We start from the raw sequence: 55766 nt of genomic DNA, 5'->3' as shown, positions 1-55766 counted from the left end.
TGTGCTTGCGCGATGAAGGGGCGAACTTCCTGCGTCACGCCCAAATATTCGACGAGACCTTCCCGCTCCCACGCGGCCACCTGCTCGCGCGAGATCGCTGTTGGATTTTCAACGTCGGCGGGGCCCAACAACTGACATCGGACGTGCGGCATCGTCACCTTCAGCGCGCGCGCGGCTTCCACGAACTCCAGCACGCCTTTGTCGCGCAATAGCCGCGCAATCAACAAAAATCGAAATGTGCCATCGTCTCCCGGCCAAGGGGCGGGGGCGAAATGATCCAGATTGATGCCTTCCCCCGGGAGAAGACGTGCTTTGCGTATATCGACGAGCCCGCCGTTGACCATGGCATCGAAGTCCGCCGTATTGAGCAACCAGTTCTCCCGCGTGTGACGGAAGGCATACCGGTACAAGAAGCGGACGACATGCGTAATGAACGATCTGTTGATGAACACGGTGCCCATACCCGTCGTGATCGATACCGACGGAATCCCAGCCCAATGCGCCGCCATGGCGCCGTAGATATTCGGCTTGATCGTGTAATGGAAGCAGACCGCAGGACGAACGCGTCGGTACAGGCGATACAGACGCATCGCGAAGCCGATGTCCTGCAGCGGATTCTGCCCTTTGGACGCCATCGGCATGAGGTGTACCGTGCACCCCATCTCGCGCAGCAAGGGCGAATAGTCGTCATCCGGGGCCACGACGTGGACGGGGTGCCCGTCGGCCAGGAGTGCCCGGATCGGGCCGCCACGGAAATTATGAATCGACCAGAAAGAGTTCGAGCAGAAAAGAACGGGTGCTTGCATGGGATTCAGTGGATTTCGGCTTGAGCCGCTGCAAGACGCGCATAGACCGCGATCCAGCGCGTCACGACTGCATCGAGAGAGTAATGGGTGATGATGCGCTCGCGATTGGCGACGCCGGTCGCGTGACGCGCGCTCGCGCCGGCGCGCAGGTGGCGAATCAGGGCGTCGCCGAGCGCCTGCGCATTGCCTACTGGCACGAGCGTGTTGCCCGAGACGGTGCCGAGGAGTTCACGCACCCCCCCGCAGTCAGTCGACACGACGGGCAAGCCGCTGGCCATCGCCTCGCCAATCACGAGCGGCAATCCTTCCCAGGCGGACGACATCGCGTAGACGTCCGCGGCACACATCCATTGCGCGATGTCGTTGCTACGCCCGAGCAGCGTAATCGCATGGGCCAGCCCGCGTGCGTCCACGAGCGCCTGCATAGCACCGCGTAGCGGCCCGTCTCCGGCGATCGCGAGGCGTGCTTCGGGCACCGCCAGGAGCACGTGCGAGAACGCGTCGATCAGCGTCGGATAGTCCTTCGCTTCCACCATCCGGCCCGCCGCGAAGACGATGAGCGTCGCCGTCGAGGGCAACGTGGGCATGGCCGCGCGCCACTGCGACCGAACCTGCTCATCGGGACGGTAGCGATCCGTGTCGATGCCATTGGGCACGCTCACGATACGTTCCGCCGGCGCGGCGCGTTGCGCAACGAAGGCGGCCACCGCGTCGTCGCTGACGTTCGTCGTCAAATCCGTCCACCGATCCGTCAGCCGATAGGCCAGCATCCGCAGACGTCCGCCTTCATTGCGGCTGTGCGCGCTCGTCACCAGCACCGGCACCGGGGCAAACCACCGAGCCACGCGAGCCAACACGTTGGCATGCACCATGTGGGCGTGCACGACGTCGGGCTGCCACGCGCGCAGGTGCGCGACGAGGCTTCGCAACGCACACGCGAGGGACCACGGCGTCTTGCCCGCCTTCAATTCAATGAGCGTGAGCCGCGGCGATTCCGGCAAGGCGATGGCACAGGTGCCCGTGAGCGAGATGAGTGCGACATCATGCCCGCGCGCGAGGAAACCCCGGGCGAGATCGGCCACCTGCGTTTCCGCTCCCCCCAATTGCAGACCGGTGACGAACAGGACAATCTTCATCGCGCGCTCCGCGGTGTCGAACCGCCCTCGGCCCATAGCGCTTCCCAATGCGCCGCAATGGCATCCGCGCCGAACTCCCGCGCGTGGGCGTAGCCCGCCAGGCCAAGTCTGCGTCGCAGGGAGGCGTCGCCGATCAGCCGTTTGAGCCCGCCAGCCAACCCCTCGATATCGCCGTCGTCAATGATCAGACTGTCGACCTCGTCATGCAACAGCGCGCGGGGCCCCGCATCGGCAGCGTAGGCCACGATGGGCACCGCATACGCCTTGGCTTCAATTAACACGAGTCCGAAACTTTCACGTCGCGACGGGAGACAGTAGATCGCCGCCCGCGCATAGTGCTGCGCGATGTCGGCCACGGCGGGCAGCACCTGCACGCTGTCGCCGACCCCGGTGTCGCGCGCTTGCGCGAGCAGCGCGTCGCGCAGCGGGCCATCGCCCACAATACGCACCTGCCAGCCCGGGGCGTCGCGGGCGATACGCGCCCAAGCGTCGATCAGGCGGTCGAAGCCCTTCTCCGGAACCAGGCGCCCGACGGCGAGAATGCCGCCCTCGCTGCTGGGCTCGGGAGGCGCGTCCGGGATCGCAAGGCCCAGCGGATTGGGAAGCGTGACGAACTGCGCCCGGGCGTGGGGATGATGCATTCGCCACGCGTCGCGGTCGGCGTCAGTGAGCACGACCACGGCGTCGTACCGACGTGCCGCCAGCGCACGCGCCCATCGGCGGGCGCGTCGGCCGAGGTCGCTGGCATAGGTGCTGTGCTCCCAGGCGATGCGTTGCAGCGGCAGTCCGATCGTGGCGGGCACGGTGTAGAGCGCGAGCATCGGGTCGACGTCGATCAGCACATCGATGGCTTGCTCGCGCACGTAGCGCCGCACCTGCCGAACGATGGACATGTAGTGATGCTTGAACGCCAAGCGCTCGGCGAACATCGCGTGGTGCGCGACACCGGGCGCCAACGGGAAGACGGGCGTATGGCCCCACAACGACAGCACGTGCACGCGATGCCCGCGCGCCGCAAGCGCGTTCGCGAGCGTGGCCGTCGCGCGTTCGGCGCCGGCGAAGGCCGCGAGCGTACCCGTGAACAGGCAGAGGGTACGGTCGACGTGGTTGTTCGGGGAATGAGACGGCGTCATCGCATCAGTCTCGCCGGAGCAACCAGACGCCGAGCACCAGCGCGGCCGCATACCCCGCGCCGTAGCCAAATGCGCCGGCGAGCGCTCCGAAATGCGGGGCCAGGCCGCGCACGACTGTAAAGGCCACCACGGCCGCACATAGCCACTTCGCGATGACCCAGCGTCCGGCGCCGCGACGAATCAGCGTGAGGTTCAGGGCGGCGTCGGCGAACACCAGAATCCCCATGAGCGCCGAGACGCGAAGAATTTGCGCCGACTCCGCGAACCCGGCGCCATAGATCAGGTGCACGATCCAGGGCGCCAGCAGCGCTATCGGCATCGCCAGGCAAGCGCCGGCGGCGACCATCAGCCACACGGCACGCACGGTATTGCGTCTCGCGGTGGCGTTGTCGAACGTCTGAAAGATCAGTTGCGGCGCGAGCGAATTCGCGATGATCGGCGCCACGAGCACGAAGTTTTCCGTGATCTGCATGGCGGCGGCATACGCGCCGAGTTCCGCGAGCGGGATGAGCGGCTTGAGCACAAGCTGGTCGATACGCTTGAAGAGGATCATGAGCATCAGGCCGCCCCAGAACGTCATGCCGCTCGAGAGCAGGTCGACCAGCAACGTGCGCCGCCAGATCACAGCCGTCTTCGGCGAATGCTTGAAGTAATACCGAACCAGCAACGCGGCGGCCACGACGGCCTCGACAGCGTAGACGACCGCGAACGCGGCAACGCCCGCGTGCGTCACGAACAGGAGCGCCACGAGGGCGAGTTTGACGCCGAGCCCGCAGAGGTTGGCCGCGACGCTCGGCCGGTTGAACGTGCGTGCCTGCAACCATGCGATGACAATGCCCGCAGGCTCGCGGAACCAGAGCGCCACGCCGAGCCAGAGGGCAATGGCGACCAGCTCGGACTCGGCAAACCCGATGACGTAGATGGCCAACGCTGCGTAGGCGACGGCCGCAGCGGCCAGGCGCAGCACGAAAGCATGGGCGATGACCGTGCGTTGCTCCGCCTCGGTCTTGCCGACCAGTCGCGGCACCACGACCTCGCTGCCGCACAACAGCGTGAGGGACGCGGCGAGGAACACGAGCGATTGCGCGTACTGAAACAGGCCGAACTGCGCGGCGCCGAGACTGCGTGCCAGTAGGCCGGAGACGGCGATGCCACCGACGATCTGCGCGCCGCGCTCGGTCAGCATCCAGAGGATGTTGCGAATGATGGTGCGATAGGGCATGTGGCGCTCGCGCGGCTCACTCGTTCTCAAGTCAAGATAAGCAAAACCGGCCTCGCAAGGCCGGTGCTGGGGGCGTCACACGCTTGTCACGATGCGCGGACACTGATTGTAGGCGATCGCTGACAAGGGTTTGGAGGGAAATGCCGCAGTGCGGCGAAGTCCCGTATAATTTTAGCGTAATGCAGCCGATCCCGGCCGGTCTTCCTGCCGGGATTTCGCGTTTGCTGCGCGCTCGGCGCTGGCTTTCCGGCCGACGCCCCTCGACATTTCCGTTACGTATGGGTTCGCCCAGGCGATACGCCCGGCCCCTCGCGTCGGATGACGACTTTTTCCCTCGCTTCCGAGAGATCCTCCCCCATGACGCAAACCACGCAAGTTTCACCTGCGATTTTCAAGGCATACGACATCCGCGGTATCGTCGGCAAGACCCTGGATGCCAACGTCGCGCACCTGATCGGACGCGCGTTCGGCACGGCGGTGCGTCGCGAAGGCGGCAACGCGGTCGTGGTCGGTCGCGACGGCCGTCTGTCCGGACCCGAACTGGTCGGCGCGCTCTCAGACGGCCTGCGCGCCGCCGGTGTCGATGTGGTCGATATCGGCGTCGTCGTTACGCCGATGGTGTATTTCGCGACGAACGTCACACTGCATGGCCGCATCGTCGACTCCGGCATCATGGTCACGGGTAGCCACAACCCGCCCGACTACAACGGTTTCAAGATGGTCTTGCGCGGTCGGGCGATCTACGGCGATGCCATTCAGGGCCTCGCCACGCTGATCGGCCAGCAGGACTTCGAGACGGGGCAGGGCACGTACACGGCCGACGAGATCGGTGAGTCGTATCGCGCGCGCATCGCGGGCGACGTGCATCTGGCGCGGCCGATGAAGATCGCCGTGGACTGCGGCAACGGTGTGGCGGGCGCGTACGCCCCGGCGCTGTTCCAGATGCTCGGCTGCGATGTCATCGAGCTGTTCTGCGAGGTCGACGGCACGTTCCCGAACCATCACCCGGATCCCGCCCATCCGGAGAACCTCCAGGATCTGATCCGCACGCTGCAGACGACCGATGCCGAGATCGGCCTCGCGTTCGACGGCGACGGCGACCGTCTCGGCGTAGTCACCAAGGACGGTCAGATCATCTATCCGGATCGCCAGTTGATGCTCTTCGCCGCCGAGGTGCTGAGCCGCCATCCGGGCGAGAAGATCATCTACGACGTGAAGTGCACCCGCAACCTCGCGGATTGGGTGCAAAAGCACGGCGGCGAGCCGCTGATGTGGAAGACAGGGCACTCACTGGTCAAGGCCAAGCTCAAGGAGACGGGCGCACCGCTCGCGGGCGAGATGAGCGGCCACGTGTTCTTCAAAGACCGCTGGTACGGTTTCGACGACGGCCTGTACACGGGCGCGCGTCTGCTTGAAATCCTGTCGAAGGCAGCCGATCCGAGCGCGGTGCTCAATGCGCTGCCCAACTCGATTTCGACGCCCGAGCTGCAGATCCCGCTGGCCGAAGGCGAGAACTTCGCGTTGATCGACAAGCTGCGCGAGACCGCCAAGTTCGACGGAGCGCGGGACATCGTCAAGATCGACGGCGTGCGTGTCGAATATGCGGATGGTTTCGGTCTGGCCCGTTCGTCGAACACCACGCCGGTCGTCGTGCTGCGCTTCGAGGCCGACAGCGATGCGGCCATCGCGCGCATTCAAGACGACTTCCGCCGCGCCATCCTGGCCGTGAAACCCGACGCCAAGCTGCCGTTCTGAGGCGAGGCCTGGGGGTCCCAGCGCCGGGCAACCGGCGCGGGACGTCTTAAGGGATACCTGATGGGCGTCGAGTGGACGCCACAAGATACGCCGTAAGGGGACCGCTGCAAGAACGGCGCAATCAACGCTGTTCGGCGGGCCGGGTCGGGGTAAAATCGCGGTTTTGCTCACGAGGCCCGGCCGAACCGCCGGGGCGTGCGGTTGCAGGTTCTGATCGTCAAAGTCTCGTCGCTCGGCGACGTCGTCCATAACATGCCCGTGGTGCAGGACATTGTGCGCCACCATCCCGACGCCCAGATCGACTGGGTGGTGGAAGAGGGCTTCGTCGACCTCGTCAAACTCGTGCGCGGGGTGCGCCGGGTCATTCCTTTCGCGTTGCGCCGCTGGCGCAAGCAGCCGCTCGCCGCACGCACGTGGCAGGAGATCGGCGCCTTTCGCCGCGCCTTGCGCGAAACCCCTTACGACTACGTGATCGACACGCAGGGTCTGATCAAGACTGGCTGGATCGCGCGCACGGCACGCGGCGCCGTGTGGGGGTTGGGCAACCGGACCGAAGGGGCCAGCTACGAGTGGCCGGTGCGTTACCTCTACCGGCATACCGTGCGCATCGAGCCGCACACGCATGTGGTTACGCGCTCGCGGCTGCTGGTGGCCGAAGCGATGGGGTTCAAGGTAACCGACGAGATCGACTTCGGCATTGCCACCGAGCGCGCCGACCACAGCCAGTGTCCGGACTATCCGTATGCGGTGTTCGTGCACGCCACGTCGCGCGACGACAAAACGTGGCCGGAAGACGACTGGATTGCGCTGGGTCGCGATCTGGCGTCGCAAGGGTTGCGGATCGTATTGCCGTGGGGCAGTGCGGCGGAGCGCGAGGTCTCGCTGCGACTGGCCACCGCGCTGGGTGACGACGCCTGGGTGCCGCCGAAGATGAATCTGTCGCAGGTCGTTGGCCTCATCGATCGCGGCGCGATCACCGTTGGCGTGGATACGGGGCTGGTGCATATTGCCGCAGCACTGAACCGTCCCACCATCGAGTTATACAATTTCAGCACCGCGTGGCGCACCGGCGGATTCTGGTCGCCGCGCATTGTCAATCTTGGCGACGCCGCGCACAAGCCAACGCTCGCGCAAGTCCGCGACGCCGTGCGCCAGCTCGCACTGTCGCTGCGGCCTGTGCCGAGCGGCGACGGCGCGCCCCGGGAGGACCGAAGCGCATGAGCCAAATGAATGAAAGCGGCCAGATCGTTACCGTGGAATCCGGCGACTGGCAGGCAGGGCAACTGTCGGTGCCGCGCGAGACGCTGGTGGCCGATGTCGAGGCCGGCAAGGTGCTGTATTTCCCGCACCTGGCCTTCGCGATCGATGCCGCGGAGCAGCGCCTGCTCGATCCGGCCATTGCCGATCCGAAGCGCAAGAACATCAGCCTCGATCCCAAGTCCGACGTGCTGGTCGGTGTGGCCGCCGACGACAGCACGCAGCGCGCCGTCCATGCGCTGGTCAAGCGTTACTACACGCAGGCGTGCAGCCTGATCGACGGTCTGTTGCCCGAGTATCGCGGCAAGTTGCGCGCGGCGCCCACGAGTCTGCGTCTGCATCGGGTTGAAACGCGCCAGACGTCGTGGCGCAAGGACGACAGCCGACTGCACGTCGACGCCTTTCCGTCGCGCCCGAACTACGGCGAGCGCATTCTGCGCGTGTTCACCAACGTCAACCCGGCAGGGCAGCCGCGCGTCTGGCGTGTGGGCGAGCCGTTCGAAACGGTGGCCAAACGCTTCCTGCCGAAAGTGCCTACCCAATGGCCGGGCTCCGCGTGGCTGCAGAACGTGGTGGGCATCACCAAGCGTGAACGCAGCGGCTACGACCACATCATGCTGCATCTGCACGACGGCATGAAAGCCGACATAGACTACCAGCGCGACGCCGAACAGCAGACCATGCCGTTCCCGCCGGGCAGTGTGTGGATCTGCTTCTCGGACCAGACGTCGCATGCGGTGATGTCGGGCCAGTTCATGATGGAGCAGACCTTCTTCCTTCCCGCCGAAGCGATGGTGCACCCCGAGTGCTCGCCGCTGGCGGTTTTGCAACGTCTCACGCATCGGGCGCTCATCTGAATGTTGCTGCGTCTCGTCTATCGCGCGCTCTGGTGGATCGTCGCGCCGCTGGCCGTGGTGCGGCTATGGTGGCGCGGCCGCTTCGAGCCCGGATACCGTCGTCACATCGGCGAACGCTTCGGGTTTTACGACGCGCCGCCCTACACCGGTCGCCCGCTGATCTGGGTGCACGCCGTCTCCGTCGGCGAGACGCGCGCCGCGCAGCCGCTCATCGATGCGCTGCTCGAGCGCTATCCGTCGCACGGCATCCTGCTCACGCATATGACGCCCACCGGACGCGCGACCGGGGAGACCCTGTTCGGCGATCGCGTGCTGCGCTGCTATCTGCCGTACGACATGGTCGGGCCGATCCAACGCTTCCTGAAGCAATGGCGGCCGAGTGTCGGCGTGGTCATGGAGACGGAAGTCTGGCCGAATCTGATCTTCACGTGCCGCGAGCGTGGCGTGCCGCTGGTGCTGACCAACGCGCGGATGTCGGCGCGCTCGTTCCGGCGTGCAGCACGCTTCGGCGATGCGGCCAAGCCTGTCTTCGGCGGATTCAGCCGCGTGTTTGCGCAGAGCGATGCCGATGCCGAACGTTTGCGCATGCTGGGCGCGAACGACGTCGACGTGATGGGCAACCTCAAGTTCGACATGACGCCACCGCCCGCGCAGCTTGCGCTGGGGGCGCGCTGGCGCGAGCGTTTCGGTGAGCGCAAGGTCTGGCTGGCCGCGAGTACGCGTGACGGCGAGGAGTCGCTGGTGCTTCAGGCGCGCGCCATGTTGGCGGCGTCCTCGGAGGTGGGGAGGCGTTCGTTGCTGGTGCTCGTGCCGCGACATCCACAGCGCTTCGACGAGGTGGCCGAGATGCTGGATCGAGTGCGAATTCACTACGTTCGTCGCAGCACATGGGCTGACGACGACACGTCGCTGCCCGCGGATGTCGATGTGGTTCTCGGCGATTCGATGGGGGAGATGGCCGCGTATTTCTCGGCGGCGGACATCGCGTTCATTGGCGGCAGCCTGCTGCCGCTGGGCGGTCAGAACCTGATCGAAGCCTGTGCGGCGGGCACGCCGGTCGTCTTCGGTCCGCACATGTTCAATTTCACGCAGGCCAGCGAGAACGCATTGACGGCGGGCGCCGCGCGACGGGTGAGCGACGCCGGTGACCTTACGACGGCACTGGCCGAGTTGCTGGTCGACGACGACCGGCGGCTCGCGATGCGCACGGCCGCCATGTTGTTCGCGAAACAGCATCAGGGCGCGACCGCGCGTACCGTCACCGCGCTGGGGCGTTGGCTCGACGCGGGCCTTGCCGTCCCGCAGGACTGACGTCGCGCAGGTTCAGTAGGTCGGCATCGACGGGTCGACCTGGCGCGCCCAGGCATCGATTCCGCCGTCCAGATTGAACAGTTGGGTAAAGCCTTGTTGTTCCAGGAACATCGCGGCGCGAGCGCTGCGCATGCCGTGATGGCAGATGCACACGATCGGCGCTTCGGCGTCGAGTTCCGTCAGACGGGCGGGCACGTCGCCAAGCGGTACGTTCCGGCTCTCGGCGATGCGGCAGGTCTGCACCTCCCAATCTTCACGCACGTCGAGCAGCGTGGGTTGGCCGCGCTCCCCGTCAGCGAGCCACTGGGCCAATTGCGCCGGTGTAATGTTTTGCATGATGGTCGTGTGTCGTTTGGGTCGCGACCCGGCTCAGAACTTGAAGCTCGACGGCTTCGTCGCGACCAGATAGGCCACTTGCGTCTCGAACAGGTTTTCGCGGCGGTATTCGGTCTCGGACACGCGCGTGATGAGCACGGCTTCCATGACCGGGCTACCCCCGATGAACGCTGCCAGACGGCCGCCCACCTTGAGTTGATCGAGGAACGCCTGCGGCAGCTCGACCAGCGCGCCCGAAATGGCGATCACGTCGTAGGGCGCGGCGGCGCTCCAGCCTTGCGCGCCGTCGGCGTTGACGACTTCCACGTTGGTCACGCCATTGGCGCGCAGCGTCTGCTGGGCCGTCTGGGCGAGATTGGCGTCGAACTCGACGCTCGTCACGTGGTGCGCATTGTAGGCCAGCAGTGCGGCCATATAGCCCGACCCCGTGCCGATTTCAAGCACGTTCTCGTGCTTCTTCGGCGCGAGCGCTTGCAGAATGCGCGCTTCCACACGCGGAAACATCATGTGCTGGCTCTTGTCGGCAATCGCTGCGCCCGGCAGCGGCAGTTCGACGTCGGTGAACGCGAGTGCGCGCTGGGCCGTCGGCACGAATTCCTCGCGCTTGACGAGCTTGAGCAGATTGAGCACTTCTTGGTCGAGCACATCCCAAGGACGGATCTGCTGCTCGATCATGTTAAAGCGGGCCTGTTCGTAATTCATTTCGATTACCGTGGGTAGTAGGCAAACACAACCCGGCATTTTACCAGTTCCGGGCGGTAGTCATGTGACTGCGTGAACTTTTGTCGCCTCGGCGTCGTCAGCCGCCCTGGCCACGCGATGCAGATAGGCGCCGCACATCGTCGCCATCTGATCGGCGATCTGGCTGGCGAGCGTCGCATAACAGGTACCTGCGGGCGCGCGATTCTCAAGAATCGCCTTGATGGGCCCGGTCATCGAGTTCAGGAACACGAACGCGACGGTCTCGGGATCGTCGAAATGCGCGTTTTGCGCTGTTTTCAGCATAGCGACGACGGCCACGTGCATGCGCGTGGACGCCCCCGCAAACACTTCCCGCCCATCGAGATCTTCCGAGAGCCGGTACAGCGCCTGGGCTTCTTCGATGTCCGTCATCTTCGCGCCGACATACGCCTTGGCGAGCGTCTGCGCCATCGTTTCCAGCGGCTGGGCGTGCGAGGCCAGACAGGTCGCCTCCACCGTCTCGACGATCCGGTCGATGTGCCGCCCGAGCACCGCATAGAGCAGTACCTGTTTGTTCTGGAAATACTGGTACAGCGTGCCCACCGACACGCCCGCCCGTTCGGCCACACGCGTCGTGGTCAATTGACGCCCGCCATCGAGCAGCAAAACCTGAAGCGCCGCTTCGAAAATGGCGTCGATGGTGACCCGCGAACGCGCCTGCTGCGGCGTCTTACGGGGCGTTGCGGGGCCTCGGCTGTCAGCTTTCATATGCGAATGGAAAAACTGAAGGATTCTTCATAAACTCAATGCTAACAAATTTGCGTGCGGCCGGGCGCAACACAACAGGTCAATCGACGGGAGCAGGGATGAAACGGGACGCCATCGAGAATACGGTGCGCGCGGATGCCGAACGCCATCTGGGACGTGTGGCGCTGGTCACGGGCGCGACCCGGGGTATTGGGCAGGAAGTCGCGCGCGGGCTGGCCGAGGTGGGCATGACGGTGCTGGTGGGCGCGCGCGAGCCCGCGAAGGGCGACGAGGTGGTCGAGCCGTTGCGCAAGGCGGGTTTTCAGGCAGAGACGCTCGTGATCGACCTGCTGCAGCCCGAGACGTTGCATGCGGCGGCCTATCGGATTGGCCGCTACTACGGTCGACTTGACCTGCTGATAAACAACGCGGCCGTGACCGATCCGCGCGACGACGCGCCTGAGAAAGCCTCCATCGAAGCCGTCGAGCGGGTGTTCGCGACCAATTTCTTCGGCACCTTGCGCGTTACGCAAGCCATGCTGCCGTGGCTCGCGCGCTCCGCGCGGGCGCATATCGTCAATGTGTCGAGCGGCCTGGGCTCGCTGGCGCACAACAACGATCCGGCGTGGGAGCATGCGGCGTTCCGGCAGATCGGGTTCAACGCATCGAAGGCGGCCTTGAACATGCTGACGGTGCAGCTCGCGCAAACCTTGCGTGAGACGTCGATTACGGTGAATTCGGTCGATCCGGGCGCGCCCGCCGATCTGACGGTCGACGCGGCCGGCAAGCGTGCGCGGCAGGGGGTGGCGCAAGGCGCGCGCAGTGTGCTGATGCTGGCGCTCGGCGAGCGCGGGCCGGTGACGGGCGGCTTCTTCGACGGCGCAGGCCGCTTGCCGTGGTGAGCGTCATGCAGTGTCGTCCTCACTGCGCGGCCTGCTGCATCGCGCCTTCCATCTCGACGCCGATTCCCGGCATGCCGAACGGCAAGCCGGCGAACACCCGTTGCGTGCAACTGGACGACGAAGACCGTTGCCGGATTTTCGGCAGCCCGCTGCGTCCGGCGGTCTGTGGATCGTTGCAGCCCTCGGCCGAGATGTGCGGGAACGATCGTGCGCAGGCCATCGCCTGGCTAACGCAGCTCGAGACGATGACCGCGCCGGCGACGCCGTAGTGGCGTGCCGTATGCGAATGCTATAGTCGCGCGTGTCGGGCGCCAGGCGCCCAGTCGCGGACTTTGTCATGCCGGGTAGTGCTCATCCAGATCAGCGAATTCGTCAGCAGTGCGACGGGCTTGCGTCGCAGGACGCCTTGCGCGTCCCGAGTCGCCTCACGCGCCGTCGTTGGCTGGCGCTGGCTGGCGCGACGGCGCTCGCCGCAGGGCTGAGCGCCTGCGCGGGGTTGCCTTTCGGCAACGACTACACCTTCTCCGAAAGCCAGTTGCAACGCGCGCTCGACCGGAAATTTCCGTTCGACCGTCGCGTGCTGGCGGTGCTCGACGTGAACCTCTCGCATCCGCGTCTGACCTTGTTGCCGGCACGCAATCGTCTGGCGGTGTCCGTCGACGCGACGGTGACGCACCCGTTCGGTGGTGCGCCGCTCACCGGCACGCTCGCCATCGAGAGTGCGCTGGCGTACGACCCGGCGACGATGTCGGTCGTGCTGCGCGATCCGGAGGTGGAGACGTTCACGGTCGACGGTCTGCCCGAGCGCTGGTCGCGTCAATTGAACGCCGCCGGGGCATTGATCGCGACGCAATGGCTGCAGGGCGCGCCGCTTTACACGTTCAAGCCCGAGCAACTGAACATCGGCGGCGTGGCGCGACAGCCGGGCGCGATCACCGTGCGCTCACATGGCGTGAACGTCAAACTCGATGCGCGTTGACGCGGTCCGTCCGACGCGGCCTGGCGCATCGCTCTCGCTTCCCGTATTCCCCTATTCGCAATTCGCACCTTCTCAGGAACTCATTGCATGGACTTGTTGCTGGCGTTCAAAGCCCTCATTCTCGGTGTCGTGGAAGGTCTGACCGAATTTTTGCCGATCTCCTCGACCGGGCACCTGATTCTGGCGGGCAGCCTGCTCGACTTCAACGACGAGAAGGGCAAGGTCTTCGAAATCGTGATTCAGTTCGGCGCCATTCTCGCGGTGTGCTGGGAGTATCGCGAGAAGATCGCACAGGTCGTGGCCGGCCTCGGCAGCGATGCCAAGGCGCGCCGCTTCGCGGTGAACGTGATCGTCGCGTGCCTGCCCGCCATCGGGCTCGGCCTGTGGCTCGGCAAGCACATCAAGGCCGCGCTGTTCAACCCCACCGTGGTCGCCACGGCGTTTATCGTCGGTGGCGTGGTCATCCTGCTGGTGGAGCGGCATAACCGTCGCAACGCCGAAGCGGGCAAGCGCCCGCGCGTGAATTCGATGGACGACCTGTCAGTCGTCGACGCCCTGAAAGTCGGCCTCGCGCAATGTCTCGCGCTCGTGCCGGGCACGTCGCGCTCAGGGGCAACGATCATCGGCGGCATGATGTTCGGGCTCGAGCGCAAGGTGGCGACCGAGTTCTCGTTCTTCCTCGCCATCCCGATCCTGTTCGGCGCGACCGTCTACGAACTCTACAAGGCGCGCGCGACGCTCTCGGTCGACGACTTCAGCCTGTTCGGCATTGGCTTCATTGCCGCCTTCATCAGCGCCTTCATTTGTGTGCGCTGGCTGCTGCGCTACATCGCGTCGCACGACTTCACGGCGTTCGCGTGGTATCGCATCGTGTTCGGTCTCGTGGTGCTGGCGACGGGCTACAGCGGTTGGGTAGTCTGGGCCGACTAAAAAAATGGGGCACCGCGTGGTGCCCCGTGTCGTCTCTGGCGACGCGTCTCAGCCGCGTTTGCGGAACACGAGATCCCACACGCCGTGACCGAGGCGCAGGCCGCGATTCTCGAACTTCGTCACTGGACGATAGTCGGGACGCGGTGCATAGTCGGCCGCCGTGTTTTCAAGCGTGGGTTCGCCGCCGAGCACTTCGAGCATCTGCTCGGCATATTCCTGCCAGTCCGTTGCGCAGTGCAGGTAGCCGCCTGGCTTCAGGCGCGACGCGAGCAGCGCCACGAACGGCGGCTGCAGCAGGCGGCGCTTGTGGTGGCGCTTCTTGTGCCACGGATCGGGGAAGAAAACGTGCACGCCGTCCAGCGAGGCTTCGGGCAGCATGTGCTGCACGACTTCCACGGCATCATGCGCAACGATGCGTACGTTCGACAAGGGCGTTTCGCCGATGCGCTTGAGCAATGCGCCCACGCCCGGCTCGTGCACCTCGACGCCAAGGAAATCGTCTTCCGGACGCAGCTTGGCAATGTACGCCGTGCCGTCTCCCATGCCGAAGCCGATCTCGAGAATGCGAGGCGCATCGGCGCGCGCGAAGGCGGCGGGCCAGTCGAGCGGCTCAGGCGCGTAGGGCAGCAGGAACTGCGGGCCGAGGACGTCGAACGCGCGCTTTTGCGCCTCGGAGCTGCGCCCTGCGCGACGCACGAAGCTGCGAATGCGGCGCGGGTGCGCCACGTCGTTCGGATCGACGTGCGTGTCGTCGTCGCCCGTGGCGTTGGATTGCGACGCGCCCAAGTCGGCGTCGTCGTCGTGGGCCGGTGGCGCGTCGTCAGCCGGCGGTTGTCCGTGGTTCGTCATGGAAACAAAAAGCCGTCTGGGCGACGGCTTGTCGAGGAATGCTGCGGCGGGCGGCACATCCGGCATTGCGGCCGGAGTCGGCACCCAACACGATGATTTTTCGAAAGTTTTTCCCGTGCCATGGCGGCGGGAACGGGCCCGATTATCTCCCGGAACGTCCTTCACTGGCAAGTTGACGTCGTGCACAAGCCAGGCGAGCGGCCCGCAATGAGCGTAGACGCATGGCACGAGGGCCCGGAATCTGTGCCTGCGACGGCAACCGACGCGGGCTATGTCCGCGCAGGCGTTAGCGCGTCTTCGTGCGCGACGGCTTGGCCGCCGCGCGAGCTGCCGGCTTGTTGCCAAGCACGCCGGTGGTCTCCATATCTTCGAGCCAGGAGAGCGCGTCGGCGTGGCGCAGGAAGTGCCGCAGATAGTCGGGCGAGATGTCGTGCATCAACGACAGTGCGCGGTGTACCAGATGGCTGGAGTTGAGCGGCCCGGCGTTCTCCGGCACCTGGGCAAGCGACTGACGCAGATTGCCGTCGGTGCTCACTTTCGACCACGTCTCGCGGAAATATTCGAGGACGTCGAGGTCGTCGAAGGCATCGTCGGTGGCGATGACCGTCGGTGTAAGCGCCACGGGGGCGGGCGGCGCGACGGGGCGTTTCGGCAGTGCCGTGCTCCCGCTGACCGGCTGAACGGTATCGGTGGTGCTGGTGCTGGAGCCATCGCGCAGCGTCCGGCCTGGCGGCGTTGCGGCTTTAACGGCGTGAGACGTCGTCGGCGGAGCGGACCGTTCACGGGTGGGGGCCACGCGTTGCGCAATGCTCGCTGTCAATTCTGCAAGCGGTGAGGCGAGACGTTGTGTCGTCGGGGCAGCATCATCGGCGGATGCGGGCGATGCGGGCGATGCGGGCGATGCGGGCGATGCGGGTGATGCGTCAGATACGGCAGATTCGGCGCCGGCCGCGCCAAGCGACTGCGCAAACGCGTCGGCGAGTGCCGCCAGACGTTCGTCGAGCACGCGCCGCACGTCGCCACGAAAGGCACGGCTGCGCAGCGCCAACGCTTCGATGCGATGAAAGCGCACCGGGTCTCGTTTGTCGGCCCCGTGCGCCCGCCATGCGGCGAGTTGCTCGGACAACGTGTCCGTTGCCTCGTACGCCTGCGCGGCGCCAACCTCGGCGGGCATCGCGTCACGCATGGGGCTTGCCCGCGTTGCTGGCGCTGCTGCGTGGCATCGGCGCGATTTCCACGCGGCGGTTCTTCGCGCGACCGGCCTCGTCGCGGTTCGACGTAACGGGCTGTTCCGAACCAAACGCCGCGGAGAAGACCGACGACGGCGGCACGCCCGCGGCGATCAATTCGCGCGTCACGGTGAGCGCACGCTGGGCCGACAACTCCCAGTTATCGGCAAATCGCCGGTTCGTTTCGCGCACCTGTTGATCGTCGGTGAAGCCGCTGACCATGAGAATCTCGTCGCTCGCCCGGAGATAGGCTGCCAGCGGGGTGGCCAGGCTACGCAGCACTTCACGCCCCTGCGGTTGCAACTGGTCCGAGTTCAGCGCGAAAAGCACATTGCCGCTGATGCCGATACGACCGTTCACCAGTGTGACGCGCCCGCCTGCGAGGGGGCCGGCCAGCGCTTTCTCGAGCGTCTCGCGGCGTTGCGTTTCGGCCCGGCGCTCCTTCACTTCACGATCGAGCTTGGCGGAGAGTTCGATCTGCACGCCGATCACACCGAGCATGATGAGCACGAACGCGCCGAGCATCACCGACATCAGGTCGCCGAAGACGGCCCATGTCGGCGCTGCCGCACCGACCTCGCCGCTGTCCCCGATGTCCGCGTCGAAATCGTCTCTCATGCTGCCGCGCTACCCGGTTGTGAGCGCGTTTGCGCCAGTTCCTGAAGGTTTTCGAGGATCTGCTTTTGCGACATCACGCTCAGCTCCACGACTTCGCGGGCCTGCGCAACGTAGTAGCCGAGTTGTTCGTCGCTGCGCGCCATCGACTTGTCGAGCGCGGCTTCGATGCGTTGCAGGTGGTCGAGCAGTTGCGCGTTCGATTCGCCGAACGATTGCACGGCGGCGCCGAAAGCGTCGCCCAGGCTCGCGATTTCCACCGCGCTGCCGGTGACCTGCGCCGACGCGGCGGTGAGCTTCTCCGTTTGCGCGGCGATGGCGTCGCCCAGATGCGTGCCGGCACGTTCGAGCAGTTGTGCGGACGTCGTCACCAGGTCGTCGACCGCGGCGCGTTGCTCGTTGCCCGCGTGCTTGACGGTGTCGAGCAGCGTGCCCAGCGTGTCGAGCAGACGCGAGCGCTCTTCGAGCATGGCATTGTCGCGCACCATGCTGTCCGAGAGTTTCTGGCGCAGCTCGCCAATGATCTCGGCGGCGGCCTTCGGCGCCTCGGACGCGGTCTGCACCAGACGCGAAATTTCGGCGAGCGTGTCGCTGGCGTGGGCGCGCGTCTGTTCGGACATCTCCAGCGCAGTGCGCGCGAGCGTGTCGCAGATGGCCTGTTGCTGGCTGGCGCTGTGCTCACCGACCTGCTGCCATTCCGAGCGCAGCGTGGCGAGCGTGCCTTCGAGCGTTTGCGTCCACGCCGACAGGCGTTGCGTTTCGCGCTCGGCCGTGGCGTCGTGATGGGCCGCGTTGGCTTCCTGAAGCGCTTGCAGCAATGACGCGCTGTGGTCCGTGAAGACGCTGGTCGTCGCGGCCACGAGTTGCTGGTTGCCGTCGGCCAGCCGTTCGCTCGTGCGCGCGTGCTCCGCGATCGCGTCGCGCCACGTTTGCGCGACGTGGGTCGACGTTGCATCCATCTGCGCCGAGACGCTTTGCAGCAATTGCGACGCGCGTGCCTCGAAGGTGTCCGCAAAGCGGGCAAGCGCGCTCGCCAGATCGCGGGCGAGTGCGTCGTTGGCGGACTGTTGCGCGGTGAGGGCTTGCTTCCACTCGCCGGACACGACGCTGGCCGTCTCCGACACGCTGTGCATCGCGCCTTCCGTGCGCAGGCTCACGCCATCGATCAGGTGCGCCGAGCGTTGCTCGAAGGTCTCGGTGAAGCGCGCGAGTGCGGCGCCGAGTTCGGTATTCAGGGCGGCGTTGGCTTGCTGTTGCAGCGCGATCGATTGATCCCACGCCTGGGCGACGCGCTCGTGCGCGCCACTGACGTTTCCGCTGGCGGCGTCGAGCTTGGCGGCCACGTCGCCGAGCAAGGCCGTGGAGCGGGCTTCGAACGTCTGGGCGAAGCTTTCCAGCGCGGTGCCGAGGTCTTGCGTCAGGGCGTTGTGCGAGCGCTGCTGCTGGGCGAGGGCTTGCTCCCATGCCTGGGCGACGGTCGTCTGCGCCGTGGCGATGCTGCCGGTCGCATTGTCGAGACGCGAGGCGACATTGGCCAGCAGGTCGGTGGAGCGGGTCTCGAAGGTCTGGGCGAATTGCGCAAGCGTGGCGCCGAGATCCTTGGCGAGCGCATCGTTGGTCTGTTGCTGTGCCGCGAGCGACGTTTCCCACGTTTGCGCAACGCCGGCGTGCGAGGCGCTCACTTGCCCGGCTGTGGTTTCGAGACGCGTGGCGACCTCGTCGACGAGTTTGGCCGAACGGGCCTCGAAGGTTTGTGCGAACTGGGCCAGTGCGCTGCCGAGTTCCTTGGCGAGGGCATCGTTGGTGCGCTGCTGCGCGGCGAGCGACGTCTCCCACGTTTGCGCAACACCCGCATGCGCGGCGCTGACGTGTCCGGTCACGGTTTCGAGCCGGGCGGCGACGTCGTCGACCAGTCGGGATGAGCGCGTCTCGAAGGTTTGCGTGAATTCGCCCAGCGCGGCGCGCAGTTCGGTGGCAAGCGATTCATTGGTGCGCAACTGAGCGTCGAGCGAATCCGTCCAGACATTTGCCACGCGGGCGGTGGTGGCCTCGAAGCGATCCGACAGACCGTCCATTCGATCCTGCATGGCGGTGGACACGGTCTGGTGCCACGAGGCCGACTCGCGCGCGAGGCTGGCCATCGTCGCCTCGACCTCGGGGCGGATGGCGGCACTGGCCGCGTTGGCCGTCGTTGCGACGCTGTCCTTCAGGTACTGCTGCATGGCGTTGGTGAGTTGCGCGTACGAGGCGTCGGTCTTGGCGTGCAGGGCGTCTTGATTCGCGACGAGCCGTTCGCCAAGCGACTGACTCTGGCGCTCCATGGCGGCCATCATGTCTTGCAGACGGTCGACGAGGGCGGGCATGACCGTCGCCTGCTGTTGAAGCAATTGCAGCGTGGTGTCGCGCTGATGCTGTCGCGAGAAGCCGCGCAGCGTCGTGACGATGCGCGCGTCGAGCGATTGCACGACCTGGGCGCGTTGCTTGCGGGCGAGCGCGGCGAGCAGGCCGAGCATCGCGGACGTGGCGACCCCGGCCACCGACGTGCCGAACGCAAAGCCGAGGCCTCGGACGGGCGATGCGAGCGAGGCGCGGATGGCTTCGAGATCAGTGGCGCCTTCGAGCGCGAGACCGGTGCCGCGCAAGGTGGCGGCCATGCCGAGGAAGGTGCCGAGCATGCCGAGCAGCACGAGCAAGCCGACCAGATAGGGCGTGAGGGCGGGGCCGGGCAGGCCGACGCGTTCCCCTTCGACGCGCAGACGCACGGCGGTGCGCAGGCCGGCCGGCAGCGTGTCGAGCCACGACGGCAGCGACGCGGGGGGGGAATTCAGGCCGGAGACGGCGTTGGCGAGAGCATCCGTCGCTTGATGGAAGCGTTTGAGTTCGAGGGCGCCGAAGAGATAGACGGCGGCGATGAGCAGGGCGACGGCCAGCGCGAGCGGGTTGGTGCCTGCATAGCCGATGGCGATCCAGCCGACGACGGCCAGGCCTGCGACAAAGGCGACGAGATCAACGAGGTAACGGGTCATGTTGTCCGGGTTCACTAACGTTTTCGCCGGGGGGCGCCGAGGCGAGGGCGGCGATCAGCCCTTCGATCGGTTCGAGGCGTATATCCAGTTCTGCGAGCAAAATGCTCTGCATGTCCCGGTGAAAGGTGTCGAGCCATGTGCCGGCGGGCGCGAGAGGCGGCGCGCCGGGCACGCGCGGGGCGGCCATGGCGGCTTGTTCCGTATCGCGCAGTCGCACGAAGTGCCCTTCGAGCAGATTCGGTACACCGGCGAGAAGTGTGCGCTCACGGGCGGCCATCACACGTTCCATGACGGCGTCGACGCTGGCGAGTCGGGCGGCGTGCGGCACGCGGCGTGCCAACTGTGCGCGCAGGCGGGTGCGCAGGGCGCTGATCGCCGTATCCATCGTCTGTTGCGAGGTCGCGTAGCGCTGACGATAGGCGGGAAATTCCGCGAAGGACGCGGCTCGTTGACGCTCGGCGGCGCTCAGGGCGCGGATCTGCCCGCCGGGCGCGGCGGCCAGGCCGCAATCGCGGGCGATGGCGGCGGCGAGGTCTGCACGCACGCGTGCCAGTTCGCTGGCCGGATCGTGCGCAGCCGCGTGCGCGCCGGGCGTTGCGGCCGGCGGGGCGGATTTGAGGGCCGACGACAGGGCGATGGCGTCGGTCCAGCCCAGCCACTGGCTCATGCGGTCCGAGAGCGACGGCGCGGCCTCAGGTGGCGCGAACGTGCTCAGACGGGCCAGCGAGCGTATGAGTGTCGGGGCGCTGATAACGGGACGCCGGGGCACTTGCACCATTTCACTGGGGGGTAGAAAACCCAGCAGTTTACACTGCGCGCGCCCTTCGCTTGCCCTTTGCCCGTCCGTTGCCTCAGAAGCCCCAGTAACACACTACGTTCTGGCCTGCGCTGGCGTCGCTCACGGACGGGCTGAAGCCATGCGCCCGGCTGCGGGCGAAGACGATTTTCGCCTGGCGCGCGTTGCCGCATCCACCGACGTAGTCGAGCGTGCCGATCCAGAGCTTGCGACCTCGCACGCCGGGGTGCTCCCGTGACCACGTCAGCAATTCGCGCTCGACGGCGGCGTCGTACGTTGGCGCGTAGACCTCCTCGTGCGCAATGCCGTCGAGCAGCGACGTGAAGGCGACGCCGCCGGTGATGCCCTGACGCGTTGCCGGGCCGGTGGCGTTCTGCATGACGAGGATCTTGTCGGGGAAGGCGTTGCGAAGTTCGCGCACCAGATCGAGCGCGCCTTGCTGGCAAGTGGCGTCGCAGGGGCCGTTTCGGGTTCGCACGCCATGCTCGATCAGTTCGAGATTGTCGAGATAGAAACCGTCGACGCCCTGCGCAATCAACCGCGGCGCGACGTACGACACGATGAGCTTGCGGTACGCCGAGTCGGACGGGTTCATCCAGGTTTCATCACGGTAGCCGTCATAGCGGCCCAGATGCGCGCGGCGGTTCCGGCCGCAGGGGAGGAAGCCGGCGGGGGCGTGCTGCCAGTACGAACGAAAGCGCTCGCAGGCGCCGAGATTGAGATAACTGATGACGCGGTTCGTGCCGTCGGCCTTGAGTGTGGCGATTTGTGCAGGCGTGACGTTGCCTTGATCAGGGTCGGCGTCGATATCGATGAGCCGGAAGGTCTTCGCCACGCGGGCGAGGTCGAGGTGGGCGACGTTGCCGTAGTAGCTGACCCATGGGGCACCGATGCCGATATCGCGACCGGTCGGTGCGGCGACGGCCGCTCGGGGTTGTGTGGGCGTTTGCGCGGACGACACCAGGGCCGTGAGCGCGAGGAGAAAGCACAGAACGCAGCGCAGCCATGACATCGGGGCTCGCGCGCGCTGTGGGAATCCGTGTAGATTGACCTGCCTGGCGTGAGTCGTCATGGATGCGATGGACGCAAAAAAGCCGTCTGCAAGACGGCTGATCGATGAGTGCTACGAATGCTGCTGAAAAATTCGTGGAGCGGGCGATGGGAATCGAACCCACGGCTCTAGCTTGGGAAGCTAGGGTATTACCATTATACGACGCCCGCGAAGTTCGCTATTTTACGCGGGGATTGGGGTTCTTGGCAATCAGCGTGTTTCGTAAGTGTGTACGATTCTGGGGTGAGAGTCTTGGGATCGATTCCCATCGCTGGCGCTTTGGACCGACCAGCCTTTCGTAGACATCTTCGAGCCATAATTTATGGCCTCCGATGAGGTCAGCATGAATGTAATGACCCAGCGAAACCTGCACAGGTTAAGCGGCTAATGCAAATGCCTCAGTCGGGGGGGGCATCCCAAGCGCCTGATGTGGGCGCCGGCGATTGGAGAAGCGTATTGACGTCCCCTCAAAAAACCGTAGCGACGAGAATTGCATTTTTCCGTCCATCGCGTCCGCCATCGGAAAGTCAACACGCGCGTCAAAGGATTCGTTCACGGTCTTGCGAGATATCCTCGGGACCGGATGGGGAATGTATCCACACGACAAGTCGCACGGATACACCGGCCCCCCAATTCCTGGCCGCCGCTGCTCTGAGATCAAACAGTGGTCCCGAACATGGCCCCCACGCCCGCTGTCACTGCCATCGCAAAGGTGCCCCAGAAAGCCACGCGCAGCGCACTTTTGAAGAGAGGAGTTCCGCCAACGGCAGCAGCGGCAGCGCCGAGCAGGGCCAGGAAGAGAATCGCCGTCGCCACGATCCAATAGAGCAGGCTCTGCTCCGGCGCCAGCAGAACCACAGCTAGCGGCATGGCCGCGCCCACGGCGAAGCTCCCAGCAGACGCCATTGCGGCTTGCAGCGGGCGCGCGCTCAACGTTTCCGAGATGCCCAGTTCATCGCGCGCATGCGCGCCCAGCGCATCGTGCGCCATCAACTGCGTGGCGACTTGATCCGCGAGCTGCTGATCCAGGCCACGCCGCACGTAGATGGCCGTCAGTTCCCGATGCTCTGCCTCCGGGCTGTGCCTCAGTTCCTCACGCTCCCGTATCAAATCCGCCGTTTCTGTGTCGGCCTGCGAATAGACCGATACGAACTCGCCGGCAGCCATGGACATGGCGCCTGCCACCAATCCCGCCACGGCCGTGGTCAGGATGCTGGAGTGGCTTGCATGGGCCGCGGCCACACCGGCGACCAGACTGGCCGTGGAAATGATGCCGTCATTGGCCCCAAGGACGGCGGCGCGCAGCCAGCCGATATGTTCAGTGCGGTGACTTTCAGGATGGGCACGATGGTGAAACTTTGTCATTGAAGATTCCGATCCATGTGAAGTAGCTTTGGGCAATCCGTTCAGCTGCGACGCCTCGGGAAGCCTGCGAACCCGTGTGCTGTCGCGCATGACGTCGTCGGCAACGCCAGCGCTCCTGCGCCCATAAATACGTGATGTCGCCGCACCAGACTTGATTCGACGCCGCCACTTCGAGCTCGCGATTCAAGACGTCCGGAATGTCGATGCGCTCCAGCGTAGCGCGCTTGTATGCGTGGTTGCCAGGTTGCTTTCATCATGGCCAGCAGATATGTACTGCGCCAACAGGCCGGATACATTGACGCAAACGATGTTTTGTCGAGACGGTAAACCAGCTACTTGCAAATCCGGGGCAGACCCTACGTTCTTTAAAATGATCTTCTCCCTCTCGATGCGTTCAACCCACGCTTCCAACTCCTGGATGCGCTGCCGCTCTGGCGTCATTGCAGGACGCCGAGGCGTGATGCCTCGCCGTTCCTGGGGCAGTTGTTGAACCCGGCGGCGCAGAACCGACTCCGCGCCGCCGACCGACCGGCTGGCATCGACGTGACTATAGCGCTGGTCGAGGACTAGAGACGCAGCACTGCGCTTGAACTCAGGGGAAAACGTACGACGTTGCTTGCTTATCAGACACCTCTCCATGGCGAGTATTCTCGCCTAAATTGGTGTCCGGGGGCGATTAGACCACTACAATCGACCACCACGACCCGCCAGCGATTTAGCGCAGTTCCGGCATTTTCAGCAGGGTGTCCTGTAGCTTGAGCATCGCGTCTGCGGCAGCTCGACGACCGGAGAGCGAAAAGTCGCTCTTGAATTCGCTGAAGTCTGCATGGCCGGTGCCGGTCACGGTCCGCGTGGCGAAAATCGTGCCATCCAGGTTGCGAATTTCGCACTTCAGATTCACCGTGAAATCCGTTGCGGGCCACGTGACCAAGCTTGCCGACGAGGAATCCGTCGTTATCGTCGGCACAATGACGTAGGCGAGCGCGCTTTCCTTCGTCGAGGCAGCGACATCGACAGACTTCAGGCGTGTCACGTTCGTGAATACGTTCGAAAGCACCTTGTAGAAGGCGGTTTCGGCATCAGCGTACGGCTTGTAGCGGACCTTGTCGCCACCACCGCCGGGGGTCGTCACGATCAGTGCACGTGACTGATCGGTGATCACGTAGCCGACGTGCTTTTCAATGCGCGTGGCGCCTTCCGGTGCATCGATCGCCGCAATGTCGGGACTCATGCTGACCTGATGAGCGCAACCCGACGCCAGTGTCACGGCAAATACGACGCCCAACCATTTGAAAAATTTCATCTTTCATCTTCCCCAGTAGCTTGGCTTGTTTATTGGAGTGCTTTCAGAAACGCATCATCATTGAGCAATGACGTGAGCAGCTTCTGCACAAGCTTGGGGTAGGCCTCGGTGGCTCGCGGAATGGCAATGGCCGCAACGAAGTTTGACGACCACTCCGTCTCCACCGACTTCACCTGGTCGTAGCGCGTTTGATCGCCATGGGTCACGACAAAGCGTGCTTGGATGGTGCCCTTGCCCGTGGCAAGGCCGGCGTCGACGTCGTTCTGCAGCAAGGTGCCGGTAATGCGAACAGGCGAATTGGGCGAGAGCTTGCCCGCCAGCGACAGCTCCTGCTTGATCGCTTCGGCGAGATACTGACTATAGGAGTCGCCATACGGCGACGACATCGTCATCGCTCTCAGTGAAATACCGGTTTCGGTCTTCAAGCCGGGCGCCGGCGTGAATTTCCCGACTGCGGCCTTGTAGTCGCCGCCGATCTTCAGCTTGTCGACGTTATCCAATGACGCGCTGTAGTTCGGTGCAGTAGTGGAACATGCGCACAACATTGCGGTGAAGATCACCGCAACGGCAACTCCGATCTTCTTGAACATGAATCTCCCCGAAATACTGACGAACGCCCGAATACCTTGATGTGGCATCGTGGCGAGTTTTTAATTTATTTGTAATGCGAACTAATAATATTGGCTTGAATAATGTGGTGTCAATGGCATTTCACATGAAAACAGATCGATATGCGAACGATGCAACAAGCGACAATATCGTGTGCTGTCAACCTGCGCCTGACGGATAGCGCCTGGGGCGATCGAGACGCTTGAGGGGGGGCTTGGCATCAGAATCGTGCAACGCCAGGCCCGCCGTAGGCGATGCCGAGCGAGTGCCCCGTTCGCGTGCGAGGTGCAAACTGTCGAACTGGCATACTTAAGCAAAGTTGAGCTACGTTCCCCATTCCCATGCTCTGGAATTCAGCCGATCCGCGCCCCGTCCTCCGATTGGGCCTGAGTCGCATCCGTCTTGAGAGAGAAAGTCATGAAAGCAGCCATTGGACAATTCGCCGTTGCCGCAGATGCGTCTATCAACGCGCAGACCTGCCTGCAATGGATGGCCAAGGCACGCGCCGCCGGTGCCGACCTGCTGGTACTCCCCGAGGGCGTGCTGGCGCGCGACATCGCCGACCCTGACCTGGTGCGCCGCGCCGCGCAGCCATTGGACGGCGAGTTCGTGACCGCCTTGCGCGAAGCAAGTCGAGGCAACCACCTCACGACGATGATGACGGTGCACGTGCCCGCGACCGCTGACGGCAAGGTGTGGAATGTCCTGATCGCACTGCGCGACGGCGAAATCATCGCCGAGTACAAGAAGATCCACCTTTACGATGCGTTTTCAGTGAAGGAGTCGACAAACGTGGTCCCCGGTAACGAGGTACCGCCGCTGGTCGACGTCTGCGGCCTCAAGGTTGGCCTGATGACGTGCTACGACGTGCGCTTCCCCGAGCTGGCGCGACGCCTCACGCTCGATGGCGCCGACGTGTTGGTGTTGCCGGCCGCGTGGGTGAGGGGGCCGCTCAAGGAGGCGCATTGGGAAACCCTGTGCACCGCGCGTGCGCTGGAGAACACGTGTTATCTGGTGGCGTCGGGGGAATGCGGGCCCCGCAATATCGGCGCAAGCATGGTCGTTGACCCGTTGGGCGTGATTGTCGCGCGCGCGGCGGAAGCGCCCGCATTCCTGCTTGTCGACCTCGATCCGGCCCGCATCGCCGAAGCGCGTCGCGTCCTGCCTTGCAACGAGAATCGTCGCTTCGCAGCGCCGCAACTTTAGGGCGTGTCGGGCCGGCTCAGCGCATGGCATGAACGGCTGACGTGCCGGGCAAGCCGAGTGACGATGTCGGCCATGTCGGACGAAGCCACCATTACATCAACCGATTGCGCGCTTCGAGCAGCAACTGCGCCGCCAACTTGCCCAGCACCGTACTTGGCGCGTGTGTATCGGGCACGCTCGGCACGCACGCCATCCATTCGGTCAACGCTTCGGCCGGCATCGGGCGCGCAATCGCATACCCTTGGGCGATATCGGCGCCGAGAATCACGACCGCCTCGAGCATGCCCTCGTCTTCGATGCCTTCCACCACGACGGCCTTGTTCAACGAGTGTCCCAACTGGATCAACTGATAGGTGAAGCGCAGGGTCTCCAGGGGATCCCGACCGACAGCGCTCACGATGTCCCGGTCGATCTTGACCAGGTCGAACGGCACTTCGCGCAGGCGCGTCAGACTGCTATAGCCCGAACCCAGATCGTCCTCTGCCAACTGGATTCCCAAGGCTTTGAACTTCGCCAGCTCCTGCGATACGTCCACGCCGAGCGGGAAGGCATCGGTTTCCAGCACTTCCAGCGTCAACTGGTTTGGCGCGGCACCGCTCTTCTTGAGCGCCCGCTCCGTGACTTTGAAATAGCGGATGTCGCCAAGTGCGCTCGATGGCAAGTTCACGGAGACGCTCAGCGGGAAACCTGCGCGCAGCCAGAGGCGGCGCTGCGACAGTGCTTGCTCGAGCCCGCGCTTGTATAGCGTGAGGAAGTCCTCGGACGACAGGGCGGGGAAGAATTCGCCAGGTGCCAGAAGGCGATCGCCATCCTGCAAGCGGGCCAATGCCTCCACCTTGGTCACTTGCCCCGTTTTGAGATCAAGCAGCGGTTGATAGTGGATCTTCAGCGCGTCAGTCCCGAGAAGCTTGGACCAACGCTGCCGAACGGTATAAGGCACGGTGCGGGTATGGCCGGCCAGGCGCTCGGTGCCGGCAATGGCGAAGCCCAGAATCGTCTGCAACAGGGAAACGAAGGCAATCTGATCGGCGCCGGTCAGTGCGCCGGGCAAGGGGCTGTACAGGTTCAGGATGGCGGCCGTGGGTTCGCCCGGCTGGTGCAGGGGAATCGCAATGCAGGAATGAAAACCGACCGGCAAGGCCGCGGCCCGCCACGGCACCATCTTCGGATCGTTCGCAATATTGAGCGAGCGCACCACATGGCCGCTGCGCCAAGCACGCCCCGTGGGCCCCTGACTGCCGGACGAATTGCCCACAGTGATGGGCGCCGTTTTTTCGATCCCGGCGAGATAGCGCTCGATGGTGCCGCCAGCCGCCAATTCGAAGCGAAACACCCCCTGACGATCCGGCCGGCCCACCGCACAGCCGGCGATCTCGTCGTGTTCACCCAGAATCTGGACCACCTGGCTAATCAGGTCGGTATAACTTTCCGTTCTCCACGCCAGCAACGTGACGCGCTGCAATACTGCATGACGGGAGATCTGCAGGCGCTGATAGGCCTCGGCCTGCCAGGCGAGATCCTGGTTCATGCGCCGGCTCAGCAGACATAGCGCCTCGCCATGCGCCGCTGTATCGATGTATTTGACGATGGCTTCGCCAAGGACCCCTCGGGCTCGAACCAGATCTTCCCAGTTGAGCCCGACAATGGCATGCGTACGCCCGGCCCTGATGGCTTGCGCACGATGATCGGCAGCCGTCAGCGAAGGCGCCGAAAGCGCGCATAGTCGCTGGGTTTGGCGCGATTTGGCGTACCGCATTTCCGCTGGCGTCAGGTGATTCAGAATACGCTGGGACGCCGGCAGGCATGCAAGTCCATCGTGGAACTGGCTGACGATCGCTGCGGCGTGGCGTTGCACCTCGGCGAAGAGCGCCGCGAGTTGTGGCGTCCCGGCCATGCCGTACATCTCTCGTCCCTCGCTCACGGACGCAGGATCCTGAAGCGGGTGCCAGAACTTTTCGACGTTCGCTGAAACACCGGGAGATTGCATCTCGTCGTCTTGCGTGACCATGAACGTCGGCGGATCTGTGGTTTGCCTTGAAGGAATTAACGACCGGCAGTTGGAAATCCGCAGGCCGCGTCCAGCGACGAGCATACTGCACGGCCGGCCGCCATGCTACCGTGGTTTCACCTGACGATCCCAGCGGGGATCGTCGACAAATAGATAGCGCACGGAGATGGATTGGCGAGAGCGCATCGGGCATGGAGCGCTGATGGCCGCGGAGAGAGGGTGCCGACAAAGGGTGCCGACAGAGCGCGCAGACACCTCGACACGCCGGCACGCTGACGTGCGGCAAGTCCTGGAGGCCGGCCGCGGCGATGAGCGGCCGCATTGTCGCGGTAAGGCGCTAACGCGTTACCGCGTTTCGATCAGCACCAGGCGGGGACGTAGGCGGACCGGCAGTACGATCTGCCATACGGCGTCAATTCGAGACGCTCGCCCACTCGGCAGACCAGTTCACGCGCCAGCAGCGCGTTAATGATGGCATCCGACGGGGGGTCGTCATTGCGAATGACGCGATAAATGGCAGCGACTATGGCCTGCTTCGACAGCGTGAGCATTCGTGCTCCTGACATGGATGAGATAACTGCGAGCCGCGTTGACCGACGCACATTTCGCGTCGGGCCTGAGATACCCGCACATGGCTCACGAACAAGATCGGTCGCGTAGCGATGGGCTATTGAGTTGGGTTGGTTTGTCGATGCCTGCAACGCTTTTGGACCGTGCACCCCATCAAACGACGTAGGTCGGTTCTCGCGAAGTGATCGAATTCGCTTCGATCGACTGATTGGATCTCGCAAGGATCGAGGAGATTGACGCGGTGTGGACTAGCGTCAGACTTGAGATTCTCTTTGTCACTTATACGCGTGTTCCGCGCATCGCGCAATGCTTTGTGCCGCCGAACGCCCGCCGACTGTGGCATCCGACGACACGCCCCCTGTCAGCCGATATGCGCGGCAAACCCCGTCTGTCCGGTGGCGACGTTGTCCTTGAGCGTGAGCGCCGGAATGTCGTATGCGCCGTGGTTCTGCTGCCGATAGGGAATCGGCGCCGTCGTGGCGAGTGTATCGAGACGCTCGCCCAGCTCGCGCTGAATCTGTGCAAAGCGCTCGGCGTCGATGCGTCCCGTACGGAAGGCGACGTAGGGCGGCAACACGTCGAACCCCGGGTAGAACAACATGCCGTGCTGAATCGGGAACAGCACATCGTCAATGGGACCGTTGATGCCGCGATCGCTGTAGTGCGAGTCCCAGCCGCCGGTCGTCACCACGAGCATTGCGCGCTTGCCCGCCATCGACCCTTCGCCGTAGCGGTCGCCCCAATGCGTATTCGAGTGCTCGCCAACGCCATACGCGAAGCCGTAGGCATACACGCGATCAAACCATCCCTTCATGATCGCGGGCATCGAGAACCACCACAGCGGGAATTGCAGGATCACCGTGTCCGCCCAGCGCAGCTTCGCCTGCTCGCGGGCGATGTCGGCGCGCTGCGTGCCGCTCGCGAACGCATGCTTCGAGTCGAGCGACGCATGGAACGGCTCGCTCGCATTGCGTTGCGGCGCGTCGTCCTCGTCGATGGTGCTCTTCCACTGCATTGCATACAGATCCGAGACTTGCACGTGGTGCCCGGCCGCTTCGAGTCGCTGCACAGCAAAGTCGCGTAATGCGCCGTTGAGCGAGCGCGGTTGCGGGTGGGCATAAACGATCAATACATTCATTTTTCAAACTCCGTTGCGATTGGGTTCATTCGACTCAGGGAACACAGGCAGGTTAGGCGCACGCAAGGTATATTGGAAATGAATTCCTGATATGCCAGGTATAACCATGAATAATTTGCGACGAATCGATTTGAATCTGCTGGTCACGCTCGATGTCCTGCTTACCGAACAAAACGTGACGCGTGCCGCCGAGCGGCTGTATATGTCTCAGCCGGCGGTCAGTGTGCATCTTGCGAAGTTGCGCGATTTGCTCGGCGATCCACTTTTGCTGCCGGGGCCGCGCGGCATGCGCCCCACCGCGCGCGCAGAGGCGCTGCGCGGGCCGTTGCGCGATGCGCTTGAATCGCTGTCACGTGCCGTCTCACCCGCTGCGGCTTTCGATCCGGCCAACGCCGACTTGACCTGGCGTATCGCCGCCACCGATTACACGGAGTCGACCCTGGTACTGCCGGTGCTTCAGCGCCTGCGAGCGGCGGCGCCACGCACGCGGCTGGCGGTGTTCGATCTGTCGCCGTCGCGCGTTGCCCGGCAGGCGGAGCAGGGTATCGTCGATATCGCGTTTCACACAACGGATGGCGCACCACAGGGCTTGCGTCGCAAGGCCCTGTTCGCGGAGCGCTATGTTCTGGTGGGACGGCGCGGGCATCCGAAGCTCAAACGACGGCCCACGCTCAAGCAGTTTTGCGAGCTGGAGCACGTCATTGTGTCGCAGGACGGAGGCGGCTTTCATGCGAGCACTGACGATGCTCTCGCGGGGCTAGGGGCATCGCGGCGCGTCGTCCTGTCCGTGCCGCATTTTCTCTTCCTGCGATCCGCGCTCGCCAGCACGGATCTGGTGGCGATGGCCCCCGAACGCCTCGTTCGCGACGATCCGGCGTTGCAGGTGACGACGCCGCCCGTCGACCTGCGGGGCTTCGAGATCTCGATGTACTGGCACGAGCGTGTGCATCGCGATCCGTCGCATCAATGGCTGCGGGAATGCATCGCTAGCGTTGTGTGACCTTCAGCTCGGGCGAACGAGCGTGCGGCGCTCGTAGTCGCGCGATCCCATCTCGGCCAGTCGGCTGATCGTGCGCGACAGATCGCGCCAGTCGCGCAGCGCATCGAGCGCGGGAATGAGCGGCATGTCGGACGCGATCAGCAACGTGCGTTGGCGGTCATAACAAATGTCGATCAGCCACAGGAATCGTTGCAGGGTGTCGGGGCGCTGGAGCCGTTCGACGTGCAGATCGCCCACGATCAAGGAGGGCCAGCGCTCGGCGAGCGCGAGGTAATCCAGATGCGAGCGATGTGCGACGCAAAGGTCGTCGAAATTGGCCCACAGCACGCGCGCGCCTGCGCTTTGTGCCGGCAGTGCACGGCCGGCGATCGTCACCGTCGACGGATTTGACGCGGGTCGCCCCTCCAATTCGGCATAACGCAGCGGCAAGAGCTCGCGGGCGTCGTCGGGGGGCGCGATCCAGCGTGGTAGCTGTGCCGCTTCGCCGCCCATGCGGTAGTCGGTGGCGCCGTCGAAATGCACGACCGCGAAGCGTTGCAGAATCACGGCGATAGTCGGTTCGAAACGCTCGTGAAACTCGGGGTCCGGCAGCAACTGCTGCGGCGCATAGTTCGACGTCAGCACCAGCCGCACACCCCGCGCCAGCGCGATGTCGAGAAATCGCCCGATCAGGAAAGCATCGGCAATGTCGTGGACGTGAAATTCGTCGAAACACAGTAACGCAACGCCGTGGAGCCAGCGATTCGCCACCGCCGCGAGTCGGTCGTCGCATGCCGGCTCGCGCACGAGTTGCCGATGGATGTCGCGCAGGAATTCGTGAAAGTGCACGCGCCGCTTCTCGCACTCGGCGACGGCGAAGGCGGCGTCCACGACGAGGCTCTTGCCGCGCCCGGGGAGTCCGTAGCAGTAAACGCCGTCGAAGGGCGGCTTGGCACGCCCCAGCAGCGCCGTGAGGGCGGCAAGGGCGTCGCGTTGACGAAGGTCGGGACGGACGTGGCGCTCAGCCAGCGCCCGCGTCACGCGCGCAATGTCGATCATGTAAAGCAGACTCCGGATAGCAGCAGCCGGCGTACCCGGCCGGCCAATGGGGGCCACTATACCGACGCTGCGCGGTTCCGGCTAATTTGGACTGCGGTGCGAAATCCGCGCATTTCGGCGTCGCCCTATCGCCCGCTCACCTCGTCGCCGCGATGGCATTGCGCAAAGACGCGGCGGATGCGCTAACGTATGGGCTCTGCGTAGGTCCGCATCCCTCAAGAGGACGTCAGGCATGTCTCACCCCTTCGATCCGGAACGCTATTTTCAGCGCATCGGTTACACCGGCCCGCGTGAAGCAACGCTCGATGTTCTGCGCGCCATCCACTCGCTCCATCCGCTGGCCATTCCGTTCGAGAATCTCGATCCGATTCGTGGCCAGCCGGTCGACGTCGAGCTGCCGTCGGTCGTTGCCAAGTTGCTCGATGGCGGACGCGGCGGCTACTGCTTCGAGCAGAACGCGCTGTTCGCCAACGCGCTGACCCATCTCGGGTTTGTCGTCACCCCGTTGATCGGACGCGTCGTGTGGGGGCGCTCGTTTGATGGGGAAGCGCCACTCACGCACATGCTGCTGCGCGTCGATCTCGACGGCGAGGCCTGGCTGGCCGATGTGGGTTTCGGCTCCGTCACGCTCACCGCGCCGCTGCGCCTGCATTCGGCGCAACCCCAGTCGACCCTGCTGGAAACGTTCCGACTGGAGACGGTTCGCACGGAGGACGGCGGGCCACCCAGCGAGTACCGCCTGAGCGTGCGCTCCGCCGACAAGTGGTTGCCTGTTTATCGCTTCGCGCCGAAACCCGCCGAGTGGATCGACTACAAGCTGGGCAATTGGTACACGTCGAGCGCGCCCGATTCCATCTTCCGAAATCAGCTCATCGTCTGCCGTGTGCTGCCGCTCGGACGCATTTCGCTACTCAACACAACGCTGACGGAGCGCTCGGCGCAAGGCGACGTCGTGGCGGAAACCGACATTGCGTCGGCGGCGCAACTCGCGCAAGTGCTGCGGGAACGCTTCGGCCTGAAGCTCGACGGCATCGACATCGATGCTTTGTACGACCAGGTGCGCGCCTGTGCCGCCAAGGCTGCTGGCTGAACGTTGTGGGCGCCATGCACTTGCCCGGCGTGTCAAACGACAAGGCCGCCTCCCGAGGGAGGCGGCCTGCGTGTCGTTGTCCTGTCGTCGTCAGCGGCAGGCTACGCGTCAGTGCGCCGACGTCGTGCCGGGCCACAGTCGCACGGCGAGCGCGGCGAGGGCCGCCAGCGTGGCGAGCGACGCGACGCCCGTCCAGCCCCAGTGCGCCAATGCCTGAGCACCGAGTGCCGCGCCGATCGACATGCCGATGAAGACGCCGACGAAAAGCACGGCATTCAGACGGCTGCGGGCGGCGGGTTCGATGCCGTACACGATGGTTTGATGCGAGACCAGCGCGACCTGCACGCCCAGGTCGAAGCCGATGGCGGCCAGACCGATCAGCCACAGTTGGGCATGGGCGCCGAGCATGGGCGCGAACAGCATCGCGGCGAATGACACGGCCACCAGGCTCGCCCCAAGACGGGTGACGATCTGCGGCCCCTTGCGATCCGCGATGCGACCGGCCAGCGGTGCGCCGAGTGCCCCGGCCGCGCCTGCCAGACCGAATGCCCCCGCCGCCGCCGCGCCCAGATGGAACGGGGCGTCGTGCAGCATGACGGCGAGCGTCGACCAGAAGGCGCTGAAGCCGACCGACAGCAGGCCCTGCGCCAATGCCGCCCGGCGCAGCGCCGGATGACGACGCCACAGGCCGACCACCGAGCCGAGCAATTGGCGATAGGTCATCTGCGTCGTCGGATGAAACGACGGCAGGCCGCGCCACGCCACCACGCCGAAACCGGCCACGCTGATAGCGGCGACGACATACATCGCTCGCCACCCGAAGTTCTGGGCCACGAAGCCGGACACGACGCGCGAGAGCAGAATGCCCAACAACAGTCCGGTCATCACGGTGCCGACGACTCGGCCCCGGATCGATTCGGGCGCGATCGCGGCCGCGGCGGGCACGATGTCCTGTGCCATCGTCGCGGTCAGCCCGATGGCCAGACTCGCGGCGAGCAGCGTGCCAATGCCCGGCGCAAAGGCGGCCAGCAGCAGCGCGAGCGTGAGAATCGCGCCCTTGACGAGCACGATACGACGCCGGTCGATAATGTCGCCGAGCGGCACCAGCAGCAGAATGCCCAGCGCGTAGCCGAGCTGGGTGAGCGTCGGCACCCAGCCTACGGTCGTGTTGGCGGCGTGGATGTCGTCGGTCATGATGCCGAGCATCGGCTGGGCGTAGTACAGCGAGGCGACCGTCAGGCCGGTGCCCGTCGCGAGCAGCAGGATCAGCCGGGCAGACAACTCGGGCTGCGGCCGTGCGGTGGCTTGACTCGCGCCGGCGGCGTTGGAAATCTGAGCAGAACTCATAAGGTGAGGCTCCAATAGCAAGGTACGGGGCGTAGTGTCGCGCTTGGTGCAGTGCGGTGGTAGGCCTATAATCCGTACAACCTTTATACGTGCTGCGTATGACAGAGCCCCCTCATCCCCCTGCCTTTGGTACCGATGCGCCCGCCGGCCGAGGCGGCGGCGCCGACCGCGTCGAGCTGATGCAGACGTTCGTGCGCATCGTTGAGGCTGGCAGTCTGTCGGCCGCCGCAGCGCTGCTCGGCACCACGCAGCCGACTGTCAGCCGGCGTTTGCAGATGCTCGAACGCTCGCTGGGACTTCGCTTGCTGCAACGCTCGACGCATCGCATGAAGCTCACCGAGGACGGTGAGCGTTGCTTCGTCCGGGCGAAGGAACTGGTGACGAGCTGGGAGGCGTTCGAAGCCGATCTGCGCGGCACCGGCGACGACCCGGAGGGCACCTTGCGCGTGCTCGTGCCCCACGCGTTCGGTCAGGAAATGATGATCGGCCCGCTCGCGGACTTTCTAGAGCGCTATGCCGGGATGAAGGTGCATTGGTTCTTGCAGGACCGCGAGCCCGATTTCATTGCGGAAGGCATCGACTGCGCGATTCACGTGGGCGAACTGCGCGACCCGTCGAATGTGGCGATTTCATTGACCGACGTGCCGCGCATCGTCGTGGCGTCGCCCGACCTGCTGCGCGGACGTGCGTTGCCTTCGCACCCCTCGGACCTGGCCTCGTTGCCGTGGCTCTCGCTCACCACGTTCTACCGCAACGACATCACGCTCACGCACGAGCAAACGCACGAGACGGCCCGCGTCACATTCGATCCGCGCATGAGCACGGACAACCTCTACGCATTGCGCAGTGCCGCATTACGCGGGTTGGGTGTGGCAGTCTGTTCGGCGTGGTTGATGGCCGAGGACGTGGCGCAGGGGCGCCTGATCCAGCTCATGCCGCCATGGCGCTCGACGGCCTTGCCGATGTACCTCCTCTACCCGTACGCAAAGTACTATCCTGCCCGGCTGCGCCGTTTCATCGAAGCGATGCGCGCGGCCATTCCCGCCGTGATCGACGCCGAGCAACGCAAGATTCGCTGATCGCGATCAGACCAGCCGCAGTTGTCCCGATTGGCCTTGCAACAGGGCGTCATTGCGCTGGGCGGCGTCGCGTAAATAATCCCACAGCACCGTAATGCGCTTGAGCGAGCGCAGTTCCTCGTGGCAATAGATCCAGAAACTGCGCGTGACGACCACGTCGTCGACGAGCAGAGGTACCAGCCGGGCGTCCTGCGCGGCCATGAAGCACGGGAGGATTGCCAGCGCCTCGCCCTGCAATGCCGCCTGATACTGGGCGATGACGCTCGTGCTGCGCAGCACGACATTGCCCCCGGGCACGATGTCCTCCAGATAACGCAACTCGTTGCTGAACGTCAGTTCGTCGACATAGCTGATGAACCGGCGTCCGGACAGATCCGCGAACGTCGCGACGTCGCCGTATTGCGCGAGATAACCGGGCGTTGCATACAACTGCAGACGGTAGTCGCACAGCTTGCTGCACACATACGGCCCGCGCTGGGGGCGTTCGATGGTGATCGCCAGATCGGCCTCGCGTTTCGACAGGCTCACGAAGCGCGGCACGGGCAGCACGTCGAAGGCGATCGCCGGGTATTCGCGCTGAAAGCGTGAGAGGACCGGCGTGACGAAGTACGTGCCGAACGCTTCCGTCGAGCCGATACGAACGTGGCCCGAGAGCGTTTGCCCGAGCCCCGCCACCTGCTCGCACGCCGATTGCAGCGTGGTCTCCATTTGCTCCGCGTAGACGAGGAGCTGCTGCCCCTCGGGCGTCAGGGCAAAGCCCGCGTTGCGCGATTTGTCGAACAACAGCGTGCCGAGCGAGTGCTCCAGCGCGCGCACCCGTCGCGAAACCGTCGTGTGATCGACCCCCAGGCGTTGCGCCGCCGCACTCACGCGCTGTGTGCGCGCGACCTCCAGGAAGTAGCGCAAGTCGTCCCAGTCGGGACGCGGCTCCGCCCCCGAAGCGCCAGCGATGCCCGACGGTCGTGCCGCGGCGGTGCGAACCATTACGCTCTCTCCTATGTGTATTTGTGCACAAAGTAGATGCATATATTCGCTATGTAAAGCAAATTCGCACAAATACAATTCATGAGCGCCGCGCATAGACGGCGACGACGAACGCATACAAGACCTGAAGGAGACAAAGCGATGAAGATCAAGCCGTGGTTGCTCGCGCTGGGATTCGGCGCGAGCTTGGGGTTGATGTCGATGGCCGGGATGGCGCAGTTGCCGGACCGCCCGGTGAAGGTGGGCGTGCTCACCGACATGTCGGGACCGTATTCGGCGATGGGCGGTGCCGGCTCGGTCGCGGCCGCGCAAATGGCGATCGACGATTGTCTGGCGGCCGAGTGCAAGGGCATGAAGATTGCGCTGGTGTCGGCCGACAACCAGAACAAGGCCGACGTCGCCGCCAACAAGGCCCGGGAATGGTTTGATCGCGACAATGTCGATGCGATTGCCGATCTCACGAACTCGGCGGCCGCCCTGGCGGTGCAGAAGATCGCCATGGACAAGCAACGCGTGACGTTGTTCTCGGGGCCGGCGACCACGCGACTGACGAACGAAGACTGTTCGCCCACGGGCTTTCACTGGATGTTCGACACCTACTCGCAGTCGGCGGCAACCGCGCGCGCCGTGGTCGGTGACGGTGGCAAATCGTGGTACTTCATCACCGTCGACTATGCCTTCGGGCACTCCCTGGAGAAAGACGCCGCCGACATCGTGAAGACACTCGGCGGCACGGTCCTGGGACGGTCGCGACATCCGCTCAATGCGTCCGACTATGCGTCGTTCCTGTTGCAGGCGCAAAGCTCGAAGGCACAGGTCGTGGCGCTCGCCAACGGCGGGCAGGACACCGTCAACGCGCTCAAGCAGGCACGCGAATTCGGCATTGTGCAACGCGGGCAGAAGTTGGCGGCGCTGCTGGTCTTCCTGTCGGATGTTCATGCGCTCGGCCTGAACACGGCGCAGGGCTTGATGTTTACCGATGGCTTTTACTGGGATCAGGACGATGCCTCGCGTGTCTGGTCGGCCCGCTTCCAGAAAAAGTACAAGGATCTGAAGCCGACGATGGTGCAGGCGGGCGTGTATTCGAGCGTGTTGCATTACCTGCGCGCGGTGGCGGCGTCTCAGAGCGTGGATGCCAAGGTGGTCGCGCAGAAGATGCGGGAAATGCCGATTCGCGATCCGATCATGCACAACGCCTCGATCCGTCCGGACGGGCGCGTGATCCACGACATGTACCTGTTCCGCGTAAAGTCGCCGGCCGAGTCGAAAGGCCCGTGGGACTACTACACCAAGGTCGCCACGGTGCCCGCGACGGAAGCCTTCCAGCCGTTGTCGAAATCGACATGCTCGCTCGTGAAGACGAGCACGGCGGCAAAGTGAGCGACGCTTGATCGTCATGGGATCGTCGCGGCGCAGGCCTCGCTGCGATTGCCTATCTTGTAATTGCCGGCGGCGCTGCGTGGTCATTCACCGTAGCCCGCCTTCCACCGAACCCTGAAGTCATTCGCAGTCTTTTCGCCCCCGAATCCTCGCATTCGTTTCCATCAGGAGAGCATGTCATGTCCCTACCCACCATTCCGCTGCTGATCGACGGCAAGCGCGTCGAGTCGAAGTCCTCGCAGTGGCGCGACGTTGTGAACCCGGCCACGCAGGAAGTCGTCGCACGCGTGCCGTTTGCCACGACGGAGGAACTCGATGCCGCTGTGGCGTCGGCCAAGGCGGCCTACAAGGGCTGGCGCAATACGTCGCAAGCCAACCGCATGCGCGTGATGTTGCGCTTCCAGCAGTTGCTGCGCGAGCACACCGGCGAACTCGCCGAATTGATCACGCGTGAGCACGGCAAGACGCTGCCCGACGCCGAAGGCGAAGTCGGGCGCGGCCTCGAAGTCGTCGAACACGCATGCTCGATTGCCTCGCTGCAGTTGGGCGAGTACGCGCAGAACGCCGCGGGCGGCGTTGACGTCTACACGCTGATCGAGCCGCTGGGGGTGTGCGCCGGGATCACCGCGTTCAACTTCCCGGTGATGCTGCCGTGCTTCATGTTCCCGCTGGCGGTGGCCACCGGCAACACGTTCGTGCTCAAGCCGTCGGAGCAGGATCCGAGCGCGTCGCTGCGCCTGGCCGAACTCGCGCTCGAAGCCGGCCTGCCGCCGGGCGTGCTCAATGTCGTGCATGGCGGGCCGGACATCGCCAACGGCATTTGCGATCACCCGGACATCAAGGCTGTGTCGTTCATCGGCTCGACGCATGTCGGCACGCATATCTATCGTCGCGCCTCGGAGGCGGGCAAGCGTTGCCAGGCGATGATGGGCGCGAAGAACCACTGCGTGATCCTGCCCGACGCGGATCGCGAGCAGGCCATCAACCACCTGCTGGGCGCGGCGTTCGGTGCGGCGGGGCAGCGTTGCATGGCCACGTCCGTGGCGGTGCTCGTGGGCGAAGCGCGCGCGTGGGTGCCTGAGCTGGTGGCGCGTGCGCGCGCACTCAAGGTGGGTCCGGGCTCGGACCGCACGGCGGATCTCGGCCCCGTGGTGTCGAAGCAGGCGCGTGCGCGCGTCGAGAAGCTCATCGGCGCCGGCGTGGAGGAGGGCGCGAAACTGCTGCTCGACGGCCGCGGCCACACCGTCAAGGAAGCGCCCGATGGCAACTTCGTCGGTCCGACGATTTTCGACGATGTCACGGCCGACATGTCGATCTACCGCGACGAGATTTTCGGACCGGTGCTGTGCATGACGGGTGTCGATACGCTCGATGAAGCGATCGCCTTCGTCAACGCCAATCCCAACGGCAACGGCGTGGCGCTGTTCACTCAGGATGGCGGAGCGGCACGCCAGTTCCAGAACGAGATCGACGTTGGGCAGGTCGGGATCAACCTGCCGATTCCGGTGCCGGTCGCCTGGTTCAGCTTCACCGGCTCGCGTGCGTCGAAGCTGGGCGATCTGGGGCCGAACGGCAAACAGGCGATTCTGTTCTGGACGCAGACCAAGACCGTGACGGCACGCTGGCAAGCGCGCGGCACTGGCCCGGCGGGCGTGAACACGACGATCACGTTGAAGTAACGCGCACGACTCTTTCGGAGATTCGGAGACAGACGATGGCTACGGAAACGCAACAAAATGCCTGGCGTGTCGCCTTCATCGGGCTCGGCAACATGGGCGGGCCGATGGCGGCGAATCTGGTGAAGGCGGGGCACGCGGTGCGCGGCTTCGACTTGTCGGACGCGGCGCTCGCGCGACTCACGGCGGCCGGTGGCACGGCGGCCACTTCGATTGCCGACGCCGTGCGCAACGCTCAGGTGGTCATCACGATGCTGCCCGCCGGCGAACATGTGCTCGCGGCGTACGATGGCCCGGACGGTGTGCTCGCGCATGCCGCGCCGGACGCCGTGCTGATCGACAGCAGCACGGTGCCACCGGAAATTCCACGCCAGTTGGCGACGCTCGCGCGTCCGGGCACACCGTTGCTCGACGCGCCGGTGTCCGGCGGCACGGCGGGCGCGGCCGCGGGCACGCTCACGTTCATGGTGGGCGGCGATGCGGCGCTCGTCGAGCGCATGCGGCCGCTGCTCGGCAACATGGGACGGGCGATTCATCACGGCGGGCCGCTGGGCGCGGGGCAGACGCTCAAGCTGTGCAACAACATGCTGCTGGGTATTCTGATGGCGGGCACGAGTGAGGCGCTGCGTCTGGGGATCGCCAACGGACTCGACCCGAAGGTGCTTTCGGCCGTCATGCAGCAAAGCTCCGGGCGCAACTGGACGTTGGAGGTCTACAACCCGTGTCCGGGTGTGATGGAGAATGCGGCGTCGTCGCGCGGTTACACCGGCGGTTTCGCCACCGATCTGATGGCGAAAGACTTGCGTCTCGCCCACGGGGCGGCGGTGGCGGGCGACGTGGCGACCCCGCTCGGCGATCTGGCGCGGCGCATCTTCGAGGTGCATCGGGCCAACGGGCACGGCGCGCTCGACTTTTCGAGCATTTTCCAGGACCCGGTCACGCTGGCGCAGGCATTGGCCGTGAAGTGACGGTTGTCCGGCAAGGCCATTGAAACGCCCGTCGGCTTAACGGCCGACGGGCGTTGTCTTTGCGGATCACGGCAGCCGTGCCGACGTCAGCCAGCGATCATGCGATGCAGCTGATCGAGTTCCTGATTGAGGGCGCGTTGCTCGTCGCCCGACAGGCCGCCGCCGTGTTGCGCGGCCATGTCGCGGGCTTCCTGCGCAATGGCGCCAAGGCGGCGGTGCAAGTCATAGCCGCGCGGCGGCGGGTAATAGCCTTGGTTGACGTGATTGTCGATGTCGCGCGATTCATTGCCGATACGGCGGTCGATCTGCTCGCGACGTTGCACGGCGACGGTATGCGGGTCCGGCGCCACGATGACGCGCGCCGCAGGCGCTTGACGCGGCGGTTCGACCACGCAGCCCGACAGACTGCCGAGCACGCCTGCGAGTCCGGTCAGCAGCGCGATGGCCGCCAGTCCGCGTAGCTTGCCGGTCCCCCCGGCGGTGTGAGGCGTGAGGTATGGGACGTTCATGATCGTTATTGAGTCCTGGTGTACGCCAAGACGGCGTAATGCGATTTTCGCCAGCGGTCCGGGCGGCGCACAGCGATGTTGCAATCGGTTGCAACCATTTCAAACCGGCCGATATGGGCGTATCATCCCGGCGCAACGGCTCCCCCCACAGCCAGTCCTTCCGCGCTTGCGAGCGCCTCCATTCCCCCATGATCGTCCGACCCAATCTGAACTGGCTGCGCATGCTCTTTGTCGTGCGCGGCTCGATCGTTCCCAAGATTGCCCCGCAGCTCATTTTCACCACCCTCATCTCGATCGCCGTCACGTTGGCCCACGGACGCGTCTTCGAATGGAAGATTCCGCTCACGTTCGTGCCGTTCTCGCTGATCGGCATCACGCTCGCGATTTTCCTCGGCTTTCGCAATACCACGAGCTACGCCCGCTACTGGGAAGCCCGGATGCTCTGGGGCAGCGTGCTCAATGAGACGCGCGCGCTGGCCCGTCAGTCGATGACGCTGGTGTCCGATACCTCGGAATCGTCGCGCTTCGTCGCCTATCTCATCGCCTTCGTACACGGCATGCGCCATCAGTTGCGCGGCACGGACCCGCAGGCCGACTTCGAACGGCTGCTCGACAAAACGGACGTAGCCTGCCTCGCCCGCAAGCAGTTCAAGCCTATCGCGATCCTGCTCATGGCGGGCGAATGGCTCCGGGAACGCCGCTCGCGCGGGCAGATCGAAGCGCCGCTCGCGCAGGTCATGGAGATGCATCTGGATCGGCTCGGCGAAGCCATCGGCGGCTGCGAGCGCATCGCCACCACGCCGATCCCGTTCACTTACGGCGTGATCCTGCACCGCGTGACCTATCTCTACAGTCTGCTGCTGCCCTTCGGTCTGGTCGATTCGATCGGCCCGATGACGCCGGTGGTCGTGGCCTTCCTCTCGTACACCTTCTTCGCGCTCGAAGCGGTCAGTGCCGAAATCGAAGAGCCGTTCGGACTGGAGCCGAACGATCTCGCGCTCAACGCCATGTCCGAGACCATCGAGCAATCGCTGCGGGAAATCCTCCATCGCCAGCACACGGCCCGCCTGCGCCCGCGCAACGAGCATCACATTATTACCTGACGATTCTGATACTAAAGTCCTTGCTTTACTTTTCTGAGCGCCTATACTCAAGTACATGCTTGACCATGACATCACCCTCGATCTGACCTTTCAGGCGCTGGCCGACGCGTCACGCCGCGCGATGCTTGCGCGGCTGGCGCAGGGGCCGGCGTCGGTGAGCGCGCTCGCGCAGCCGCTGGCGATGTCGTTGCAGGCGGTCATGCAGCACCTGGCCGTACTTGAGAGTGCGGGGCTGGTGCGAACGGAAAAGGCCGGACGCGTGCGAACGTGCCGGATCGAACCCCAGGCGCTGAGCCTTGCCGAGCGATGGATTCATCAGCGCCGTCACGAGTGGGAGGGCCATCTCGACCGATTGGGCGAGTATCTGGCCAGCCTGCCGCCCGAAGGAGGAGTTCATGAGGACAGCCAGTGAAGCCATACCCGAAACGCAGCCGAGTCCGCTGAGCGTTGGTCGGACTTACGCAACCACGCGCGAAACCGTATTTCTCGCCTGGACCCGCACCGATGCCGTGAAGCGATGGTTTTGCCCGACCGGCTACACCGTGCCCGAAGCGAAGATCGATGCCCGCGTGGGTGGCGTTTTCGACCTGCGCATGCAATCGCCCGAAGGGGAGTCGCATTGGATTCGCGGGCGTTTCATCGAGATCGACGCTCCGGCACGTCTGGTGATCGACATGGAAGTGACCGACGCGAAGGGACAGGCGCTGTTCGGCGCGCGCACGACGGCGCAATTCACGGAAGTGGGGCAAGGCACGCGGTTGGATGTCGAGCAGCGCTACACCGTTCACGATCCGGCGTTCGCCTGGATGCCGGCTGGGGCCGGTCAGGGTTGGGCACAGACACTCGATAAGCTGGGCCGCGAGGTCATGCGCGACGCGGAGGCGCCAACGCAGCGCAGTGTGGTGCATGCGACCTTTCGCATCGAGCGTCAGTACGCCGCGTCGCCTGCGCGCGTGTACCGTGCGCTGACCGAGCGCGACGCCAAGGATCGCTGGTTCGCCAGAAGCGATGGCCTGACGTTGCTCGAGCGCTCCATGGATGTGCGCCCCGGCGGCCGCGAGGTGGCGAAAGGGCAGTGGGCAAGCGGCATGGTGTCCACGTTCGACGCGCTGTACTTCGATGTCGTGCCCGATGCGCGGCTTGTCTACACCTACGAGATGCATCTGGATACGCGCAAGATCTCCGTGTCGCTCGCGACGATCGATCTTCGTGCGCATGATGGCGGCACGCAACTCGTCATGACCGAGCAGGGCGCGTTCCTGGACGGCTACGACGACGCGGGATCGCGCGAACGTGGTACCCAGCAGTTGCTCGATGCCCTCGGCGCCTCGCTCGTCGACTGAGCCCCCACCCGCACGTTTGCCCAGCGCTTACGACGCCGCTGCGCCCCGTTTCCCGGGGGCAGCGGTGTTCGTCGCAGCGCGATTGCCCCATTGTGGTGCGTCGATTCTCATCGAAAGCCGCAATAGTTCCTCGACAAATATCGCGTTTTTCATCTCGGCGGCGAGTTCTAGACTTCCTTCCATCGACGGCGCAATTGAAAACAAAGTCGTCGCAAACTAGACAGGAGTTAAGAAAATGAACCGCAAGAACATCGCAATCGCCCTTATCGCCGCCGTGGCTTCGTTCGGTGCTGTGGCCAGCAACGCTGCCGAGAACGGCAACAACTACCCCGAGATCGCCTCGCAAGGTCAGCCGCTCACGCGTGCCGCCGTGCTCGCTGATCTGGCACAAGCCCGCGCTCAAGGGCTGATCCCGAACGGTGACGCCGACTATCCGGTCTATGTCGCTTCGGCCTCGACCAAGAGCCGCGCCGACGTGAAGGCCGAACTGGCCCAGGCACGCGCGCAAGGCCTTGTGCCGCAGAACGACGTCGACTACCCGATCGTCGCCTCGCAAGGCCCGAGCGCCACGCGCGCTGGCGTGAAGCAGGAACTGGCGCGTGCCCGCGCCGCAGGTGAGCTGAACGTCAGCCAAGGCAGCTGATCGCCGGCCGGCTGTCGCCGTAACGTCAAAAGCCGTCCCGAGGGAAAATCCTCGGGACGGCTTTTTGTTCGTCCGACGAATCGAGATCGGGCGATCAGGCGCGGCGGTCTTCGGCCGCGGGCGTGTCCGGGGTTCGTGACGCCAGTGCGTCGGTGGGCGTCGGGGCAGGGGCCGCGTCAGGCGCGCGCTCGCCGTCCCAACCGAACGTGACGTGCCGCCGCGCATGACGCTGCTCGCGCTCGCGTGCCATCTGCTCTTCGAACTGGCGGCGGCCTTCCTTGGCCGCGGCGACCATTGCCTTGCGATCCTGGTAAGCGGGATACATCTCGTCGGTCAGTTGCAAATTGGCGCGCCGGAAGGCCATCGCCGCCTCTCTCGCCTCGGCCGCCGGCCAGCCCAGGGTTTCAAGCACCGACCGCGCACTGCGCAACGACGACTCGAAGACTTCCCGTTCAATGTGTTCGACGCCACGATCGCGAAGCTGGAACAGATGGCCGACGTTGCGCGCCCGCGCCACGATGGGCACGTCGGGGAAGTGTTCGCGCAACAGGTCGACGATTTCCAGGGACTGATCGACATCGTCCACGGCGACGACCACCGCGCGGGCATGTGCCACGCCCGCGATACGCAGCAGATCGAGCCGTGCCGCGTCGCCGTAGAACACCCGGAAGCCAAACTGGCGCAGGCTCTCGATGGTGTCGGGATCGTGATCGAGCACGGTCACCGAAACGCCCTGCGGCACCAGCGTGCGGCCAACGATTTGCCCGTAGCGTCCAAAGCCGCAGATCACGACGCTGGCAGACTGCGGCTCGTCGATCTCTGCCATGCGGGGCGATCCCGTCACGCTGTAGCGCGGCAGCAGCCACTTGTCGATGCCCACGAGCAGCAGCGGCGAGACCAGCATCGAGAGCGCGACGGCGCCGATGAGGAACGACGACACCGCCGGAGGCAGCACTTGCGGTCCGGCCGACTGGAACACCACGAAGGCGAATTCACCGCCCTGTGCCAGCAGCAGCGTGAAGATCGGCCGTTCTTGATAGGGCAGTTGCATCCACCGCGACACCCCGTAGATGGCCAGTCCTTTGAGCGCCATGAAGCCGATGACGACGGCGATCATGCGCAGCGGTTGCGCGAGCAGCACACCGAAGTCGATGCTCATGCCGACGGCAATGAAGAACAGCCCGAGCAGAAGCCCCTTGAACGGTTCGATGTCGGTTTCCAGCTCCCGCCGGTATTCGCTCTCGGCAAGCAGCACGCCGGCGAGGAACGCGCCGAGCGCCATCGACAGGCCGACCCATTGCATCAGTGTCGCGATGGCGACGACGAGCAACAGCGACGCCGCCGTGAAAATCTCCGGCGTGCGGCTGTTGGCGATCCAGCGCAGCAGCGGGCGCAACGCCAGCCGCCCGCCAAGGATGATCGCCGCAATCACGCCGACGATTTTCAGGGCTTCGAGCGCGCGCGCCGTCCCGGTCATCACGTGGCTGTCGAACGAATTGGCCAGCAAGGGCAGCAGCGCGAGGATCGGGATCGCGGCAACGTCCTGGAACAGCAGGATCGAAAAGCCCGCCTGACCGCTCGGGGTGCCGAGCAGATTGCGCTCGGCCATCACCTGCAAGGCGATCGCGGTCGACGAGAGCGCGAGGCCCAGGGCCGCGACGAGGGCGATGCGCCACGGCGCGCCGAGTGCGACGCCCGCCGCGAAGAGCAGCACCGCGCACCCGACGACCTGCGCCGAGCCCCATCCGAAGATCGGCCGTCGCAGATTCCACAGGCGTCGTGGTTCCAGTTCGAGGCCGACAAGAAAAAGCATCAGCACCACGCCGAATTCGGCGAAATGCAGCACGTCTTCGACGCGCGCGACAAGACCGAGTCCCCAGGGACCGATGGCGATCCCGGCGGCGAGATAACCGATGATCGCGCCGAGTCCCAGCGCACGCGACAGCGGTACGACAATGACCGCCGCGGCGAGGTAGATCAGGCTGGCAAGCAACCAGGCCGGTACGTGTTCCATCAGGCGGCCCTCCCTGAGCTTGCATTCGTGGTGCCGGCCACGTCGGCGACGCCGGTTGCGCAGCGCGGACGATCCGCGACCGGAATGTCCTGACACTCGGGCGCGTCCGCCATGGAAATCAGCTCGGGCCATTGCGGGTACGTGGCGAGCTTGCCGGCAAACGCGCTCACGTGGGCATCGAGTGCGGCATCGTCGCTGCGTCGCGCGCCAAAGAACACGTGCGGGGGCAGGAAGCGCATGTTGCACAGGCGCGCCATCTGCTCGTAGGGCGGCAGGAACGCCGAGAACTCGTGCTCGTTGTAGCCCTCGGGGCGATAGCTCGCCTTTGGCCCGCCGGCACTCGCCACGAGCCAGAAGTCCTTGTTCGCGAGCGCATGTCCGTCATGGCCGTACGCCCAGCCCCACGACAGCACTTCGTCGAGCCAGAGCTTCTGCAGCGGCGGCATGCTGTACCAGTAGATCGGATGGACGAGCACGACCAGGTCGGCACGCGCCACGCGCCGTTGTTCGGCCGCAATGTCGATGCTGAAGTCGGGATACGTCGAGTACAGGTCGTTGACGTCGACACCTGCGATGCTGCGAGCGGCGTCGAGCAGGCGGTGATTGACGCGAGAGTCGCGCCAGCGCGGGTGCGCCACGATGACATAGACGGCTCGCGTCGGCGCATCGTGACGGGGCGCGCCGTCGATGTCCGGGACGGCGGTGGGGAGAGGGGAAGGCGCGGGGGCAGTCATGCGGGGGAGCATACCGCATTCGTCTGGCGCCCGACATCACGTCGGGCACCGCCGGGCGTTGCCTGCGGCAGTCCATTCGAGATCGCGTCCGATACTGCTGCGTGGCGAACACAGACGCGATGTCAGGCTAAAGACTGCGGTCGCGAAGGCCGTTAAGGCAGGATAAGCGCTGCGCAGATTCTGCAGGCGGCGGCAGGCCGAACGGCATACCGCACGTCACACGACGAATAACCAGAACCCTGGCGCCGGTGGAGCATCCGTGCTCACGCCGGCGCAATACCGACATGTCGCCGCAATCCTTTCGTACTACCGTCAATCTGATCTATCACGGCCGCAACGTCGCGCTGGCGCTTTTGCTCGTCGCCCTGATGTACAACCAGACGTTCTGGATCGTCGTGAGCGTTGCTGCGGCGGCGCTTTGCACCGGTGCGTTGCGCGAAGCGGCGCGGATGCCGGAGGAAGACGATCTGCCGCCGCGTCCGCTGGTCATCCAGGTACTGCGCATCTCGGTGCCGCTGCTGCTCACCATGTTCGCGCTAGGCTACGGCGCCGTGTGGATCAATCGCAATTTCGGCTGAGCCGGCCCTGCCCGCGCGCTCGCGCCTGGGCGCGAGGCGGGACAGCAAGCGGCGCGATTACGACTGCGCCGAAAGCGCGTCGCGCGACTTGTGCAGCAGCGCGTTGCGGCGCGCATACGTGAAATAGATCCCCAAGCCGATGACGAGCCACACCACGAAGGCGACCCATGTGGTCGCTTGCAGGTGCGCCATCAGGAACAGGCACAGACCGGCGGAGATAAGCGGCACGACCGGGGCGCCGGGCACGCGGAACGCGCGCGGCAGGTCCGGGTGCGTGCGACGCAGCACCAGCACGGCGACCGACACCAGCGCGAACGCCGACAGCGTGCCGATATTGATCAGCTCGGCGAGCACGCCCAGCGGCACGAAGCCCGCGATGACGGCGAACACCACACCAATGATCCACGTGCCGGCGAATGGCGTTTTGTGCGTCGGATGAATGCGCGAGAGCAGCGGCGGCAGCAGGCCGTCGCGCGACATGGCATACGTAATGCGGGTCTGGCCGTAGGTCATCACCAGGATCACGGTCGTCATGCCGAGAATCGCGCCCAGATCGACGAAGCCCGCGATCCAGTTCTGACCGGCATATTGCAGCGCCAGCGACACCGGGTGGTCCACGCCCGCGAACTTCGCGAACGGCACGATGCCGGTCATGATCGCGGCGACCGCCACATACAGCAGCGTGCAGACGATGAGCGAGCCGATTATGCCGATGGGCAGATCGCGCCCCGGATTGCGGACTTCTTCCGCTGCCGACGTCACGGCGTCGAAGCCGATGAACGCGAAGAACACGAGCGCGGCGGCGTTGAACATGCCGCCGGTGCCGAACGGCATGAACGGTGTCCAGTTGGCCGGTTTGACATGCCATACGCCCACCGCGATGAACAGCAGCACGACGCCGATCTTGATCGCCACCATCAGATTGTTGATGCGGGCGGACTCACGCACGCCGTACGACAGGACCCACGTGATGAGCAGCATGATGACCACGGCGGGCAGGTTGATGAAGGTCGTGATGCCGGGCACGCTGCCGGGTGCTGCCGTGATGGCGGCGGGCAAATGCAGACCGAAGCCTGCCGCGAGCGACTGGAAGTAGCCCGACCACCCGACTGAGACGGCCGACGAGGCCAGCCCGTACTCGAGCATCAGATCCCAGCCGATGATCCACGCGACGATCTCGCCGAGCGTGGCATAGCTGTAGGTGTAGATCGATCCCGAGACGGGAATCGTCGACGCGAATTCCGCGTAACACAGGGCCGCGAAGCCGCAAGCGGTTGCCGCGATGATGAACGAGAGCGTGAGCGCGGGGCCGGCGGTGAGGGCGCCGGTGCCTGTGAGCACGAAAATGCCGGTGCCGATGATGGCGCCGATGCCCATCAGGACCAGATCGACCGGGCCCAGCACCTTTTTGAGACTGCCGGTACGGCTCGCGACCAGCATGTTCTCGATGTTTTTGGTTCGAAAAAGACTCATGACCTACAAAAGGTTCCTGCAACGTATGCCCCTGGCGTTCGCGTGGCGCGCCATCGGGGAATCCACGGGAGAGGCCTCCCGCGACCTGGCTGCAAGGGCACCCCGGGCTTGTGGCCGCTCGTTCCCATGCCTGGCGGAACACCACAGGGTGAGTCGAACCTCCTCGTTGCGCTAACGTCGCCGGTGCGCACGGCACCGGTCTGTCGGCCGTCGGTAGCGTGCATGGGGATGCGCGCCGGATGCGGCAAGACGATAGGCAACCACGGCGCGCGCTACGCGCACCGGGGCGGGACGAACACGATCGAGACTTACGGAGGATCCTGCCGGACTGCCGTGTGCGTGGCGACTGTCGCCGTGGCACATCGGAGAAGGGTGGGTCTGCAAGGTGGGTGCCCGTTCGACGCCGTGGCGTCGTTCGGGCGAAGGCTCGCTGTCCTGCGGTCCGGCCATCGGTGCCTGATCGGCGCCTCCGCCTGGCCGGAATTGCTCATATTTTAAGCGATTTTTCCCAAGGTGCGTACAGCGTCTGCTGAATTGGGGGCACATGGATGGAGGAGCCGTGGTGCGAGGGCCGCCGCGTCGCAGACAGGGCGACGCGCGCGGTTGGCGGGGTCAGTGGTTGGAACCGCCGGGGCCACCGCCCCCCGGACCGCCGCCGGGCGGACGTCCACCATGTCCACCGCTCTGTCCGCCTGCGCGTCCCCCGCCTCGCCCACGGTCATAGTCTGCGCGATTCCCCCCACCAGGCGGACGCGGACCCGCACTACCGCCGCCTCCCTGTGGGCGCGGCCCTGCGCCGGGATAGTGGCCCCCGGGCGGACGCGGTCCGGCACCTGGATAGTAGTGCCCCGGCGGCCGCGGTCGCGGAGGCGGGCGTTGCCAGTAGCGCTGATCGTGATACCACGGCCGGCCACGATAATAGTTGCCCCAGTACGCGCCGATCGAGAACGTCACGATGGGCAGCCCGATCATCGGGCCGTAGTTGAGCACGGGCACCGGGCTGCCCTGATACGGATAGCTGAGCAGCGCCGCGTAGATCCAGCCGCGCGCGCCGGGCAGGCCGATGTCGCACCACGAGTAATCGGACAGACAGCCGTAGACCGTCACGGGCATGCCCGCGCCGGTCTGGGCGACAACCGGGTAATCGACGGCCGGACCGGCGCGCACGTTGGCCGGCGCGTTGATCACCGCCTGCCCGGACTGCGCCGACGCCGCCTCCGGCAGCGCGACCAGCATCATGGCGCCCGCGAGCACGAGCGGCAAAGTCCATGTCTTCATGTCCGTCTCCTTGTCGTGACGGCGGTGCGTCCGGCACCCGTGACGCGCGGGCGGAACAGCGCCTTCGAAACGTGTCGATCAGTACAGCACGACCGAGCGGATCGACTCGCCGCGCTTCATCAGATCGAAGCCTTCGTTGATCTGGTCCAGACGCAGCGTGTGCGTGATCAGGTCGTCGATGTTGATCTTACCCTCCATATACCAGTCGACGATTTTCGGCACGTCGGTGCGACCGCGCGCCCCGCCGAACGCCGACCCCTTCCACTCGCGGCCCGTCACCAGCTGGAACGGACGCGTGCTGATCTCCTGACCCGCGGCGGCCACGCCAATGATGAACGACTGGCCCCACCCCTTGTGGCAGCATTCGAGCGCCTGACGCATGGTCGTCACGTTGCCGATGCACTCGAACGAGTAATCGGCGCCGCCGTCGGTCAATTGCACGATCGTGTCGACGACGTTTTCGACCTCATTCGGATTGATGAAGTGCGTCATGCCGAACTTCTTGGCGAGTGCCACGCGCCCCGGGTTGATATCGACGCCAATGATCTTGTCGGCACCGACCATCTTCGCGCCCTGGATCACGTTCAGGCCAATGCCGCCGAGGCCGAACACCACGACGTTCGCCCCCGCCTCGACCTTCGCCGAATAGACCACGGCGCCCACGCCGGTCGTCACGCCGCAACCGATGTAGCAGACCTTGTCGAACGGTGCGTCCGAGCGGACCTTCGCGACGGCGATTTCCGGCACGACGATGTAGTTAGAGAACGTGGACGTGCCCATGTAATGGAAGATGGGCTTACCGTCGAGCGAGAAGCGCGACGTGGCATCCGGCATCAGGCCGCGGCCCTGCGTGCTGCGGATCGCCTGGCACAGGTTGGTCTTGCGCGACAGGCAGAACTTGCACTGGCGGCATTCGGGCGTGTACAGCGGAATGACGTGATCGTCTTTCTTCAGGGTGGTGACGCCCGGACCAACGTCGACGACGACGCCCGCGCCCTCGTGCCCGAGAATGGCGGGGAAGATACCTTCCGGATCGGCGCCGGAGAGTGTGTAGTAGTCCGTATGGCAGATGCCGGTGGCCTTGATCTCGATCAACACCTCGCCGGCGCGCGGCCCTTCCAGATCGACTTCCTCGATGGTCAGGGGTTTGCCGGCTTCCCAGGCAATGGCGGCTTTGGTCTTCATGGCGATAATCCTCGTTGCAACGTCGTTCGGGGGAGTCCCTTCGCGACGTAACATACCGCGTTCTCAAGACGCGCGCGAGTCTTGACACGCCATGTCTGCGGAAATAGCGGGGCCGGGGGTACGGATTGCGTGACGGCGGCGCGAGCGTCAGCGTCGCGCGCCGCTGCCCAGCGGTGCCACGATGTGATAAAAGCCGCCCATGTCGACCGGCCGAGCGAACCAGAATCCCTGCGCTTCGTCGCACCCCAGCTCGGTGAGCCGCTGGGCCTGCGCCTGCGTCTCCACGCCCTCGGCCGTCACGCGCAGGCCGAGCGAGTGGGCCATCGCAACAATCGCGCTCACGATGGCATGGCTGTGGGCATGCGTGAGCATGTCGCGCACGAAAGTCTGGTCGATCTTGAGGCGATTGACGGGGAAACGGGTCAGATAGGCGAGGCTGGCATACCCCGTGCCGAAGTCGTCGACGGCGATCTCGACACCCATGTCGTGCAGTGAGCGCAGACAACCGACCGCGGCGCTCGAGTCCCCGAGCAGCACGGTTTCCGTGATCTCGATCTCCAGGTGGCGAGGTTCCAGCGCATGCGCGCTCAGGGCACGCTCGACCATGCCCACGACGTCCTGCCGTGCGAACTGCTGCGCCGACACGTTGACGGAGATGCGCGGCAGATGGCCGCACCGCCGCAGCAGACGGCTCGCCTCGCGGCAGGCCGTTTGCATCACCCATTCGCCCAGCGGCAGGATCAGTCCCGAGGTTTCCGCGATCGGGATGAATTCTGCCGGCCCGATGACCCCCAGCGCCGGGTGACGCCAGCGCAGAAGCGTTTCCGCGTGGCGGATCTCGCCGTCGGACAGACTGACTTGCGGCTGGTACACGAGATTCAGTTGCGTGTGCGCCTGCTCATGCACCGCGACGCGCAACAGACTCTCGAGTTCGTTGCGCCGCCGCGTCTGCGCGTCCATCTCGCTGCTGAAGACGCGCAATCCGCCACCGGCGGCGCTGGCGATACCCAGCGCAATGTGGGCGCGGCGCAGCAGCGTGTCGGGGGTATGGCCGTGTTCGGGATAGCTGACCAAGCCGATGCTCGCGTCGAGCGCGACGGCATTCTGGTCGACGTCGGCCCATTGGGCGAGCCGTGCCTGAATTCGAGCGGCGAACAGACGCGCGCCGTCGCCCGTTTCGTTGGTGACGATGACGAAACGGCTGCCGCCGAGGCACGCGAGGGCGTCTTCGGGGCCGCTGGCTTCGCGCAGGCGTTCGGCGGCGATGCGCAGCGCCAGCTCTGCGGTCGGTGGACCGAAGGTGCTGCGCAATTGGCGCAGGTGATCGAGTTCGACCAGCAAAACCGTCAGCCCGACCTGCTGGCGCGCGCACCGATGAATCGCCAGTTCGAGCCGTTCGTTGAGCAGCGTCTGGTTGGGCAACTGGGTGACCGGGTCGTGATGCGTGACGTACCAGAGCCGGGACGCCACCTGCACCTGTTGCGAGAGGTCGAGCACGATGCCCACCCAGCGTCGTTCGCCGGGGGCATGTTCGACGCAGGAAAGCGCTAGCCGTACGGGCAGCCAGCTGCGCACATGTGTGAGCAGATGCCATTCGTCGTCGTACGGTACCGCTTCGGTGGCCGACAGACTGGCCAGCGCTGGCAGGCGACGACGCGTCAGCTCGGACGGATCGAGCAACGACAGGAAGCTGCGCTTGCCCAGCAGGTCATCGGGGCGATGGCCCGTCAGCCGCGTGAACGCGCCGTTCATTCGCTCGAGCATGCCGTCGTCCGTGCAAACGAACATGGCATAGGGCGCACTGTCGAGCGCGGCGCGGCTCAACTCGGCTTGTACGTCGGGCACCCGACGAGGCACGGGATCGTTCATGCCCGGTCCCCCCGAAAGCCGGCCAAGCCGGACTTCAGGAACGTCATGCAACACCTCCCTGGCGTCGCGATTTTTATCTCGAAAATCGAGAGATCGGATCGCCAAATTTCTTTTGTTTTTCAAATGGTTGTGCGTACCATTCTGCCATGAGGAGAGCGCGCGCGGGCAAGGGAAAACGCGGGGGCGATGGGGGTTCCGAAAATGCGTGGGCACGCGCATGCTGTGGGCTGCGATCCGCCGCAGGCGCGCCTTGAATCGCGGCGGCCAGCGACGGCAAAACACCGCCCACGGCGGGGGCGACCGGGGGTATTTCTATGGCCCGAGCGCGATCCCTTCGGTATGATGCGGCCTGATTCACGCGGGTTTGCGCAGCACGCCGGTCAAGCCTCGCGTGACGTGCCCGCCACCACCGACATTCGGCAAAAGGAAGAGAGCGTTGCATAACGCGTGGACATCAACGAGCGGCATGACCCGGGGCCTCTGGCGAGAACGTCGGATGCCGCTTCGTCTGCGCGCGCCCCTGGCGTGTTTTCTGTGGCTCGTGTGCTGGGCCACGTTCGGCAGCGCATTTGCACAGACGCCGGAGCCCGCCGCTGCACCCAACGTGCGGGACGCCAACGTGCGACAGGTGGTGCTCGGCATCATCAGTTTCACCCGCTGGCCGACGGACCCCGCCAAGGTGCGACTGTGTGTGGTTGGCAATACCGACTACGCGCGCGATCTGCTCGCCGGGCCGTTGCCCACCCTGGGCTTGCCGGTCGAGGCGAAGCGTGTTGCGGTGACGGAGCCTGCCATTGGTTCGTTGTGCGACGCGTTGTATCTCGGTGCCGTGAGTGACACCGAGCGTCGGCAATTGCTGGCGAACCTCGCCGGTCACCCCATCCTGACGATCAGCGAGCGGAACGACTCGTGCACGCTCGGGGTCATGTTCTGCCTGAACGTCGATACGGAGCGAGTGACGTTCGACATCAACCTCGACACCGTTGCGCGAAGTGGCGTTCGTGTCCACCCCAACGTGCTCAAGCTGGCACGAAAGCCGGGGACACCATGACGACCCATCGTCCTTCATCCCCGCCCTTGCCGCCCGGCGCTTCGTCGGTCGCCGGCCTGCTGCCTGCCGATGCGTCGGCCGAAGGCGAACGTGAGCCGCCGTTGGCGACATCGCATCTCGCGGCGCCCGACCCGATGCGTGGTCGCCGGCCGTCGTTGCAGGGCATGCTGCGCCGTACCCACTTGCGTCTGGCCGTGTCCGCCGTCGTGCTCGCAGCGGTCTCGCTGTCGCTGGTGGCGTGGATCGCCTTGCGCGCGTATGCCGAGAACAATCTTCTGCTGATCGGGCGCTCGCTTGCCTACACCACGGAGGCCGCCGTCGTGTTTGGCGACCGCGTGGCGGCTCAGGAAGCGATTGCGCTCATCGCGAGCGACGAGGACCTTGTTCAGGTGCGGGTGTTCGATGCGAACAATGCGCCGTTCGCGCAGTGGCGTCGTCCCGACGGCGGCGCCCTGACACAAGTCGAGCGCGCGATCGCGAACTTCGCGCTGCCTGGCCCCGTGACAATGCCGATTCGTCATGATGGAAAAGTCGTCGGCACTATCGATGTGCAGGGGCAGGGGCATCAGTTCTTCCTTTTCCTGCTGAGCGGGGTAGGTGGCGTGCTCGCCTGCCTGCTGGTGACGTTCGCCGTGGCGAACGTCCTGGCCAAACGGATGCACCGCGATATCGTCAAACCGTTGCGGGCACTGGCGGAAGTGGCGCACGCGGTGCGCCGCGAGCGAGCGTTTCATCAGCGCGTGGCGGCGACGCCACTGGCCGAACTGAAGGAACTCGGCGATGACTTCAACGCACTGCTCGACGAATTCGAGGGGTGGCAGAATCACTTGCGCGCGCAAAATGCCACGCTCGCGCACCAGGCCAATCACGATCGGCTGACGGGGCTGCCGAACCGGGCGTATTTCGAATCGCGCCTGATGCAGGCGCTTGCCGACGCGCGCGAAATGGGCACGCACGTCGCGCTGCTCTATCTCGACAGCGACCGTTTCAAGGAAATCAACGACCAACGAGGGCACGGTGCGGGTGACGTGGTGTTGATGACCATTGCCGAGCGTCTGCGCCAGCCGCTGCGCGAGGGCGATCTGGTGGCGCGTCTGGGCGGCGACGAGTTCGCCGTCATGCTCGTGGGCGTGCGACAGACGTCGAATGCCGTGCGTCTCGCGCAGAGTCTGCTCGTGGCGATGGAAAAACCGATTGTGCTGCCGGATGGCGGCGAAATCGTCACATCGATGAGTATCGGTGTCGCGTTGTACCCGACCCACGCCGAGGACGCCGCCGCGCTGCTGCGCACGGCGGACGCGGCCATGTATCAGGCCAAGCGTGCTGGCGTTGGCACCTGGTTTGTGGCGGGGAGTCCCAAAGGGTGAACCAACGTGAATTGCACCATGCTGGATGAACACCATAACCATAATTGACGACCGGATGACACACTGCCATGGGGATCTGCTTTGGACTTCGCTGTTGAAACGCACGACACGCACGACTCGCATTCTGACCTTTCGCACCGCGCAATGGTGGCCCATGGCGCTCGCGCCCTCGCTCGATGGAAGGCGTTGGCTCGCAGGCTGATGGGGCTGGTGTGTCTGGTGGGATTTGCCGCCCTGGCG

52 protein-coding genes, 1 tRNA gene and 1 pseudogene (2 of these 54 only partly in view) are annotated in these 55766 nt (G+C 65.1%); 23 read left to right on the top strand and 31 right to left on the bottom strand.

What is annotated here, in order from left to right:
* The 4 genes in view from OYT13_RS21360 to OYT13_RS21345 are tightly spaced (at most 5 nt apart) and all read right to left on the bottom strand, a layout consistent with a single transcriptional unit that may run on beyond the window.
* Positions 1 to 806 carry the 5' portion of a glycosyltransferase family 4 protein gene (locus OYT13_RS21360; RefSeq protein WP_268566906.1) on the bottom strand. It extends 337 nt beyond the left edge of the window, so the window shows 806 of its 1143 coding nt (coding positions 1-806); the start codon lies at positions 804 to 806; its stop codon lies beyond the left edge, outside the window.
* A gap of 5 nt (positions 807 to 811) precedes the next feature.
* Complete coding sequence (locus tag OYT13_RS21355) at positions 812 to 1942, bottom strand: glycosyltransferase (RefSeq protein WP_268566905.1); 1131 nt, start codon at positions 1940 to 1942, stop codon at positions 812 to 814.
* Positions 1939 to 3075, bottom strand: a complete 1137-nt coding sequence (locus tag OYT13_RS21350; RefSeq protein WP_268566904.1) for a glycosyltransferase family 4 protein — start codon at positions 3073 to 3075, stop codon at positions 1939 to 1941. The genes OYT13_RS21355 and OYT13_RS21350 overlap by 4 nt, the downstream gene beginning before the upstream one ends.
* Positions 3076 to 3079: 4 nt before the next feature.
* A complete protein-coding gene (locus OYT13_RS21345; RefSeq protein ID WP_268566903.1) occupies positions 3080 to 4297 on the bottom strand; it encodes an oligosaccharide flippase family protein in 1218 nt (405 codons plus the stop codon).
* 357 nt (positions 4298 to 4654) lie between these two features.
* Between OYT13_RS21345 and OYT13_RS21340 the strand changes: the two genes are divergently transcribed.
* From OYT13_RS21340 to waaA, 4 genes are all read left to right on the top strand, one after another.
* Positions 4655 to 6052: a phosphomannomutase/phosphoglucomutase gene (locus OYT13_RS21340; RefSeq protein ID WP_150563634.1), complete on the top strand. Its 1398-nt coding sequence runs from the start codon at positions 4655 to 4657 to the stop codon at positions 6050 to 6052.
* Between the two features lie 252 nt (positions 6053 to 6304).
* Positions 6305 to 7273, top strand: coding sequence for a lipopolysaccharide heptosyltransferase I (gene waaC, locus OYT13_RS21335; protein WP_268567917.1), 969 nt, complete (start codon positions 6305 to 6307; stop codon positions 7271 to 7273).
* A gap of 5 nt (positions 7274 to 7278) precedes the next feature.
* Complete coding sequence (locus tag OYT13_RS21330; protein WP_268567916.1) at positions 7279 to 8166, top strand: Kdo hydroxylase family protein; 888 nt, start codon at positions 7279 to 7281, stop codon at positions 8164 to 8166.
* A gap of 3 nt (positions 8167 to 8169) precedes the next feature.
* Positions 8170 to 9477: a lipid IV(A) 3-deoxy-D-manno-octulosonic acid transferase gene (gene waaA / locus OYT13_RS21325; RefSeq protein WP_268567915.1), complete on the top strand. Its 1308-nt coding sequence runs from the start codon at positions 8170 to 8172 to the stop codon at positions 9475 to 9477.
* Positions 9478 to 9489: 12 nt separating this feature from the next.
* Here waaA and OYT13_RS21320 read toward each other — a convergent pair whose 3' ends face one another.
* Genes OYT13_RS21320 through OYT13_RS21310 form a run of 3 tightly spaced genes read right to left on the bottom strand, consistent with a single transcriptional unit; the run spans position 9490 to position 11262 of the window.
* Positions 9490 to 9813 (bottom strand): rhodanese-like domain-containing protein, encoded by a 324-nt coding sequence (locus OYT13_RS21320; protein ID WP_017232120.1) that lies wholly within the window; start codon positions 9811 to 9813, stop codon positions 9490 to 9492.
* A 33-nt stretch (positions 9814 to 9846) separates the two neighbouring features.
* A complete protein-coding gene (locus tag OYT13_RS21315; RefSeq protein WP_026131629.1) occupies positions 9847 to 10515 on the bottom strand; it encodes a protein-L-isoaspartate O-methyltransferase family protein in 669 nt (222 codons plus the stop codon).
* 60 nt (positions 10516 to 10575) lie between these two features.
* Positions 10576 to 11262, bottom strand: coding sequence for a TetR/AcrR family transcriptional regulator (locus OYT13_RS21310; RefSeq protein WP_017232118.1), 687 nt, complete (start codon positions 11260 to 11262; stop codon positions 10576 to 10578).
* Between the two features lie 98 nt (positions 11263 to 11360).
* Here OYT13_RS21310 and OYT13_RS21305 point away from each other — a divergent pair, with 98 nt between their 5' ends.
* The 4 genes from OYT13_RS21305 to OYT13_RS21290 all read left to right on the top strand — a co-directional run bounded on the left by OYT13_RS21305 (position 11361) and on the right by OYT13_RS21290 (position 14052).
* On the top strand, positions 11361 to 12143 hold the full coding sequence (locus OYT13_RS21305) for an SDR family NAD(P)-dependent oxidoreductase (RefSeq protein WP_261939736.1): 783 nt from the start codon (positions 11361 to 11363) through the stop codon (positions 12141 to 12143).
* Positions 12144 to 12148: 5 nt separating this feature from the next.
* Positions 12149 to 12412, top strand: a complete 264-nt coding sequence (locus OYT13_RS21300) for a YkgJ family cysteine cluster protein (RefSeq protein ID WP_150563639.1) — start codon at positions 12149 to 12151, stop codon at positions 12410 to 12412.
* 68 nt (positions 12413 to 12480) lie between these two features.
* Entirely contained in the window at positions 12481 to 13122 is a 642-nt protein-coding gene (locus tag OYT13_RS21295; RefSeq protein WP_268566902.1) for a DUF1439 domain-containing protein, read from the top strand.
* 87 nt (positions 13123 to 13209) lie between these two features.
* On the top strand, positions 13210 to 14052 hold the full coding sequence (locus OYT13_RS21290; RefSeq protein ID WP_017232116.1) for an undecaprenyl-diphosphate phosphatase: 843 nt from the start codon (positions 13210 to 13212) through the stop codon (positions 14050 to 14052).
* A gap of 48 nt (positions 14053 to 14100) precedes the next feature.
* Here OYT13_RS21290 and trmB read toward each other — a convergent pair whose 3' ends face one another.
* From trmB to OYT13_RS21235, 11 genes and pseudogenes are all read right to left on the bottom strand, one after another.
* Positions 14101 to 14901 carry a tRNA (guanosine(46)-N7)-methyltransferase TrmB gene (gene trmB / locus OYT13_RS21285; RefSeq protein ID WP_442796430.1) on the bottom strand — a complete coding sequence of 267 codons (801 nt, stop codon included), beginning with the start codon at positions 14899 to 14901 and terminating at the stop codon, positions 14101 to 14103.
* A gap of 286 nt (positions 14902 to 15187) precedes the next feature.
* Positions 15188 to 16087 (bottom strand): DUF2894 domain-containing protein, encoded by a 900-nt coding sequence (locus OYT13_RS21280; protein WP_268566900.1) that lies wholly within the window; start codon positions 16085 to 16087, stop codon positions 15188 to 15190.
* Positions 16080 to 16748: an OmpA family protein gene (locus tag OYT13_RS21275; protein WP_017232113.1), complete on the bottom strand. Its 669-nt coding sequence runs from the start codon at positions 16746 to 16748 to the stop codon at positions 16080 to 16082. The genes OYT13_RS21280 and OYT13_RS21275 overlap by 8 nt, the downstream gene beginning before the upstream one ends.
* Positions 16745 to 19771: a DUF802 domain-containing protein gene (locus OYT13_RS21270; protein WP_268566899.1), complete on the bottom strand. Its 3027-nt coding sequence runs from the start codon at positions 19769 to 19771 to the stop codon at positions 16745 to 16747. Before OYT13_RS21270 ends, OYT13_RS21275 begins: the two co-directional genes overlap by 4 nt.
* Positions 19752 to 20549 (bottom strand): DUF3348 domain-containing protein, encoded by a 798-nt coding sequence (locus OYT13_RS21265; RefSeq protein WP_268566898.1) that lies wholly within the window; start codon positions 20547 to 20549, stop codon positions 19752 to 19754. The genes OYT13_RS21270 and OYT13_RS21265 overlap by 20 nt, the downstream gene beginning before the upstream one ends.
* A gap of 73 nt (positions 20550 to 20622) precedes the next feature.
* Positions 20623 to 21579 (bottom strand): endo alpha-1,4 polygalactosaminidase, encoded by a 957-nt coding sequence (locus tag OYT13_RS21260; RefSeq protein ID WP_268566897.1) that lies wholly within the window; start codon positions 21577 to 21579, stop codon positions 20623 to 20625.
* Between the two features lie 135 nt (positions 21580 to 21714).
* A tRNA-Gly gene (locus OYT13_RS21255) sits at positions 21715 to 21788 on the bottom strand.
* Between the two features lie 487 nt (positions 21789 to 22275).
* On the bottom strand, positions 22276 to 22983 hold the full coding sequence (locus OYT13_RS21250) for a VIT1/CCC1 transporter family protein (RefSeq protein ID WP_268566896.1): 708 nt from the start codon (positions 22981 to 22983) through the stop codon (positions 22276 to 22278).
* A gap of 106 nt (positions 22984 to 23089) precedes the next feature.
* Positions 23090 to 23622: pseudogene (locus OYT13_RS21245) on the bottom strand (transposase); the annotation flags it as partial.
* A gap of 76 nt (positions 23623 to 23698) precedes the next feature.
* On the bottom strand, positions 23699 to 24286 hold the full coding sequence (locus OYT13_RS21240) for a hypothetical protein (protein ID WP_017234816.1): 588 nt from the start codon (positions 24284 to 24286) through the stop codon (positions 23699 to 23701).
* 29 nt (positions 24287 to 24315) lie between these two features.
* Complete coding sequence (locus OYT13_RS21235; RefSeq protein WP_268566895.1) at positions 24316 to 24876, bottom strand: hypothetical protein; 561 nt, start codon at positions 24874 to 24876, stop codon at positions 24316 to 24318.
* Positions 24877 to 25312: 436 nt separating this feature from the next.
* Between OYT13_RS21235 and OYT13_RS21230 the strand changes: the two genes are divergently transcribed.
* On the top strand, positions 25313 to 26101 hold the full coding sequence (locus OYT13_RS21230) for a deaminated glutathione amidase (RefSeq protein WP_150563649.1): 789 nt from the start codon (positions 25313 to 25315) through the stop codon (positions 26099 to 26101).
* A 91-nt stretch (positions 26102 to 26192) separates the two neighbouring features.
* On the opposite strand, the gene OYT13_RS21225 is transcribed toward OYT13_RS21230, so the two are convergent.
* From OYT13_RS21225 to OYT13_RS21215, 3 genes are all read right to left on the bottom strand, one after another.
* On the bottom strand, positions 26193 to 28022 hold the full coding sequence (locus tag OYT13_RS21225; RefSeq protein ID WP_261939746.1) for an EAL domain-containing protein: 1830 nt from the start codon (positions 28020 to 28022) through the stop codon (positions 26193 to 26195).
* A gap of 446 nt (positions 28023 to 28468) precedes the next feature.
* Complete coding sequence (locus OYT13_RS21220; protein WP_017234820.1) at positions 28469 to 28660, bottom strand: hypothetical protein; 192 nt, start codon at positions 28658 to 28660, stop codon at positions 28469 to 28471.
* Positions 28661 to 29040: 380 nt separating this feature from the next.
* A complete protein-coding gene (locus OYT13_RS21215) occupies positions 29041 to 29817 on the bottom strand; it encodes an NAD(P)H-dependent oxidoreductase (protein ID WP_017234821.1) in 777 nt (258 codons plus the stop codon).
* 106 nt (positions 29818 to 29923) lie between these two features.
* Between OYT13_RS21215 and OYT13_RS21210 the strand changes: the two genes are divergently transcribed.
* Entirely contained in the window at positions 29924 to 30817 is an 894-nt protein-coding gene (locus OYT13_RS21210) for a LysR family transcriptional regulator (RefSeq protein WP_017234822.1), read from the top strand.
* 3 nt (positions 30818 to 30820) lie between these two features.
* Here OYT13_RS21210 and zapE read toward each other — a convergent pair whose 3' ends face one another.
* Positions 30821 to 31855 carry a cell division protein ZapE gene (gene zapE, locus OYT13_RS21205; RefSeq protein WP_268566894.1) on the bottom strand — a complete coding sequence of 345 codons (1035 nt, stop codon included), beginning with the start codon at positions 31853 to 31855 and terminating at the stop codon, positions 30821 to 30823.
* A gap of 232 nt (positions 31856 to 32087) precedes the next feature.
* Here zapE and OYT13_RS21200 point away from each other — a divergent pair, with 232 nt between their 5' ends.
* The gene (locus OYT13_RS21200) at positions 32088 to 32945 is read left to right on the top strand and encodes an arylamine N-acetyltransferase family protein (RefSeq protein ID WP_017234824.1); all 858 of its coding nucleotides are present in this window, start codon (positions 32088 to 32090) and stop codon (positions 32943 to 32945) included.
* A 108-nt stretch (positions 32946 to 33053) separates the two neighbouring features.
* Here the strand turns inward: OYT13_RS21200 and OYT13_RS21195 are convergent, their stop codons facing one another.
* Positions 33054 to 34292 (bottom strand): MFS transporter, encoded by a 1239-nt coding sequence (locus tag OYT13_RS21195; RefSeq protein ID WP_268566893.1) that lies wholly within the window; start codon positions 34290 to 34292, stop codon positions 33054 to 33056.
* Between the two features lie 98 nt (positions 34293 to 34390).
* Here OYT13_RS21195 and OYT13_RS21190 point away from each other — a divergent pair, with 98 nt between their 5' ends.
* On the top strand, positions 34391 to 35371 hold the full coding sequence (locus OYT13_RS21190) for a LysR family transcriptional regulator (RefSeq protein WP_083902361.1): 981 nt from the start codon (positions 34391 to 34393) through the stop codon (positions 35369 to 35371).
* A gap of 6 nt (positions 35372 to 35377) precedes the next feature.
* Here OYT13_RS21190 and OYT13_RS21185 read toward each other — a convergent pair whose 3' ends face one another.
* A complete protein-coding gene (locus OYT13_RS21185) occupies positions 35378 to 36355 on the bottom strand; it encodes a LysR family transcriptional regulator (RefSeq protein ID WP_017234827.1) in 978 nt (325 codons plus the stop codon).
* A 141-nt stretch (positions 36356 to 36496) separates the two neighbouring features.
* Here OYT13_RS21185 and OYT13_RS21180 point away from each other — a divergent pair, with 141 nt between their 5' ends.
* The 3 genes from OYT13_RS21180 (at position 36497) to mmsB (ending at position 40379) form a co-directional block, all read left to right on the top strand.
* Positions 36497 to 37735 carry an ABC transporter substrate-binding protein gene (locus OYT13_RS21180; RefSeq protein ID WP_442796429.1) on the top strand — a complete coding sequence of 413 codons (1239 nt, stop codon included), beginning with the start codon at positions 36497 to 36499 and terminating at the stop codon, positions 37733 to 37735.
* A 179-nt stretch (positions 37736 to 37914) separates the two neighbouring features.
* Complete coding sequence (locus tag OYT13_RS21175; RefSeq protein ID WP_017234829.1) at positions 37915 to 39414, top strand: CoA-acylating methylmalonate-semialdehyde dehydrogenase; 1500 nt, start codon at positions 37915 to 37917, stop codon at positions 39412 to 39414.
* Between the two features lie 35 nt (positions 39415 to 39449).
* Entirely contained in the window at positions 39450 to 40379 is a 930-nt protein-coding gene (mmsB, locus tag OYT13_RS21170; protein WP_268566892.1) for a 3-hydroxyisobutyrate dehydrogenase, read from the top strand.
* A gap of 86 nt (positions 40380 to 40465) precedes the next feature.
* Here the strand turns inward: mmsB and OYT13_RS21165 are convergent, their stop codons facing one another.
* On the bottom strand, positions 40466 to 40888 hold the full coding sequence (locus OYT13_RS21165) for a hypothetical protein (RefSeq protein WP_268566891.1): 423 nt from the start codon (positions 40886 to 40888) through the stop codon (positions 40466 to 40468).
* A gap of 188 nt (positions 40889 to 41076) precedes the next feature.
* On the opposite strand from OYT13_RS21165, the gene OYT13_RS21160 reads away from it, so the two are divergent.
* The 4 genes from OYT13_RS21160 (at position 41077) to OYT13_RS21145 (ending at position 43977) form a co-directional block, all read left to right on the top strand.
* Complete coding sequence (locus OYT13_RS21160) at positions 41077 to 41991, top strand: bestrophin family protein (RefSeq protein WP_017234832.1); 915 nt, start codon at positions 41077 to 41079, stop codon at positions 41989 to 41991.
* A 55-nt stretch (positions 41992 to 42046) separates the two neighbouring features.
* Positions 42047 to 42403: an ArsR/SmtB family transcription factor gene (locus OYT13_RS21155; RefSeq protein WP_017234833.1), complete on the top strand. Its 357-nt coding sequence runs from the start codon at positions 42047 to 42049 to the stop codon at positions 42401 to 42403.
* Complete coding sequence (locus tag OYT13_RS21150; RefSeq protein WP_017234834.1) at positions 42387 to 43334, top strand: SRPBCC family protein; 948 nt, start codon at positions 42387 to 42389, stop codon at positions 43332 to 43334. Before OYT13_RS21155 ends, OYT13_RS21150 begins: the two co-directional genes overlap by 17 nt.
* Positions 43335 to 43569: 235 nt before the next feature.
* A complete protein-coding gene (locus OYT13_RS21145) occupies positions 43570 to 43977 on the top strand; it encodes a DUF4148 domain-containing protein (RefSeq protein ID WP_017234835.1) in 408 nt (135 codons plus the stop codon).
* A gap of 94 nt (positions 43978 to 44071) precedes the next feature.
* Here the strand turns inward: OYT13_RS21145 and kefC are convergent, their stop codons facing one another.
* Together kefC and kefF are read right to left on the bottom strand one after the other, a co-directional pair.
* Positions 44072 to 45991 carry a glutathione-regulated potassium-efflux system protein KefC gene (gene kefC / locus OYT13_RS21140; RefSeq protein ID WP_268566890.1) on the bottom strand — a complete coding sequence of 640 codons (1920 nt, stop codon included), beginning with the start codon at positions 45989 to 45991 and terminating at the stop codon, positions 44072 to 44074.
* The gene (gene kefF / locus OYT13_RS21135) at positions 45991 to 46725 is read right to left on the bottom strand and encodes a glutathione-regulated potassium-efflux system oxidoreductase KefF (RefSeq protein ID WP_157211512.1); all 735 of its coding nucleotides are present in this window, start codon (positions 46723 to 46725) and stop codon (positions 45991 to 45993) included. The genes kefC and kefF overlap by 1 nt, the downstream gene beginning before the upstream one ends.
* A gap of 284 nt (positions 46726 to 47009) precedes the next feature.
* Between kefF and OYT13_RS21130 the strand changes: the two genes are divergently transcribed.
* Positions 47010 to 47303, top strand: coding sequence for a hypothetical protein (locus OYT13_RS21130; RefSeq protein ID WP_017234838.1), 294 nt, complete (start codon positions 47010 to 47012; stop codon positions 47301 to 47303).
* Between the two features lie 57 nt (positions 47304 to 47360).
* On the opposite strand, the gene OYT13_RS21125 is transcribed toward OYT13_RS21130, so the two are convergent.
* From OYT13_RS21125 to OYT13_RS21110, 4 genes are all read right to left on the bottom strand, one after another.
* Entirely contained in the window at positions 47361 to 48776 is a 1416-nt protein-coding gene (locus OYT13_RS21125) for an amino acid permease (RefSeq protein WP_268566889.1), read from the bottom strand.
* A gap of 612 nt (positions 48777 to 49388) precedes the next feature.
* Positions 49389 to 50054: an SH3 domain-containing protein gene (locus tag OYT13_RS21120; protein WP_268566888.1), complete on the bottom strand. Its 666-nt coding sequence runs from the start codon at positions 50052 to 50054 to the stop codon at positions 49389 to 49391.
* A gap of 78 nt (positions 50055 to 50132) precedes the next feature.
* Positions 50133 to 51239, bottom strand: coding sequence for an S-(hydroxymethyl)glutathione dehydrogenase/class III alcohol dehydrogenase (locus OYT13_RS21115; RefSeq protein WP_017231523.1), 1107 nt, complete (start codon positions 51237 to 51239; stop codon positions 50133 to 50135).
* Between the two features lie 147 nt (positions 51240 to 51386).
* Positions 51387 to 53108 (bottom strand): putative bifunctional diguanylate cyclase/phosphodiesterase, encoded by a 1722-nt coding sequence (locus OYT13_RS21110; RefSeq protein WP_268566887.1) that lies wholly within the window; start codon positions 53106 to 53108, stop codon positions 51387 to 51389.
* A gap of 496 nt (positions 53109 to 53604) precedes the next feature.
* On the opposite strand from OYT13_RS21110, the gene OYT13_RS21105 reads away from it, so the two are divergent.
* The 3 genes from OYT13_RS21105 to OYT13_RS21095 form a co-directional block, all read left to right on the top strand.
* Complete coding sequence (locus tag OYT13_RS21105) at positions 53605 to 54159, top strand: YfiR family protein (RefSeq protein WP_268566886.1); 555 nt, start codon at positions 53605 to 53607, stop codon at positions 54157 to 54159.
* 134 nt (positions 54160 to 54293) lie between these two features.
* The gene (locus tag OYT13_RS21100; protein ID WP_268567913.1) at positions 54294 to 55526 is read left to right on the top strand and encodes a diguanylate cyclase domain-containing protein; all 1233 of its coding nucleotides are present in this window, start codon (positions 54294 to 54296) and stop codon (positions 55524 to 55526) included.
* A gap of 81 nt (positions 55527 to 55607) precedes the next feature.
* Positions 55608 to 55766, top strand: the start of a protein-coding gene (locus tag OYT13_RS21095; protein ID WP_261939756.1) for an OmpA family protein. The gene runs 432 nt beyond the window's last position; 159 of the gene's 591 nt are visible here — the first part of the coding sequence; it begins with the start codon at positions 55608 to 55610; the stop codon falls past the right edge of the window.

Origin of the sequence: Pandoraea sp. XJJ-1, from assembly GCF_026802345.1 — a bacterium.
Classification (GTDB): domain Bacteria; phylum Pseudomonadota; class Gammaproteobacteria; order Burkholderiales; family Burkholderiaceae; genus Pandoraea; species Pandoraea cepalis.
Note: the sequence above shows the minus strand (reverse complement) of the source record. Positions and strands in the feature narration are given on the sequence as shown.

What these genes read in the sequence shown, in the direction of transcription:
- OYT13_RS21355 (WP_268566905.1), bottom strand. Translation starts at nt 1,942, where the DNA reads ATGAAGATTGTCCTGTTCGTCACCGGTCTGCAATTGGGGGGAGCGGAA.
- OYT13_RS21350 (WP_268566904.1), bottom strand. Translation starts at nt 3,075, where the DNA reads ATGACGCCGTCTCATTCCCCGAACAACCACGTCGACCGTACCCTCTGC.
- OYT13_RS21345 (WP_268566903.1), bottom strand. Translation starts at nt 4,297, where the DNA reads ATGCCCTATCGCACCATCATTCGCAACATCCTCTGGATGCTGACCGAG.
- OYT13_RS21340 (WP_150563634.1), top strand. Translation starts at nt 4,655, where the DNA reads ATGACGCAAACCACGCAAGTTTCACCTGCGATTTTCAAGGCATACGAC.
- waaC (WP_268567917.1), top strand. Translation starts at nt 6,305, where the DNA reads ATGCCCGTGGTGCAGGACATTGTGCGCCACCATCCCGACGCCCAGATC.
- OYT13_RS21330 (WP_268567916.1), top strand. Translation starts at nt 7,279, where the DNA reads ATGAATGAAAGCGGCCAGATCGTTACCGTGGAATCCGGCGACTGGCAG.
- OYT13_RS21320 (WP_017232120.1), bottom strand. Translation starts at nt 9,813, where the DNA reads ATGCAAAACATTACACCGGCGCAATTGGCCCAGTGGCTCGCTGACGGG.
- OYT13_RS21315 (WP_026131629.1), bottom strand. Translation starts at nt 10,515, where the DNA reads ATGAATTACGAACAGGCCCGCTTTAACATGATCGAGCAGCAGATCCGT.
- OYT13_RS21310 (WP_017232118.1), bottom strand. Translation starts at nt 11,262, where the DNA reads ATGAAAGCTGACAGCCGAGGCCCCGCAACGCCCCGTAAGACGCCGCAG.
- OYT13_RS21305 (WP_261939736.1), top strand. Translation starts at nt 11,361, where the DNA reads ATGAAACGGGACGCCATCGAGAATACGGTGCGCGCGGATGCCGAACGC.
- OYT13_RS21300 (WP_150563639.1), top strand. Translation starts at nt 12,149, where the DNA reads ATGCAGTGTCGTCCTCACTGCGCGGCCTGCTGCATCGCGCCTTCCATC.
- OYT13_RS21295 (WP_268566902.1), top strand. Translation starts at nt 12,481, where the DNA reads ATGCCGGGTAGTGCTCATCCAGATCAGCGAATTCGTCAGCAGTGCGAC.
- OYT13_RS21290 (WP_017232116.1), top strand. Translation starts at nt 13,210, where the DNA reads ATGGACTTGTTGCTGGCGTTCAAAGCCCTCATTCTCGGTGTCGTGGAA.
- trmB (WP_442796430.1), bottom strand. Translation starts at nt 14,901, where the DNA reads ATGACGAACCACGGACAACCGCCGGCTGACGACGCGCCACCGGCCCAC.
- OYT13_RS21280 (WP_268566900.1), bottom strand. Translation starts at nt 16,087, where the DNA reads ATGCGTGACGCGATGCCCGCCGAGGTTGGCGCCGCGCAGGCGTACGAG.
- OYT13_RS21275 (WP_017232113.1), bottom strand. Translation starts at nt 16,748, where the DNA reads ATGAGAGACGATTTCGACGCGGACATCGGGGACAGCGGCGAGGTCGGT.
- OYT13_RS21270 (WP_268566899.1), bottom strand. Translation starts at nt 19,771, where the DNA reads ATGACCCGTTACCTCGTTGATCTCGTCGCCTTTGTCGCAGGCCTGGCC.
- OYT13_RS21265 (WP_268566898.1), bottom strand. Translation starts at nt 20,549, where the DNA reads ATGGTGCAAGTGCCCCGGCGTCCCGTTATCAGCGCCCCGACACTCATA.
- OYT13_RS21260 (WP_268566897.1), bottom strand. Translation starts at nt 21,579, where the DNA reads ATGTCATGGCTGCGCTGCGTTCTGTGCTTTCTCCTCGCGCTCACGGCC.
- OYT13_RS21250 (WP_268566896.1), bottom strand. Translation starts at nt 22,983, where the DNA reads ATGACAAAGTTTCACCATCGTGCCCATCCTGAAAGTCACCGCACTGAA.
- OYT13_RS21240 (WP_017234816.1), bottom strand. Translation starts at nt 24,286, where the DNA reads ATGAAATTTTTCAAATGGTTGGGCGTCGTATTTGCCGTGACACTGGCG.
- OYT13_RS21235 (WP_268566895.1), bottom strand. Translation starts at nt 24,876, where the DNA reads ATGTTCAAGAAGATCGGAGTTGCCGTTGCGGTGATCTTCACCGCAATG.
- OYT13_RS21230 (WP_150563649.1), top strand. Translation starts at nt 25,313, where the DNA reads ATGAAAGCAGCCATTGGACAATTCGCCGTTGCCGCAGATGCGTCTATC.
- OYT13_RS21220 (WP_017234820.1), bottom strand. Translation starts at nt 28,660, where the DNA reads ATGCTCACGCTGTCGAAGCAGGCCATAGTCGCTGCCATTTATCGCGTC.
- OYT13_RS21215 (WP_017234821.1), bottom strand. Translation starts at nt 29,817, where the DNA reads ATGAATGTATTGATCGTTTATGCCCACCCGCAACCGCGCTCGCTCAAC.
- OYT13_RS21210 (WP_017234822.1), top strand. Translation starts at nt 29,924, where the DNA reads ATGAATAATTTGCGACGAATCGATTTGAATCTGCTGGTCACGCTCGAT.
- zapE (WP_268566894.1), bottom strand. Translation starts at nt 31,855, where the DNA reads ATGATCGACATTGCGCGCGTGACGCGGGCGCTGGCTGAGCGCCACGTC.
- OYT13_RS21200 (WP_017234824.1), top strand. Translation starts at nt 32,088, where the DNA reads ATGTCTCACCCCTTCGATCCGGAACGCTATTTTCAGCGCATCGGTTAC.
- OYT13_RS21195 (WP_268566893.1), bottom strand. Translation starts at nt 34,292, where the DNA reads ATGAGTTCTGCTCAGATTTCCAACGCCGCCGGCGCGAGTCAAGCCACC.
- OYT13_RS21190 (WP_083902361.1), top strand. Translation starts at nt 34,391, where the DNA reads ATGACAGAGCCCCCTCATCCCCCTGCCTTTGGTACCGATGCGCCCGCC.
- OYT13_RS21185 (WP_017234827.1), bottom strand. Translation starts at nt 36,355, where the DNA reads ATGGTTCGCACCGCCGCGGCACGACCGTCGGGCATCGCTGGCGCTTCG.
- OYT13_RS21180 (WP_442796429.1), top strand. Translation starts at nt 36,497, where the DNA reads ATGAAGATCAAGCCGTGGTTGCTCGCGCTGGGATTCGGCGCGAGCTTG.
- OYT13_RS21175 (WP_017234829.1), top strand. Translation starts at nt 37,915, where the DNA reads ATGTCCCTACCCACCATTCCGCTGCTGATCGACGGCAAGCGCGTCGAG.
- mmsB (WP_268566892.1), top strand. Translation starts at nt 39,450, where the DNA reads ATGGCTACGGAAACGCAACAAAATGCCTGGCGTGTCGCCTTCATCGGG.
- OYT13_RS21165 (WP_268566891.1), bottom strand. Translation starts at nt 40,888, where the DNA reads ATGAACGTCCCATACCTCACGCCTCACACCGCCGGGGGGACCGGCAAG.
- OYT13_RS21160 (WP_017234832.1), top strand. Translation starts at nt 41,077, where the DNA reads ATGATCGTCCGACCCAATCTGAACTGGCTGCGCATGCTCTTTGTCGTG.
- OYT13_RS21155 (WP_017234833.1), top strand. Translation starts at nt 42,047, where the DNA reads ATGCTTGACCATGACATCACCCTCGATCTGACCTTTCAGGCGCTGGCC.
- OYT13_RS21150 (WP_017234834.1), top strand. Translation starts at nt 42,387, where the DNA reads ATGAGGACAGCCAGTGAAGCCATACCCGAAACGCAGCCGAGTCCGCTG.
- OYT13_RS21145 (WP_017234835.1), top strand. Translation starts at nt 43,570, where the DNA reads ATGAACCGCAAGAACATCGCAATCGCCCTTATCGCCGCCGTGGCTTCG.
- kefC (WP_268566890.1), bottom strand. Translation starts at nt 45,991, where the DNA reads ATGGAACACGTACCGGCCTGGTTGCTTGCCAGCCTGATCTACCTCGCC.
- kefF (WP_157211512.1), bottom strand. Translation starts at nt 46,725, where the DNA reads ATGACTGCCCCCGCGCCTTCCCCTCTCCCCACCGCCGTCCCGGACATC.
- OYT13_RS21130 (WP_017234838.1), top strand. Translation starts at nt 47,010, where the DNA reads ATGTCGCCGCAATCCTTTCGTACTACCGTCAATCTGATCTATCACGGC.
- OYT13_RS21125 (WP_268566889.1), bottom strand. Translation starts at nt 48,776, where the DNA reads ATGAGTCTTTTTCGAACCAAAAACATCGAGAACATGCTGGTCGCGAGC.
- OYT13_RS21120 (WP_268566888.1), bottom strand. Translation starts at nt 50,054, where the DNA reads ATGAAGACATGGACTTTGCCGCTCGTGCTCGCGGGCGCCATGATGCTG.
- OYT13_RS21115 (WP_017231523.1), bottom strand. Translation starts at nt 51,239, where the DNA reads ATGAAGACCAAAGCCGCCATTGCCTGGGAAGCCGGCAAACCCCTGACC.
- OYT13_RS21110 (WP_268566887.1), bottom strand. Translation starts at nt 53,108, where the DNA reads ATGAACGATCCCGTGCCTCGTCGGGTGCCCGACGTACAAGCCGAGTTG.
- OYT13_RS21105 (WP_268566886.1), top strand. Translation starts at nt 53,605, where the DNA reads ATGCCGCTTCGTCTGCGCGCGCCCCTGGCGTGTTTTCTGTGGCTCGTG.
- OYT13_RS21100 (WP_268567913.1), top strand. Translation starts at nt 54,294, where the DNA reads ATGCGTGGTCGCCGGCCGTCGTTGCAGGGCATGCTGCGCCGTACCCAC.